Origin of the sequence: Streptomyces sp. NPDC090741, from assembly GCF_044769045.1 — a bacterium.
Lineage (GTDB): Bacteria > Actinomycetota > Actinomycetes > Streptomycetales > Streptomycetaceae > Streptomyces.
The window spans coordinates 1-57466 of the sequence record NZ_JBIVXF010000021.1; the positions used below are offsets into that span (position 1 = coordinate 1).

The 57466-nt window shown below is 71.8% G+C and carries 47 protein-coding genes and 1 pseudogene (1 of these 48 cut by a window edge); 27 read left to right on the top strand and 21 right to left on the bottom strand.

Annotated elements, in window-relative coordinates:
- Positions 1–116 precede the first annotated feature (116 nt).
- From ACIQU4_RS37575 to ACIQU4_RS37610, 8 genes are all read left to right on the top strand, one after another.
- Entirely contained in the window at positions 117–770 is a 654-nt protein-coding gene (locus ACIQU4_RS37575; RefSeq protein ID WP_403740850.1) for an HAD family hydrolase, read from the top strand.
- 43 nt (positions 771–813) lie between these two features.
- Positions 814–2031: an MFS transporter gene (locus ACIQU4_RS37580; protein ID WP_403740853.1), complete on the top strand. Its 1218-nt coding sequence runs from the start codon at positions 814–816 to the stop codon at positions 2029–2031.
- Positions 1982–3151, top strand: a complete 1170-nt coding sequence (locus ACIQU4_RS37585; RefSeq protein ID WP_403740855.1) for an acetoin utilization protein AcuC — start codon at positions 1982–1984, stop codon at positions 3149–3151. The genes ACIQU4_RS37580 and ACIQU4_RS37585 overlap by 50 nt, the downstream gene beginning before the upstream one ends.
- 114 nt (positions 3152–3265) lie before the next feature.
- Complete coding sequence (locus tag ACIQU4_RS37590; protein WP_403740858.1) at positions 3266–4096, top strand: phosphatase; 831 nt, start codon at positions 3266–3268, stop codon at positions 4094–4096.
- 114 nt (positions 4097–4210) lie between these two features.
- Complete coding sequence (locus tag ACIQU4_RS37595) at positions 4211–4420, top strand: helix-turn-helix domain-containing protein (protein WP_158708561.1); 210 nt, start codon at positions 4211–4213, stop codon at positions 4418–4420.
- Between the two features lie 140 nt (positions 4421–4560).
- A complete protein-coding gene (locus ACIQU4_RS37600; RefSeq protein WP_003948845.1) occupies positions 4561–4659 on the top strand; it encodes a 30S ribosomal protein bS22 in 99 nt (32 codons plus the stop codon).
- Between the two features lie 93 nt (positions 4660–4752).
- Positions 4753–5847 carry an NAD-dependent epimerase/dehydratase family protein gene (locus tag ACIQU4_RS37605; RefSeq protein ID WP_403740861.1) on the top strand — a complete coding sequence of 365 codons (1095 nt, stop codon included), beginning with the start codon at positions 4753–4755 and terminating at the stop codon, positions 5845–5847.
- Complete coding sequence (locus ACIQU4_RS37610; protein WP_403740864.1) at positions 5847–6848, top strand: lysophospholipid acyltransferase family protein; 1002 nt, start codon at positions 5847–5849, stop codon at positions 6846–6848. The genes ACIQU4_RS37605 and ACIQU4_RS37610 overlap by 1 nt, the downstream gene beginning before the upstream one ends.
- A gap of 71 nt (positions 6849–6919) precedes the next feature.
- Here the strand turns inward: ACIQU4_RS37610 and ACIQU4_RS37615 are convergent, their stop codons facing one another.
- The 3 genes from ACIQU4_RS37615 to ACIQU4_RS37625 all read right to left on the bottom strand — a co-directional run bounded on the left by ACIQU4_RS37615 (position 6920) and on the right by ACIQU4_RS37625 (position 10607).
- Positions 6920–8116, bottom strand: a complete 1197-nt coding sequence (locus ACIQU4_RS37615; RefSeq protein WP_403740866.1) for a DUF5667 domain-containing protein — start codon at positions 8114–8116, stop codon at positions 6920–6922.
- A gap of 289 nt (positions 8117–8405) precedes the next feature.
- A complete protein-coding gene (locus ACIQU4_RS37620; protein WP_403740869.1) occupies positions 8406–9221 on the bottom strand; it encodes an ECF subfamily RNA polymerase sigma factor, BldN family in 816 nt (271 codons plus the stop codon).
- A gap of 408 nt (positions 9222–9629) precedes the next feature.
- Complete coding sequence (locus ACIQU4_RS37625; protein ID WP_403740872.1) at positions 9630–10607, bottom strand: HAD family hydrolase; 978 nt, start codon at positions 10605–10607, stop codon at positions 9630–9632.
- A gap of 107 nt (positions 10608–10714) precedes the next feature.
- On the opposite strand from ACIQU4_RS37625, the gene ACIQU4_RS37630 reads away from it, so the two are divergent.
- From ACIQU4_RS37630 to hemB, 6 genes are all read left to right on the top strand, one after another.
- Positions 10715–10993 carry a glutaredoxin family protein gene (locus tag ACIQU4_RS37630; protein WP_403740875.1) on the top strand — a complete coding sequence of 93 codons (279 nt, stop codon included), beginning with the start codon at positions 10715–10717 and terminating at the stop codon, positions 10991–10993.
- Positions 10994–11266: 273 nt separating this feature from the next.
- Complete coding sequence (locus ACIQU4_RS37635) at positions 11267–12151, top strand: redox-sensing transcriptional repressor Rex (protein ID WP_403740877.1); 885 nt, start codon at positions 11267–11269, stop codon at positions 12149–12151.
- Complete coding sequence (locus ACIQU4_RS37640; protein ID WP_403740880.1) at positions 12148–13851, top strand: glutamyl-tRNA reductase; 1704 nt, start codon at positions 12148–12150, stop codon at positions 13849–13851. Before ACIQU4_RS37635 ends, ACIQU4_RS37640 begins: the two co-directional genes overlap by 4 nt.
- The gene (gene hemC, locus ACIQU4_RS37645) at positions 13848–14816 is read left to right on the top strand and encodes a hydroxymethylbilane synthase (protein WP_403740882.1); all 969 of its coding nucleotides are present in this window, start codon (positions 13848–13850) and stop codon (positions 14814–14816) included. Before ACIQU4_RS37640 ends, hemC begins: the two co-directional genes overlap by 4 nt.
- Complete coding sequence (locus tag ACIQU4_RS37650; protein ID WP_403740884.1) at positions 14813–16480, top strand: uroporphyrinogen-III synthase; 1668 nt, start codon at positions 14813–14815, stop codon at positions 16478–16480. The genes hemC and ACIQU4_RS37650 overlap by 4 nt, the downstream gene beginning before the upstream one ends.
- 251 nt (positions 16481–16731) lie before the next feature.
- Positions 16732–17733, top strand: coding sequence for a porphobilinogen synthase (gene hemB / locus ACIQU4_RS37655; RefSeq protein ID WP_403740887.1), 1002 nt, complete (start codon positions 16732–16734; stop codon positions 17731–17733).
- A gap of 254 nt (positions 17734–17987) precedes the next feature.
- On the opposite strand, the pseudogene ACIQU4_RS37660 reads toward hemB, so the two are convergent.
- Positions 17988–18382, bottom strand: a pseudogene (locus tag ACIQU4_RS37660) (transposase); the annotation flags it as partial.
- Between the two features lie 214 nt (positions 18383–18596).
- Between ACIQU4_RS37660 and ACIQU4_RS37665 the strand changes: the two are divergent.
- Positions 18597–20105 (top strand): FAD-binding oxidoreductase, encoded by a 1509-nt coding sequence (locus ACIQU4_RS37665; RefSeq protein WP_403740890.1) that lies wholly within the window; start codon positions 18597–18599, stop codon positions 20103–20105.
- A 378-nt stretch (positions 20106–20483) separates the two neighbouring features.
- Here ACIQU4_RS37665 and ACIQU4_RS37670 read toward each other — a convergent pair whose 3' ends face one another.
- The 8 genes from ACIQU4_RS37670 to ACIQU4_RS37705 are packed head-to-tail and all read right to left on the bottom strand — an operon-like array spanning position 20484 to position 27733.
- Positions 20484–20798: a hypothetical protein gene (locus ACIQU4_RS37670; RefSeq protein WP_403740893.1), complete on the bottom strand. Its 315-nt coding sequence runs from the start codon at positions 20796–20798 to the stop codon at positions 20484–20486.
- Positions 20795–21379 (bottom strand): serine O-acetyltransferase, encoded by a 585-nt coding sequence (locus ACIQU4_RS37675; protein WP_403740895.1) that lies wholly within the window; start codon positions 21377–21379, stop codon positions 20795–20797. The genes ACIQU4_RS37670 and ACIQU4_RS37675 overlap by 4 nt, the downstream gene beginning before the upstream one ends.
- Positions 21376–22356 (bottom strand): isopenicillin N synthase family dioxygenase, encoded by a 981-nt coding sequence (locus tag ACIQU4_RS37680; RefSeq protein WP_403740899.1) that lies wholly within the window; start codon positions 22354–22356, stop codon positions 21376–21378. The genes ACIQU4_RS37675 and ACIQU4_RS37680 overlap by 4 nt, the downstream gene beginning before the upstream one ends.
- Before the next feature lie 33 nt (positions 22357–22389).
- On the bottom strand, positions 22390–23109 hold the full coding sequence (locus ACIQU4_RS37685; RefSeq protein ID WP_403740901.1) for a class I SAM-dependent methyltransferase: 720 nt from the start codon (positions 23107–23109) through the stop codon (positions 22390–22392).
- Positions 23093–24205 carry a pyridoxal-phosphate dependent enzyme gene (locus ACIQU4_RS37690; protein WP_403740903.1) on the bottom strand — a complete coding sequence of 371 codons (1113 nt, stop codon included), beginning with the start codon at positions 24203–24205 and terminating at the stop codon, positions 23093–23095. The genes ACIQU4_RS37685 and ACIQU4_RS37690 overlap by 17 nt, the downstream gene beginning before the upstream one ends.
- Positions 24202–25179 (bottom strand): formylglycine-generating enzyme family protein, encoded by a 978-nt coding sequence (locus ACIQU4_RS37695; RefSeq protein WP_403740906.1) that lies wholly within the window; start codon positions 25177–25179, stop codon positions 24202–24204. Before ACIQU4_RS37695 ends, ACIQU4_RS37690 begins: the two co-directional genes overlap by 4 nt.
- The gene (ribA, locus tag ACIQU4_RS37700) at positions 25176–25871 is read right to left on the bottom strand and encodes a GTP cyclohydrolase II (RefSeq protein ID WP_403740909.1); all 696 of its coding nucleotides are present in this window, start codon (positions 25869–25871) and stop codon (positions 25176–25178) included. The genes ACIQU4_RS37695 and ribA overlap by 4 nt, the downstream gene beginning before the upstream one ends.
- Positions 25868–27733, bottom strand: coding sequence for a WD40 repeat domain-containing protein (locus tag ACIQU4_RS37705; protein WP_403740911.1), 1866 nt, complete (start codon positions 27731–27733; stop codon positions 25868–25870). The genes ribA and ACIQU4_RS37705 overlap by 4 nt, the downstream gene beginning before the upstream one ends.
- A gap of 348 nt (positions 27734–28081) precedes the next feature.
- Between ACIQU4_RS37705 and ACIQU4_RS37710 the strand changes: the two genes are divergently transcribed.
- From ACIQU4_RS37710 to ACIQU4_RS37725, 4 genes are all read left to right on the top strand, one after another.
- A complete protein-coding gene (locus ACIQU4_RS37710) occupies positions 28082–31570 on the top strand; it encodes an ATP-grasp domain-containing protein (protein WP_403740914.1) in 3489 nt (1162 codons plus the stop codon).
- Positions 31567–32118, top strand: a complete 552-nt coding sequence (locus tag ACIQU4_RS37715) for an NADPH-dependent FMN reductase (protein ID WP_403740916.1) — start codon at positions 31567–31569, stop codon at positions 32116–32118. Before ACIQU4_RS37710 ends, ACIQU4_RS37715 begins: the two co-directional genes overlap by 4 nt.
- 90 nt (positions 32119–32208) lie before the next feature.
- Positions 32209–33546, top strand: coding sequence for an acetyl-CoA carboxylase biotin carboxylase subunit family protein (locus tag ACIQU4_RS37720; RefSeq protein WP_403740918.1), 1338 nt, complete (start codon positions 32209–32211; stop codon positions 33544–33546).
- Between the two features lie 70 nt (positions 33547–33616).
- A complete protein-coding gene (locus tag ACIQU4_RS37725; RefSeq protein ID WP_403740923.1) occupies positions 33617–34816 on the top strand; it encodes an MFS transporter in 1200 nt (399 codons plus the stop codon).
- 78 nt (positions 34817–34894) lie between these two features.
- Here ACIQU4_RS37725 and ACIQU4_RS37730 read toward each other — a convergent pair whose 3' ends face one another.
- Positions 34895–36268 (bottom strand): IS701 family transposase, encoded by a 1374-nt coding sequence (locus ACIQU4_RS37730; RefSeq protein ID WP_403740926.1) that lies wholly within the window; start codon positions 36266–36268, stop codon positions 34895–34897.
- Between the two features lie 357 nt (positions 36269–36625).
- On the opposite strand from ACIQU4_RS37730, the gene ACIQU4_RS37735 reads away from it, so the two are divergent.
- On the top strand, positions 36626–39529 hold the full coding sequence (locus ACIQU4_RS37735; protein WP_403740929.1) for a BTAD domain-containing putative transcriptional regulator: 2904 nt from the start codon (positions 36626–36628) through the stop codon (positions 39527–39529).
- 85 nt (positions 39530–39614) lie between these two features.
- On the opposite strand, the gene ACIQU4_RS37740 is transcribed toward ACIQU4_RS37735, so the two are convergent.
- The 8 genes from ACIQU4_RS37740 to ACIQU4_RS37775 form a co-directional block, all read right to left on the bottom strand.
- Positions 39615–39806, bottom strand: a complete 192-nt coding sequence (locus ACIQU4_RS37740; protein WP_403740932.1) for a hypothetical protein — start codon at positions 39804–39806, stop codon at positions 39615–39617.
- A 212-nt stretch (positions 39807–40018) separates the two neighbouring features.
- Positions 40019–41635, bottom strand: a complete 1617-nt coding sequence (locus tag ACIQU4_RS37745; RefSeq protein WP_403740936.1) for an FAD-dependent monooxygenase — start codon at positions 41633–41635, stop codon at positions 40019–40021.
- A gap of 16 nt (positions 41636–41651) precedes the next feature.
- Complete coding sequence (locus ACIQU4_RS37750) at positions 41652–42476, bottom strand: arylamine N-acetyltransferase (RefSeq protein ID WP_403740939.1); 825 nt, start codon at positions 42474–42476, stop codon at positions 41652–41654.
- Positions 42477–42545: 69 nt separating this feature from the next.
- Positions 42546–43568, bottom strand: coding sequence for a 3-oxoacyl-ACP synthase III family protein (locus ACIQU4_RS37755; protein WP_403740941.1), 1023 nt, complete (start codon positions 43566–43568; stop codon positions 42546–42548).
- A gap of 132 nt (positions 43569–43700) precedes the next feature.
- Positions 43701–45614: an anthranilate synthase family protein gene (locus ACIQU4_RS37760; RefSeq protein WP_403740943.1), complete on the bottom strand. Its 1914-nt coding sequence runs from the start codon at positions 45612–45614 to the stop codon at positions 43701–43703.
- The gene (locus ACIQU4_RS37765) at positions 45611–46234 is read right to left on the bottom strand and encodes an isochorismatase family protein (RefSeq protein ID WP_030160668.1); all 624 of its coding nucleotides are present in this window, start codon (positions 46232–46234) and stop codon (positions 45611–45613) included. Before ACIQU4_RS37765 ends, ACIQU4_RS37760 begins: the two co-directional genes overlap by 4 nt.
- Before the next feature lie 78 nt (positions 46235–46312).
- A complete protein-coding gene (locus tag ACIQU4_RS37770) occupies positions 46313–47083 on the bottom strand; it encodes a 2,3-dihydro-2,3-dihydroxybenzoate dehydrogenase (protein ID WP_403740946.1) in 771 nt (256 codons plus the stop codon).
- Positions 47084–47102: 19 nt separating this feature from the next.
- Positions 47103–48275, bottom strand: a complete 1173-nt coding sequence (locus ACIQU4_RS37775; RefSeq protein WP_403740949.1) for a 3-deoxy-7-phosphoheptulonate synthase — start codon at positions 48273–48275, stop codon at positions 47103–47105.
- Between the two features lie 225 nt (positions 48276–48500).
- On the opposite strand from ACIQU4_RS37775, the gene ACIQU4_RS37780 reads away from it, so the two are divergent.
- The 7 genes from ACIQU4_RS37780 to ACIQU4_RS37810 form a co-directional block, all read left to right on the top strand.
- On the top strand, positions 48501–49481 hold the full coding sequence (locus ACIQU4_RS37780) for an NADPH:quinone reductase (RefSeq protein WP_403740951.1): 981 nt from the start codon (positions 48501–48503) through the stop codon (positions 49479–49481).
- Between the two features lie 164 nt (positions 49482–49645).
- The gene (locus ACIQU4_RS37785) at positions 49646–50188 is read left to right on the top strand and encodes an SRPBCC family protein (RefSeq protein ID WP_403740953.1); all 543 of its coding nucleotides are present in this window, start codon (positions 49646–49648) and stop codon (positions 50186–50188) included.
- A 97-nt stretch (positions 50189–50285) separates the two neighbouring features.
- Positions 50286–51902 carry an AMP-binding protein gene (locus ACIQU4_RS37790; RefSeq protein WP_403740956.1) on the top strand — a complete coding sequence of 539 codons (1617 nt, stop codon included), beginning with the start codon at positions 50286–50288 and terminating at the stop codon, positions 51900–51902.
- A gap of 94 nt (positions 51903–51996) precedes the next feature.
- Positions 51997–53985 carry an FAD/NAD(P)-binding protein gene (locus ACIQU4_RS37795; RefSeq protein WP_403740959.1) on the top strand — a complete coding sequence of 663 codons (1989 nt, stop codon included), beginning with the start codon at positions 51997–51999 and terminating at the stop codon, positions 53983–53985.
- Positions 53982–55442 (top strand): lyase family protein, encoded by a 1461-nt coding sequence (locus tag ACIQU4_RS37800; RefSeq protein ID WP_403740962.1) that lies wholly within the window; start codon positions 53982–53984, stop codon positions 55440–55442. Before ACIQU4_RS37795 ends, ACIQU4_RS37800 begins: the two co-directional genes overlap by 4 nt.
- 22 nt (positions 55443–55464) lie before the next feature.
- The gene (locus ACIQU4_RS37805) at positions 55465–56880 is read left to right on the top strand and encodes an MFS transporter (protein WP_403740965.1); all 1416 of its coding nucleotides are present in this window, start codon (positions 55465–55467) and stop codon (positions 56878–56880) included.
- On the top strand, positions 56873–57466 hold the 5' end (the start) of the coding sequence (locus ACIQU4_RS37810) for a molybdopterin oxidoreductase family protein (protein ID WP_403740968.1). Its footprint extends 1662 nt past the window's final position; the window shows 594 of its 2256 coding nt (coding positions 1–594); it begins with the start codon at positions 56873–56875; its stop codon lies off the right edge, out of view. The genes ACIQU4_RS37805 and ACIQU4_RS37810 overlap by 8 nt, the downstream gene beginning before the upstream one ends.

Below are 57466 nucleotides of genomic sequence, written 5' to 3' on the forward strand. Positions count from 1 at the left end.
GGGACCCTGTGGGAGAGTAGGACGCCGCCGAACAATCATTGTAGAAAGCCCCGTACCGGGTATCCGGTACGGGGCTTTTCTGCGTTTACGGGCATCTTTTGCGTAGGGTCGGGGCCATGGGCTACGACCTCGTCATCTTCGACAACGACGGCGTGCTGGTGGACAGCGAACCGGTCGCCAATTCGATCCTCGCCGGGTACCTCACCGAGTTGGGGTATCCCACCTCGTACGAGGACTCGATTCGCGACTACATGGGTGCCGCCGTGCACCGGGTGCACGACCTCGTGTTCGAGCGGACGGGTGAGCGGTTGCCCGCGGAGTTCGACGCGACCCTGCACGCGCGGACCTTCGCCGCGTTCGAGCGGGAGCTGACGCCGGTGGCCGGCGCCGTGGACGTACTCGGGGTGCTGACCGCGCACGGGGTGCCGTACTGCCTGGCCTCCTCCGGGAGTCACGAGCGGATCCGGGTCGGACACCGGGCGGCCGGTCTCGACGGGTGGTTCGAGGAGGAGCGGATCTTCAGCTCGCAGGACGTGGGGAAGGGCAAGCCGGCCCCCGATCTGTTCCTGCACGCGGCCCGTTCCATGGGCGTCGAGCCCGCGCGGTGCGTGGTGATCGAGGACAGCCCGCTCGGGGTGCGGGCGGCCGTCGCCGCCGGGATGGACGTGTACGGGTTCACCGCGATGACGCCCGCCGGGCGGCTGGCCGGAGCCACCGGTGTCTTCGGGGAGATGAAGGAGCTGACGGGGCTTCTGGAACTCCCTGTGTGATCTCTCTACCCACGGGTAGCCCGCGGGCCTACGCTGTGCCGCCATGACAGAAGACGTACGGCTGCGCCGGGGACGGGGCTCCCTGGGGTTCAGCTTCTTCGTGCAGGGCGTGACCTTCGCCCTCCTCGTGACGCGGATCCCCGCCATCCAGGACCGGTACGGGATATCCGACGGGCTGCTGCCCGCCTTCCTGGCCGCCGTGCCGATCCTCGCCGGGGTCTCCAGCATCGTCACGGAGCACCTCGTGAAACGGGTCGGGCCGGCCACCGTACTGCGGTGGGCGCAGCCGCTCGTCCTGCTCGCCCTGCTGGGCGTCGGGGCCGGCACGCAGATGTGGCATGCGGCGCTGGCGCTGGGGGCGTTCGGGCTGTCCGTCGGTGCGCTCGACGCGTCGATGAACATGCTCGGCGTCAGCCTGCAGCGGGCGTACGGGCGCAGCATCATGCTCGGCTTCCACGCCGCGTACAGCCTGGGCGGGATCGTCGGGGCGTCCGCGGCCTGGGCCGGGGCGCACTGGCACCTGTCGCTGTTCACCTCGTACCTGCCGGCCGTGGTCGTGCTGCTGCCGCTCGCGTTCTACGGGAGCCGCTTCTACGTCGACCAGCAGGACGCCGAGGACCAGGCTGCGGACAAGGGGCTCGGGGTCGGCGGGTTCCGGCTGCTGCTGCCGCTGTGCCTGGTGATGGCGTGCGCGTACATCGGGGATTCGACGGTCTCGAACTGGAGCGCCAAGTACCTCCAGGACGTGCTGGGGAGCTCGGAGCAGCTGGCGACGGTCCCGTACAACGTCTACATGGTGACCACGCTGATCGGGCGGGCCGTCGGGGACCTGGGCGTGCGGCGCTTCGGGGCGGTGGCCGTCGTACGGATCGGGACGGTGGTCGCGGCCGGCGGGTTCGCCGTGGTGGCGTCCGCGCCCGGGGCGTGGACGGGAATGCTCGGGTTCACGCTGCTGGGGATCGGGCTGTGCGTGATCGTGCCGCAGACCTTCGCGGCGGCCGGGCGCCTCTTCCCTTCCTCCTCCGATACCGCCATCGCGCGGCTGAACATCTTCAACTACGTCGGCTTCCTGATCGGATCGCCGCTCGTCGGCGGGATCGGGGACGCCTGGAGCTACCGGGGCGCGATGCTCGTGCCGATGGCGCTCGTCCTCGTGACGCTCTTCCACGCCCGCTCGTTCGGCACGGAGGGCGCCCGATACGGTGTCGGGCATGAGCGGCCGCGGGTTGTTGATGTGGGACGAGGCGGTAACGAGGTATGACTTCGGACCGAGCCATCCGATGGATCCGGTGCGCCTGGCGCTGACCATGGGCCTGGTGCGTGCCTTCGGGCTGGACCGGGAGATGGAGGTACGGGCGGCCCGCGCGGCCGGGGACTCCACGCTGCGGCTGGTGCACCGGGAGGACTATGTGGCCGCGGTGCGCGAGGTGTCGGCGGATCCGGGGGTGGCCGATGGGTCCTACGGGCTGGGGACGATGGACGATCCGGCCTTCCACGGGATGCACGAGGCCTCGGCGCTGATCGCGGGGCAGTCGGTGGCGGCGGCGGAAGCGGTCTGGCACGGGGAGGCCGAGCACGCGGTGAACTTCGCGGGCGGGCTGCACCACGCGATGCCGGGCGGGGCGGCCGGGTTCTGCGTGTACAACGACGCGGCGCTGGCGATCGCGCGGCTGCTGGAGCTGGGGGCCGAGCGGGTCGCGTACGTGGATGTGGACGTGCACCACGGGGACGGGGTCCAGACGGTGTTCTGGGACGATCCGCGGGTGCTGACGATCTCGCTGCACGAACATCCGCGCACGCTGTTCCCGCAGACCGGCTGGCCGGAGGAGACGGGCGGTCCGGGCGCGGAGGGTTCGGCGGTGAACGTGGCGCTGCCGGCCGGGACCGGGGACGAGGGGTGGCTGCGGGCCTTCCACGCGACGGTGCCCGAGCTGTTGGAGGAGTTCCGGCCACAGGTGTTGGTGACCCAGCACGGGGCGGACACGCATTTCGAGGACCCGCTCGCGCATCTGGCGGTGTCGCTGGACGCGCAGCGGGCGGTGCAGGAGGCCTGTCACCGGCTCGCCCACGAGTACGCGGGGGGCAGGTGGGTGGCGCTGGGCGGCGGCGGGTACGCGATCGTGGACGTCGTACCGCGGTCGTGGACGCATCTGGTGGGGATCGCGGCGCACCGTCCGGTCGATCCGCAGGCGGCGGTGCCGGACGCGTGGCGGGACGAGGTGTACGCGCGGACGCGGCAGCCGGCGCCGGCCCGGATGACGGACGGGCGGACGGTCGCGTGGCGGGACTGGGAGGCGGGCTACGATCCGGCGGACCGGATCGATCAGGCCGTTCTGGCGACCCGGCGGGCGGTGTTCCCGTTGCGCGGCCTGCTCACGTAGGGGCCGGGGGCCGCCCGGGAGCGGCGATGCATCGTTACGCCGGGTGTTACGCCAACGGTGGGGCTGTTCGCCGGAATTGATGATCGGTCCGGTGGGGTGCGGCAGCATCGGAGGGTGTTGAGCACCGGCGCGCTGCGTGCGCATCTGCTGGCCGCCCGGTTGGCCGGGCCCGTCGCCACGTCACGGGAGGAGAGCCTGCGCAGTTACCGGTTGTTCGCGGCGCGGGATCCGCGGGTGCTGCTGGGGCTGGATCCGGAGTGGGGCTGGGGCGAGGGTGACCTCCTGAGGCTGATGGCGGACAAGTGCGGGGTCTCGGCGGATCCGGCGCACGTCAGAGGGCCGGACGTGATCGATCCGGAGCTGACGCTGGCGGGTCTGGACGCGTTCGCCGAGCGGTTGCGCGAGGCGGCGGGGGCGCGGTCGCCCGTGTTCTTCGGGACGGGTCATCCGCACCGTCTCCTGGGTTTCTACGCCAGTTTGGCCCGGGCCCTGTCGGCGGTGGGATGTGTTGTGCTCACTCCGGCGCAGGGGGCCCGTGTCGACATGGCGACCCGGTTCGGCGTACGCAGGCACAGCATCGATTACGTACGGGGAGTCGCGTTGGTGCGGGAACCCGGCGCGCGGCCGCCGGGGAGTGCCACCGGCGTGCACACCCATTCACCCCTGCCGGTTCGGATCGCGCTGGGGGCCCTCGCGGAGGCCGGCGGGCCCTTGCCGGACTTGGTGGTGGGGGATCACGGGTGGGTCTGCGGCGCAGGTCAGCTCGGTGTGGAGGCGATCGGGCTGGCGGATACGGACGACCCGGCGCTGTTCGTCGGCGAGGCGGAGGGGCGCGTGGCGGTGGCCGTTCCGCTTGATGACGCGGTGCGCGCGGACTACTACAGACCACTGATTCGCTATGTACTCGATCGGGCGAGCCTGCCGGGTGCGCAGGAGTGGCCGTAGCTCCTCTTCCCCACTCGTATCACACGCCCCTACTCTGGGGAGTGAGCGTGCGACGACGAGGAGTAACCGGAGGGGAAGCCGGTGCCCGTCATGCGCGGAAGGTCAAGGTGTGTCATGGCTGCTGGCGAGAGGCCTCTCAGCGAGGTCGTGTTCCTGACCGTGGCAGAGGTTGCCTCGGTGATGCGAGTGTCGAAGATGACTGTGTACCGCCTGGTGCATAACGGTCATCTGCCCGCAATCCGGGTGGGCCGGTCCTTCCGGGTCCCCGAAAACGCGGTTCACGAGTACCTCCGAGAGTCCTATGTGGGGGTGGAGTCGGCCTGAGATTGACCCGCGGTGTCCCTCGGATTACGGGCTCGGAGCTCGGGCGGGTAGGCTAGGCCGACGTAGGTCGTGTGGGCCCAGACGCCCCGCACCGATCTCCGCTAGCGCGGAGATGTTCCGAGAAGTGAGCGAGGGTAGTCGTGGGCTCTGTTATTAAGAAGCGGCGCAAGCGGATGGCTAAGAAGAAGCACCGCAAGCTGCTCAAGCGCACCCGCGTCCAGCGCCGTAACAAGAAGTAAACGGCAGCTGTACGTGTTCTCCGCAGCCCCTCCACCATCCTTTGGTGGAGGGGCTGCGGTGTAGCCGGGGACGACGAGGAAGGCGCGGAGCTCGTGGGGAAGGTCGTGCTCGTTACCGGGGCTGCCCGGCAGCTGGGGGGCCGCTTCGTGCGGCGCATCCAGCGTGATCCTGAGGTCGATCGGGTCATCGCGGTCGACGCGGTGGCGCCGCCGCACCGGCTCGGGTCGGCGGAGTTCATCCGTACGGACATCAGGCAGTCCTCCATCGCCCGGGTGCTCGCCGAGCACGCCGTGGACACGGTGGTCCATCTCGCCGTGACCGGGGGCGGCGCGGGCGCGGGCGGCGCGGGCAGTGCCGTCAAGGAGACCAACGTCATCGGCACGATGCAGCTGCTCGGGGCCTGCCAGAAGTCGCCGACGGTACGGCGGCTCGTGGTGAAGTCCAGTACCGGCGTGTACGGGGGCGCCTCGCGGGATCCGGCCGTTTTCACGGAGACCACGCAGCCCAAGTCGCTGCCGGCGGGGGGCTTCGCCAAGGACGCCGGCGAGGTCGAGTCGTACGTACGGGGCTTCGCGCGCAGGCGGCCGGACGTGGCGGTGTGCGTGCTGCGCTTCGCGAACATCCTGGGGCCGTACGCGGACTCCGCGCTCGCCGAGTACTTCTCGATGCCGGTGATGCCGACGGTGCTGGGGTACGACCCGCGGCTCCAGTTCGTCCACGAGGACGACGTCCTGGACGTGCTGCGGCTGGCGGCGGGGGAGCCCCAGCGCGGGACGCTGAACAGCGGGACCTTCAACATCGCGGGGGACGGGGTGCTGCTGCTGTCGCAGTGCGCGCGCCGGCTGGGGCGCCCGACGGTACCGCTGCTGCTGCCCGCGGTGACGTGGGTGGGTTCGGCGCTGCGGGCGGTGGGGGTCACCGACTTCTCGCCGGAGCAGATCAGGCTGCTGACGCACGGGCGGGTCGTGGAGACGTCCCAGATGCGGGAGGTGCTGGGATTCAAGCCCATGTACACGACCGCCGAGACGTTCGCCGATTTCGCGCGCAGCCGGGGCAAGGGGCTGCTGCCGCCGGAGCAGGCGGCGCAGGTCGTGGACCGGGTTGCCGCCGCGCTGAAGGTGAACAGCGTGCATGTGGACACCCTGAACGTCGAGGTTGCCGGAGCCGAAGAGGGAGCGCAGCGATAGTGGCGGACGCCAAGGTCATTCCGTTCGACGAGGACCGGCCGCGCCGGCGGGGCGCCGGGACCCGGAGGGTACGGGCGGTGCCCGCTCAGGGTCCGGCGGTGGAGGCCGTGGACGCCGTGGAGCCGGTCGTGGCGGAGCCCGCTGCCGTGAAGTCCGGCGGGGCCGACTGGGACCGGCGGATCGCCGGCGGGCTGGCGTTCCTGCGGCGCCGGGTCACCGGGGACTACGAGGTCGACGAGTTCGGCTACGACAAGGAGCTGACGGACCAGGTCCTGATGTCCATGATGCGGCCGCTGTTCGACAAGTACTTCCGGGTCGAGGTCAAGGGCATCGAGAACATCCCTGCCGAGGGCGGCGCGCTGATCGTGGCGAACCACTCCGGGACGCTGCCGCTGGACGGGCTGATGATGCAGGTGGCGGTCCACGACCACCACCCGGCGCAGCGGCACCTGCGGCTGCTGGCGGCGGACCTGGTGTTCATGCTGCCGGTGGTGAACGAGCTGGCGCGCAAGGCCGGACACACGCTGGCGTGCTCGGAGGACGCGCAGCGGCTGCTGGAGGCAGGGGAGCTGGTCGGGGTGATGCCGGAGGGCTTCAAGGGGATAGGGAAGCCGTTCGGAGACCGGTACAAGCTCCAGCGGTTCGGGCGGGGCGGTTTCGTGTCGACGGCGCTGCGGGCGGGGACGCCGATCGTGCCTTGCTCGATCGTGGGGGCGGAGGAGATCTACCCGATGGTCGGCAACGCGAAGACGGTGGCCCGGCTGTTGGGGATCCCGTATTTCCCGATCACGCCGACGTTCCCGTGGCTTGGGCCATTGGGGGCGGTGCCGCTGCCGACGAAGTGGACGATTCAGTTCGGCGAGCCGATCGCGACGGACGGGTACCCGCCGGAGGCGGCGGAGGACCCGATGCTGATGTTCAACCTGACGGACGAGGTCCGCGAGCAGATCCAGCACACCCTCTACAAGCTGCTGGTGCAGCGGCGGTCCGTGTTCTTCTGAGAGTTCGCTTCACCGCATGACGCGCAGGCCCTCACCCCCGGTCGGGGTGAGGGCCTGCGCGTCATGCGGTGCTACTCGGTGTCCTCCGCCTGGATGCCCAGGCCCGGGAGGAGGCCCGGGAGCAGGGGCGGCAGGGTGATCTCCGGCGCGACGTGCTCCGGGGAGGACGAGGGCGCCGGGGTGTTCTGGCCCGAGGGCGGGTGGAGGAGGTCCCCCGTACCGCCCAGGAGACCGCCGGGGGCGGGTGAGGGCTTGCCGCCGGTGGGTGCGGGCGGGGCAGGGCTGGCCGAGGGCGCGCCCGCCGCCGGTGCGCTCTGGTGCTGCCCGGCCGGAGCGCTCGGCTTGGCCGTGCCGCCCGTGCTGCGGGTCTGCTCCGGTGGCTTCGGGAGCAGGCTCTGCAGGGGCGCCACGTCATCGTCTATGGCCTGGAAGACCGACTCGACTTCCCCGCCCACGTCGGTGAGTTGCGCCGGGAGCTTCTCCCGGAGCCGGCCCCACGCGTCGCGGTGGGAGCGGGAGAAGGACGACAGGGCCTGGATCGGGCCGAGCGAGCCGTCCCGTTCGTAGGCCGCCTGGAGCAGTCGGTGGCCCTCGGCCGCGTCGTGCTTCATGCCGGCCAGGGCCCGGCGGATCGCGCCGAGCGACTCGTGGTCCAGGGTGCCCAACCGGCCGCGCTCCATCAGCCTGCGGGCTTCCGACAGGCGGTTGGAGGCCTGGTCGAGGTAGAGCTCGCCCCGGTCCGCGTCCTCGTCGGTCATCCCCAGCTTGAGGTCCTCCATGCCCCGCTTGACGGGGTAGAGGGAGTCACCCGGCAGGGCGTCCGTGCTGGCAGCGGCCACGCCGCTGAAGGCCCCCGCGGCCACACCTACGGTGAGGCCGCCCGCTGCGATGCCCTTGGACCAGCGGGAGCGGGGCCGCAATTTCCGGAGCGAGGTCGCCCGGTGGGCGCCGCGGCCGGTCCGCTGCTCGGGCACCTGAGGGTCCGAGGCGGCACCGCCCCCGGCCCTCTCTTCCATCACCATCGTCTCCATGGCGGCCACGAGCTGGGCTCGTTGCACCACTTTGACCTCGGGGTCCAGCACCGGGCGCGGCATACGTTCGCCGAGCGCGCTCGCCAGGGTCAACAACCGGTCGTGGTCGGCAGGTTCGGCAGGTGCCTCGGACTGCTCGGCCGCCGGGTCCGGTTCCGAAAGGTCGGATGGGGTCCGATCCTCCAGGGCCTGGGCGAAGGCGTTCGCCCGCCGGTGCGGAGTCACGTTCGCGATCACTGGCGGCACCTCCTCTCGTCATGACGATCGACTCCCCAAGGTGTCCGGAAGGTTGCCTTCCTTGAGCACATCCACACTTTCGAGTGAGCGGCTTCGGGCAGGGCTTGTCCACGGGGAGCCTGCATTCCGCACAACGAGCGGCGCGGCACTTGGGTTACGGACGAAGGATGATCGGACCACAGCGTCATCGAGGGGTCACCGGTTGTGTGGATTGTCAGGAGGGTCGGAAGGCGTGGGGGGTGTGGGGGGTCCGGGTGGTGCGCGGGTGTGGCGGTGCGCGGCGCGGAGGTCAGCGGGCGTCGTCCGGCAGCAGGCGGGCCAGGGTGCGGACCGCCCGGTACTGGAGCGTCTTGATGGCGCCCTCGTTCTTCCCCATCACCCGGGCGGTCTCGGCGACCGACAGGCCCTGGAGGAACCGCAGGGTCACGCACTCCTGCTGCTGGGGATTGAGCTTGCGTACGGCTTCCAGCAGGGCGGCGTTGGAGAGGGACTCCAGGACCGAGTCCTCGGGGGACCGTTCCACCTCGTTCGCGTCCAGCATCTCGCCCGTGGTCACTTCCAGGCGGAAGCGACTGGACTTGAAGTGGTCCGCGACCAGGTTGCGGGCGATCGTCACGAGCCAGGCGCCGAAATCGCGGCCCTGCCAGGTGAAGGTGGAGATGCGGCGCAGCGCGCGCAGGAAGGTCTCACTGGTGAGGTCCTCCGCGGTCGCCTTGCCGCCGACGCGGTAGTAGATGTAGCGGTACACCGTGTCGCTGTACTGGTCGTACAGCCGGCCGAAGGCCTCGGCCTCGCCGGCCTGGGCGCGTTCGACCAGGTCCATCATGCGGGCCTGGTCGCTGTCCGCGGTGGGGCGGCGGGCGGCGGGCGCGCTCGTTCCGGTTGCGGCCGTGCCGGCTCCTCCTCCCGCACGACCGCGTCTGCCCACCGTCGCTCCGCCGTCGGTCAGGGCATAGCAAGGACCGGCCGGGCCGAGGCCGGCAGGGACCGCGGCGGCGAAGGCGGGAACGGCGTACGCGGTGGGGACGAAGCCGCGCAGGTGGTCGAGGACCGTTTCGCGCAGCGTAGCCAGGCCCGAGGCGTCAACCCCGACAGGTGGGTACACGGGACTCCCAGAGGCAGAGCTTCCATCACGTGCAGTGCGGGACCGTTCACCCGTCGTGGCGACAGATGGCCGGTGGCATGCGTTTGAGGAGAATAACGCTTCGTACAGGCAGCGCTACACCCAGTTGCTCAAATCACCGATTCCGACACTTCTGTTGCGTGTCGAAGGCATATTCGGTCGCAATTGGTGATCGCTTCTTGATCGGTTGGGCGCGCGGAATGGACGCTTCCACGCTGGCTCGCGACCGAGTCGGGCATGCGGGAGTGCCGCGCCGGGCGCGGGGGTAGGGGTGGGGGAATGCCTGCCGCGCACCGGGCCGGAGGGACGCGAAAAGCCGCCCGGCGGGCGGCCGGGCGGCTTCGGCGCAGGCGGCGGCCGGGTGGCGGACCTGCGGTGGTGCGCTGCGGGCTACTTGCGGCGGCGGTGCAGCGCGATGGCGGCGGCCGCGCCGCCCGCGATCGCGCCGACCCCGGCGGCTGCCGGGACGCCGACCTTCACGGCCTTGCGGCCGGTCCGATAGTCGCGCAGGCGCCAGTCGTGTGCCCGGGCATGCTTGCGCAGTTTTGTGTCGGGATTGATCGCGTACGGATGTCCGACCAGCGACAGCATCGGAATGTCGTTGTGCGAATCGGAGTACGCGGCGCAGCGTTCGAGGTCGAGTCCCTCGGCGGCGGCCAGGGCGCGGACCGCCTCGGCCTTCGCGGGCCCGTGCAGCGGTTCGCCGACGAGCCGGCCGGTGTAGATGCCGTCGACGGACTCGGCGACCGTGCCGAGCGCCCCGGTCAGGCCGAGGCGGCGGGCGATGATCGTGGCGGTCTCCACGGGCGCGGCCGTGACGAGCCAGACCTTCTGGCCGGCGTCGAGGTGGGCCTGGGCCAGGGCGCGGGTGCCCGGCCAGATCCGCTCGGCCATGTACTCGTCGTAGATCTCCTCGCCGATCGCCATGAGTTCGCAGACCTTGTGGCCCTTGACGATGGAGAGGGCGCTGTCGCGGGCGTCCTGCATGTGGTCGGGGTCCTCGACCCCGGCGAGCCGGAACCAGGCCTGCTGCCAGGCGAAGCGGGCGAGTTCGCGGCGGTGGAAGAACTCCCGCTTGTAGAGGCCGCGGCCGAAGTGGAAGATCGCGGCGCCCTGCATGACGGTGTTGTCGAGGTCGAAGAAGGCGGCGGCGAGGTCGTCGCCGGCGACGGGGAACTCGGGCTCGGCCGGTTCCGCTTCCTCGGCGGCCGCCTGCCCGGCGGCTTCCTCGGATTCGGCCGGTGGTCCGGAGTCCGCGTCGAGGGCCTGCGCGGTCTTGCGGGCGGCCTCGGCCGAGGCCTCGCCTGCCAGCACGCTCCGCGCGGTTGCGGAGCGCCTACGGGGGGTGAGCCATCCCAGAGCGGCCATGACGCGAGCATAGCCATTGTGTTCGGGAGTTCCCGAACCCGCGGGGTGCCGAGGGCGTGAACTCTTCGGTGCCGCGGTGTTACGCGGTGGCGCGGGAGAATGGGGACATGAGCCCTTTGCTGCGCCGTAAGGAAAAGAAGCGTCCCGGCGAGCGGTTGGTCACGCTCATCGGGAAGCCGGGGTGCCATCTGTGCGATGACGCCCAGAAGGTGATCGAGAAGGTCTGCGCGGAAGTCGGAGCACAGTGGGAGAAGAAGGACATCTCGCAGGACGAGGAGCTCTACCGCCTGCACTGGGAGCAGATCCCGGTGGTGCTCGTGGACGGCGAACAGCACACCTTCTGGAGGGTGAACCCGGACCGGCTGCGCCGGGCATTGGAGGCCTGAGCCTCCGGCCGGTTACCATCATGGGCGTTTTGTGGGGTCTCGGGGGCGTATCGATGAGGAGTGTGTACCGTTTTGCCCCCCTCGGGATTTGAACGGGTTCGGCGTGTTGTGGGTTCCCGCCCTGCATGCCCGGACCGCGTGACCCCGGTCACTTTGCTCGGACAAAGCGGACACAATCTTTGTGCACGCGTTCACAAAGACATAGCCTGCATCCGACGGGGCGGTCTTGGGACAAGTGACCGCCTGCAGCCCCGCTCATCCCGCAGGAGCATCGTGGCAACTGGCCGAACTCACCGACCGGCGACCCGCAGCCGAGGTATTCCCGAGGCCACTGTCGCCCGGCTTCCGCTGTACTTGCGCGCACTCACCGCGCTCTCCGAGCGATCGGTGCCCACGGTGTCCTCCGAGGAGCTCGCGGCGGCCGCCGGAGTCAACTCCGCCAAGCTCCGCAAGGACTTCTCCTACCTGGGTTCGTACGGGACGCGCGGCGTCGGCTACGACGTCGAGTACCTCGTCTACCAGATCTCCCGCGAACTGGGCCTGACCCAGGACTGGCCGGTCGTGATCGTCGGCATCGGCAACCTCGGCGCGGCCCTGGCCAACTACGGCGGCTTCTCGGCGCGCGGGTTCCGCGTCGCGGCGCTCATCGACGCCGACCCCGCGATGGCCGGAAAGCCGGTCGCGGGCATGCCGGTGCAGCACACCGACGACCTCGAAAAGATCATCGAGGAGAACGGTGTCTCGATCGGCGTCATCGCGACCCCGGCGGGCGCGGCCCAGCAGGTGAGCGAGCGGCTGATCGCCGCCGGAGTCACCTCCATCCTGAACTTCGCGCCGACCGTGCTGTCGGTGCCGGACGGCGTGGACGTACGCAAGGTCGACCTGTCGATCGAGCTGCAGATCCTGGCCTTCCACGAGCAGCGCAAGGCGGGGGAGGAGGCGGCCGCGGCCGGCGCCGGTGCTTCTGCGTCCGCCGGAGCCGGCGGTGGCGCCGGTGCCGCCGGTTCCGCCTCCGGTGACGGGGACCTCGCCGATGTCGCGGGCGTCGGTTCCGGTGCGGCCCCCGCCGCGGCCGTCGAGCCGCCGGCCGGGCGGGCCGCCGCCGTCGCACGCAAGAACGGCCCCGAGGGCGACGTCCCGGCGGTGATGCCGGCATGAGTCTGCTCGTCGTAGGACTGAGCCACCGCAGTGCGCCGGTGAGCGTGCTGGAGCGTGCCTCGCTGTCCGCCGATGCCAAGGTCAAGCTGCTGCACGACACGCTGGCCGCGGAGCCGGCGACGGAGGCGGCGGTGCTCGCCACGTGCAACCGGATCGAGCTGTACGCGGACGTGGACAAGTTCCACGCCGGTGTCGCCGAGCTGTCGACCCTGCTCGCGCAGCACAGCGGGGTGGCGCTGGAGGAGCTCACCCCGTACCTCTACGTCCACTACGAGGACCGGGCCGTCCACCACCTGTTCTCGGTGGCGTGCGGGCTGGACTCGATGGTGGTCGGCGAGGGCCAGATCCTCGGGCAGATCAAGGACGCCCTGGCGCTGGGGCAGGAGCTGCACACGGCCGGGCGCCTGATCAACGACCTCTTCCAGCAGGCGCTGCGCGTCGGCAAGCGGGCGCACTCCGAGACCGGGATCGACCGGGCCGGGCAGTCGCTGGTGACGTTCGGGCTGGAGCAGCTCGCCGTGCACCTGCCGGTGGACGTGTGGGCCAAGGACAAGCGGGCGCTGGTGATCGGGGCCGGGTCGATGTCCTCGCTGGCGGCGGCGACGCTGGCGCGGGTCGGCGTGGCCGAGGTCGTGGTGGCGAACCGGACCGCCGAACGGGCGGAGCGCTTGGTCGAGATTCTGGTTGCCTCAGGCACTGGGGTGGTGGCCAGGTCCGTTCCGATGGCGTCGGTGGTCGACGAGCTGACACGAGTCGATGTCGTCGTTTCCTGTACGGGAGCCACCGGGCTGGTGCTGACCGGCGAGGACGTCGCGGCTGCTGTGGAGGGCCCTGCGGGGCTCGTCCCCTCCGCGCCCCTCCCCGACTCCCGGGGCTCCGCCCCGGACCCCGTGCCTCACTCGCCGGCGGCTCTGGATTCGGTCGACGCCGACGTCGTGGCGCGGCTCGCCGCCGCCGCCGCGGCCGGGGTGCGGTTGGCCGATGGCGGGGTGGCGCGGACCATCGTGCCCGGGACCGGCGAGCGGGACGGGTGTCCCGTCGAGGTGCCGGCCGGGGACGGGCGGGCCGCGCTCACCGGGGTCGACGCCAACTCCCTCGAACTGCACGGCACATGGGCCGACCAGGGCGAGGCCGCCGCGCAGCGGCAGCCCCGCAGGGGCGCCCGCAGCCAGGTCGACGTGGCGCCCGTACGGCTGGCCGTGCTGGACCTGGCCATGCCGCGCGACATCGACGCCGCCGTGCACCGGATCCCGGGCGTGCGGCTCGTCGACATCGAGTCGCTCGCGGAGGCTTCGGCCGACGCGCCGATGGCGGCCGACGTGGACGCCGTACGCGGGATAGTCGCCGAAGAGGTGGCCGCGTTCGGCGCCGCGCAGCGGGCCGCGCACATCACGCCGACCGTCGTCGCCCTGCGGGCGATGGCCGCCGAGGTCGTGGCCATGGAAGTGGCGCGGCTCGACGGGCGACTCCCGGACTTGGACGAACGGCAGCGGGCCGAGGTCACCCAGACCGTGCGCCGCGTCGTCGACAAGCTCCTCCACGCGCCGACCGTGCGCGTCAAGCAGCTCGCCAGCGAGCCCGGTGGCGCCGGGTACGCGGAGGCGCTGCGTGAACTCTTCGATCTCGACCCGCAGACGGTGGCCTCCGTCAGCCGGGCGGATGCGGCAGACAAGAACGACGACTCAGGACGGGCATCATGAATCCACGTCTCGACCAGCCCCTGCGGCTGGGTACGCGGCGCAGCAAGCTGGCCATGTCCCAGTCCGGCCATGTCGCCGACGCGGTACGGGCGATCACCGGCCGGCCCGTCGAGCTCGTGGAGATCACGACGTACGGTGACGTGTCCCGTGAGAGCCTCGCGCAGATCGGCGGCACCGGCGTGTTCGTCACGGCGCTGCGCGAAGCGCTGCTGCGCGGCGAGGTCGACTTCGCCGTCCACTCGCTGAAGGACCTGCCGACCGGGCAGCCCGAGGAGCTCGTGATCGCGGCCATGCCGCTGCGCGAGGACCCGCGCGACGCGCTCGTGGCCCGGGACGGGCTGACCTTCGAGCAGCTGCCCGACGGCGCCCGTATCGGTACCGGTTCGCCGCGCCGCACGGCGCAGCTGAACCACTACGCGCGCGCCCTCGGCAAGCGCATCGAGACGGTCGCCATCCGCGGGAACGTGGACACGCGGATCGGTTTCGTGCGCGACGGCGAACTGGACGCCGTCGTCCTCGCCGCCGCCGGACTGAACCGGATCGGCCGCGGTGACGAGGCGACCGACCTGCTGTCCGTGGACAGCGTGCTGCCGGCTCCGGGCCAGGGCGCCCTGGCCGTGGAGTGCCTCGCGTCCGACGCGGAGCTCATCGCTTCGCTCGCCGAGCTCGACGACCCGCACACCCGGGCCGCCGTGACCGCCGAGCGTTCCCTGCTCGCCGCCCTGGAGGCCGGCTGCAGCGCACCCGTGGGCGCGCTCGCCGATCTTCTGGCCGACGGCCAGGTTGTCAATGAAATGCGCCTGCGCGGCGTCGTCGGAACCCTCGACGGCGCGACGCTCGTGCAGCTGTCCACCACCGGTCCCGTGCCCCAGTCGTACGACGAGGCCATGGCGCTCGGCCGCGAACTCGCGGACGAGATGCTGGCCAAGGGCGCGGCCGGTCTGATGGGGGAGCGATCGCTTTGAACCCCTCACGTCCGACCACCTCCGCTTTTCCGGTCGTCGCCGCACACGGGCACGTCACCTTCCTCGGTGCCGGCCCCGGTGACCCGGGTCTGCTGACGCTCCGCGCCGTCGAGGCGCTCGCGGCCGCGGACGTACTGATCGCGGAGCCCGAGGTGCTCGAGGTCGTACGCACGCATGCGCGCGCGGGAGTGGACACGCCACAGCTGACGATTGCTGACGAAGTGTCAGCAGCCGCCGGTGTCCCGGTGATCCGAGATGCCGCCAATCTTGTCATGGAGGCCGCGCGCTCCGGCAGGCGGGTCGTCCGTGCCGTCACCGGCGACCCCGGGCTCGACGGCAACGCGGCCGAGGAGATGCTCGCCTGCGCGACCGAAGGCATCCCCTTCGAGGTGGTGCCCGGTGTCGCGACCGCCGTCGGCGTGCCGGCGTATGCGGGTGTGCCGCTGCGCGGCCGCCAGGGTGCCGATGTGCGGTTCGTGGACGCGCGCAACGCCTCCGCGCGCTGCTGGAGCGAGGTCGGTGCCAGCGACGGCACCCTCGTCGTCTCGGCGACGCTGGAGACCGTCGCGAGCGCTGCCGCCGAGCTGGTGTCCGCCGGACGGGGGGCCGACACCCCGCTCACGGTGACCGTCGCCGGTACGACGACCCGCCAGCGGACCTGGAACGCCACCCTCGGGACCATCGCCCAGGTGTTCAAGCAGGGCAAGGTGCTCCCGTCGCCCGAGGGCGCCCGGCCGGTCATAGCCGTGGTCGGTGAGCACGGCGCCGCCGCGCGGCGCGAGGAGCTGGCCTGGTTCGAGTCGAAGCCGCTGTTCGGCTGGCGGGTCCTCGTACCGCGCACGAAGGAGCAGGCCGCTTCGCTCTCCGACCAGCTGCGTTCGTACGGTGCGGTGCCGCACGAGGTGCCGACCATCGCCGTGGAGCCGCCGCGCACCCCGCAGCAGATGGAGCGGGCCGTGAAGGGGCTCGTCACCGGACGCTACGAGTGGATCGCCTTCACCAGCGTGAACGCGGTGAAGGCGGTCCGGGAGAAGTTCGAGGAGTACGGGCTCGACGCCCGGGCCTTCGCGGGCATCAAGGTCGCCGCCGTGGGCGAGCAGACCGCCGCCGCGCTGGTCGAGTTCGGCGTCAAGCCGGACCTGGTGCCGAGCGGCGAGCAGTCCGCGGCCGGGCTGCTGGAGGACTGGCCGCCGTACGACCCGGTCTTCGACCCGATCGACCGCGTCTTCCTGCCGCGGGCCGACATCGCGACCGAGACGCTGGTCGCGGGCCTGATAGAGCTCGGGTGGGAGGTCGACGACGTCACCGCCTACCGGACCGTGCGCGCGTCGCCGCCGCCGGCGGACACGCGCGAGGCGATCAAGGGCGGCGGCTTCGACGCCGTTCTCTTCACGTCGTCGAGCACGGTGCGGAACCTGGTGGGCATCGCCGGCAAGCCGCACAACGTCACCGTCATCGCCTGCATCGGGCCGGCCACGGCCAAGACGGCGGAGGAGCACGGCCTGCGGGTCGACGTCCTGTCGCCGGAGCCGAGCGTGGGCAAGCTGGCGGAGGCCCTGGCCGAGTACGGCGCGGCGCGCCGCGAGGCGGCCAAGGAGGCCGGCGAGTCGGTGTCCCGGCCGAGCGAGCGCCGGCCGGGGGCGCGGCGCAGGCGCACCACCTGAGCGGTGGACTTGCGAGCAGGGGGCAGGGGCCCGGACGCCGAGCGTCCGGGCCCCTGCCCGTATCCGGTGTATCCGGTGTATCCGGTGTATCCGGTGTATCCGGTGTATCCGGTGTATCCGGTGTATCCGGTGTATCCGGTGTATCCGGGCGGGGCAGGGCGGGCCGGGCGGGCGGGTGCGGCGCGGGGCGCGGACGGGCACGGCCTACGCTGGATCCCGACTGTTCTCGAAGCTCGAAGAGGCGACTGAGTATGAGCGCGTACGGATCCTTCCCCGGCTCGCGGCCCCGCCGGCTGCGCACCACCCCGGCGATGCGGCGGATGGTCGCGGAGAACCGGCTGCACCCCTCGGACCTGATCCTCCCGGCCTTCGTACGGGAGGGCATCAGCGAGCCCCTGGCCATCTCGGCGATGCCGGGCGTGGTCCAGCACACCCGCGACACGCTGCGCAAGGCGGCGGTCGAGGCGGTGGAGGCGGGGGTCGCGGGGATCATGCTCTTCGGTGTCCCGGCCGACGAGAACAAGGACGCGCTGGGCACGGCGGGCACCGAGCCGGACGGGATCCTGCAGCTCGCGATCCGCGACGTGAAGGCGGAGGTCGGCGACGACCTGGTGATCATGTCGGACCTGTGCCTGGACGAGTACACCGACCACGGGCACTGCGGGGTCCTGGACGAGCACGGGCGCGTGGACAACGACGCCACGCTGGAGCGGTACGCCGAGATGGCGCAGGTCCAGGCGGACGCGGGCGTCCATGTGGTGGGCCCGAGCGGGATGATGGACGGGCAGGTCGGCGTCATCCGCGACGCGCTCGACGAGACCGGGCACGAGGACGTCTCGATCCTGGCGTACACGGCGAAGTACACCTCCGCCTTCTACGGGCCGTTCCGCGAGGCCGTCGCCTCCTCGCTGCAGGGCGACCGCAAGTCGTACCAGCAGGACCCGGCGAACGCGCGGGAGTCGCTGCGGGAGCTGGCGCTCGACCTGGAGGAGGGCGCGGACATGGTGATGGTCAAGCCGGCCGGTCCGTACCTGGACATCCTGTACCGGGTCGCGCAGGCGGTGGAGGTCCCGGTGGCCGCGTACCAGATCAGCGGTGAGTTCGCGATGGTCGAGGCGGCGGCGGAGAAGGGCTGGATCGAGCGCGACCGGGCCATTTTCGAGACCCTGCTGGGCATCAAGCGGGCGGGCGCGGACACGATCCTGACGTACTGGGCGACTGAGGTCGCGGGCTGGCTGCGCGAGGCGCGCTGACGTCCCGGACCGGGGCCGGGGCCTCGCCCCGGCCGCGGTCCTGGGCCCGGCCCCGGTCCTAGTACTGCAACGGTGTTTGCCGTGACTGTTGGGCAGTTTCTGGTGGCGTGTGGCCACGTCGTTTGTAGTGGCTGACGCGGGCTTGGTGTTGTCGTCTGCGGCGCCGGTGTGACCAGTGCACGACGTGGTCGATGCTCGGGCGGGGCCGGGTGAGCCGGCTGATCAGGCGCCGGGGTTCGGGGGTGGATCTTTTATCCGTACTTGCCCCGGTCTACAGGATTCGGGCCTGTCAGGTCCCCCTTTTCAGGGCCCGCATGTTCACCGAGTCGACCGCGCAGCGGGACCAGTCCAACTCACCCCGCGAGCCGAGCTCGTCCAGGACCAGGCGGTGGAGCCTGGCCCACACTCTCGCCTTCGACCACTCCGAGAAGCGTCGATGAGCCGTCGCTCCCGACGGCCCGAACGACGCAGATGGCAACTGCTGCCACGTGCAGCCCGACGTGGCCACGAACACGATCGCGGCCAGCACCTCACGATTGCCGTGCCGACGCCGGCCACCACCCTGAGGCCGTGACGGCTCCTCCGGCACCACCCGCTGGAACAACTCCCACAACTCATCCGGCACCAGCCGCTCAACAATCTCCACCACAACCGACAGCCTACCCAGCCAAATGAGATGACTTCTTGGGAGTTCGGTGCGAAGCCGGCGCGCGTGACGCCGGGAGCTTCTGTGCCAGGCGCCCCGGTGGTGATGCCGAGCGTGTCGAATGCGCCCCCGTGATCACCCTTGCTACCGTCCATTTCGACCGAATGATCCATAAGTGACTGATTCGCGCCCGCGGGTGGTCGAGAGGACATGGACCATGAACGACTTTTCCCGTCGCCGATTGTTGAAGACCTCCGTGGTGGCCGGCGCCGGCGCGGTCGTCGTGCCGGGTGTCGCGGCGGCCGCGACACCCGATGTGAAAGTGGTGACGAACGCTTCCGCAAGAGACGTCCACGGGGCGCAGTGCCCCCCGGCGAAGCTGACCGGCCGTATCGTCGGTCCCCACGACCCCGGGTACACGGACGCGCGCCTCGGCTGGGATCAGCTCTTCTCTCACTATCCGCTGGTCATCGTCTTCGCTCAGAACACCCAGGACGTGGTCAACGCTCTGACGTGGGCGCGGCAGAACGATGTCGCCCTGCGGATCCGGAGCGGTCGCCACAGCCTTGAGGGCTGGTCGAACGTCGACAGCGGCCTCGTGATCGATATCAGCGAGCTGAAGTCGGTCCACCTCGACGGTGCCGCTCGTGTCGCGACGGTCGGCGCCGGACTCAACCAGCTGGAAGCGGTGACCACGCTCGCGAAGCGGAACTTCGCGGTGACGACAGGCACCGAAGGCACGGTGGGCCTGGCCGGCGCGACGCTCGGTGGTGGCTTCGGCTTCCTGACCCGCTGGCTGGGCATGGCGTGCGACAGCCTGATCGGCGCCGAGGTCGTCGTGGCCGAGGGCGACGAGTGCGCCAAGGTGATCAAGGCCGATCTGAGTGATAACGCGGACCTCTTGTGGGCGCTGCGCGGTGCGGGCAACGGCAACTTCGGGATCGTCACCTCACTCACCTACAAAGTGGCCCCGCTGAAGAGCGTCACGTATCTGCAGGCCACGTGGGACGGCATCGGTGATCTGCGCAGGGTCTTCGACGCCTGGCAGCGCACCGCGCCGAACACCGATGACCGCCTCGGTACACAGCTCGAGGTTCACCGCAATCAGACCCTGTTGTTCGCGGTCCTTGCGGAGGGGACGCCTGCCGAGGCCAAGAGGCTGCTGGCCCCGATCCTGTCGGTCGGCAGCCCTCAAGTGTCGGTGCAGGTGGGCAACTGGGGCGACGTGTATTCGGGTTTCCAGATCCCGACCGCGAACGAACCTGCGAACTGGAAGTTCTACTCGCAGTTCACCAGGAAGCCGTTCCCGGACAGGGCGATCGACGTGATCTCCTCGTTCATGCGGGACGCGCCCACGGACGACAGCAACTTCTTCGCCCAGGCGTTCGGCGGAGCGGTCAGGAGGAGCCCCCGCGGCGGAACGGCGTTCCCGCACCGCGACGCACTCTTCTACTCCGAGCCCGGTGCCGGCTGGGGGACCCGTTCCGACCAGCCGGGCATCTGCGACCCGCTCACCCCGCAGGCTCAAGCCTGGATCGCCGAGTTCAGCCAGGCTATGCGCCCGTTCGTGGACGGTGCCTACGTCAACGTGCCGAACGTCGGCATGCAGGACTGGGAAACCGCCTACTGGGGGGACAACTTCGACCGCCTGCGCGAGATCAAGGCGAAGTACGACCCGCACAACGTCTTCCAGTACGACCAGAGCATCCCGCCCGCGTCCCACTGACCGAGCACGGACGGAGCCCCCTCCCGACCGGCGAGGGGGCTCGGTCCGTGCCTGCCCGTCTCAGGCCTTCGCCCGACGGTCTTCTCGGGCCGGGATGCCGGAGCGCCCGCTCGGGGTGGTCGGCCCGGATGTGACGGGCTCGCGGCTCGAAGGCGATTGCGCTGAGCCAACCGACGCCGATTGCCGTCGAACAGCGCTGCCAAAGGCTCCGGACCATGATCGGTCCGGGGCCTTTGCCCATGTGCCCCCGGCAGGATTCGAACCTGCGACACCCGCTTTAGTACTGCAACGGTGTTTGTCGTGACACTTCCTCCTCGGCCTTGCGATGCACGGCGCCAGACGCCGCGGGCTGATCCGGCCTGATCCAAAAGACACGGCCTAGCCGCGGCGGTTCACCGACGCGAGCAGGGCCTGGGCGGAGGCGAGGGCGGCGGCGTCGCGCCCGTTTCCCGCGAGGCTGTACGTGATCTCGGCGAGCAGGACCGAGAGCCGGCCGTCGTTCACCCGGGAGAGCGGCTCGGAGCCCTCCCACACGGCGTCCCGTACGGCGTGCTCGGTGATGCAGCCGACCGGGTCGGCGGCGGTCAGCAGCCGCTGGGCGATGGTGCGTTCCAGGTCGGTGGGGACCCAGTCGCCCGTGTCGAGGTCCTTGGCGAGTTCGAGGGTGCGCTCACGGAGGGCGGCCGGCGTCATGAGGTGCTCCTTGAGGGGTGGGCGGCTGCTCGGACGGGAGAAATGCGGATCGCCCTGCCGGGGGCGGGGAGGTCCCTGAGCACCAGCGAGTGGGCCCGGATCCGGTTGCCGGAGGCGATGGTGACCGGGCCGAGTACGGAGGCGCCGACGCCGATGAGGACGTCGTCGCCGATGACGGGGTGGCGGCGCACGCCGGGCTCGCCGGAGCGGGACCAGCCGCGCGATCCGAGGGTCACCCCGTGGTAGAGCGTCACGTCGTCGCCGACGCGTGCGGTCTCGCCGATGACCACGCCGAACCCGTGGTCGATGAAGGCCCGCCGGCCGATCCGCGCCCCGGCGTGGATCTCCATGCCGGAGAGCAGCCGGCCCGCGAGCGTGAGCAGTCCGGCGGCGAACCGGTGGTCGCGTACGTGGAGGCGGTGCGCGATCCGGTGGAGGGCCAGCCCGTGCCAGGGCGAGTGCAGCAGGGCGTCGCGGCGGCGCGGGCGGGACGGGTCGCGGGAGACGACCGTGTCGAGGTCTTCGCGGATCTGTCCCAGGAGGGAGATCCGCTGCGGGGTGCCGCGCCCGGCGCCGGTCACGGCCGGCCCGCCGCGGCGTGCTGGGCGTGCTGGGCGTGTGGGGCGGGCTGGGCCTGCTGGGAGTCCAGTCGGTTGATCCGGTACATCGTGCGCTGGAACAGGTCCTGCGCGGTCAGGGCCGGATACCGGTCGGGCTCGCCGTCCGCCGTGCAGCCGCGGAGCGTGGAGAGCACCGTCCACGGGGTGGGGTGGCAGAACTGCACGATGGAGAGCCGGCCGCCGCTCTGCCCGGGTGCGGCGACGACCCGGTGGACGGCGGCCCGGGCCCGGCCGCCGGTGAGCCGTTCCAGGACCATGCCGACGTTGAGCACGGTGTAGCCGTCGGGGACCTTGACCGGGGTCCACTCGCCGTCGATGAGGACTTCGAGGCCGGCGGCGGTTGCCCGGGGCAGGGCGGTGATCAGGTCGAAGTCCTGGTGCTCCACCATCCAGACGTGGTCCGCGGACGGGGCCTGCTCCATCGGCGGGTACCAGGTGGCGCGGTTGACGACGGGGCCGTCCTCCAGCATCTCCTCGAAGTAGCCGGGGGCCGCGCCGAGCGCCCCGGCCAGCCGGCGGACCACGTCGAGCTGGAACCGGGCCGTCCGCAGGTGGAGTTCGCCCAGTGCGGTGCCGATCCCGGGCACCAGGTGGTCGGGGAAGTACGGCTGCGGGTAGCGCGCGGGGTAGCGCTCGCGCAGCGGGTGGGCGGCGGGCAGCGGGGCACCCCAGTGGAACAGCTCCTTCCAGTCGGGGGTGCGGCCCTTCTCGCCCTGCTCGACCAGGGGCGGGAGGTACCCGGACTGCCCGTTGGAGCCGGGCACCCGGCAGTCCGCCTTGACCTCGGCGGGCAGCTCGAAGAACGCGCTGAGCATGGCGTACGCCTCGTCCAGCAGGCTCTCCGGCACCGTGTTGCGCACCAGGAAGAATCCGTCGCGCAGGGCGCTTCGGATGTGCTGGTCGTCGCCCCGGTCGTCGAGTGCGATCTCCTTGAGCATCTCCGGTCCCTCCTCTCTCTCCTCCCGCGCCGCTCAGACCGCGACGAAGGACAGGGTCAGGTACTTGAGCTGGTGGCCCTCGTACTCGAAGTGGCGGTCGATCTCCAGGCTGCCGGTGAAGCGGAAGCCGTTCGCCTCGTAGAGCTCGGTGACGAGTTGCTCGGTGAGCCACCAGTTCAGCCGCCCGTCCGCGAGCGGATGCGGGGTGATCTCCCCGTCGGGGCTCAGGAACACGCTCACCACCCAGACCCCGCCCGGGCGCAGCATCTTGCGGCCGTGCTCCACCCAGGGGGCCCAGTCCTCGCGGCGCTGGTGGTGCAGACAGCCGTTGTCGACGAGTAGGTCGAGGCCCTCGGCCTGGAAGGCGAGGAAGTCGCCCTGGTGGAAGCGGATCGAACCGTGCGCGACCTGGGGGGTGTCCCACACGTCGAGCAGGTCGAGGCCGGTGACCTCGGCCTCCAGCCATTCGGCGAGGGAGGCCGTCTGCAGGCCGCGGCCGCAGCCGATGTCCAGGACCCGGGCCGGGCCGGAGCCCGGCGGGTGTTCGTCGGTGGGGGCGGCCGCGATCGCGAAGTGCGTGACGCGGTCGTTGGTGGTCGTCCCCGACCAGGAGTCCTTGCTGTTCTTGTACCACTGCTTGAACGAGTTGCGGACGACCTCGCGGTAGCCGCAGTAGTTCCGTTCCGCGTGCTCCGCGTCCGCGGCACTGTGGCCGTTGACGGTCAAGACGGGTGTGTCACGATCCTGCGGCATGCTCCCACTCCTCGATTGTTCCGCGGCTTGCGACGACCGCGACTGCGCTGCGCCCTCGCGGGCCTTGGTCGACCTCCGCCGAGGCGCTGAGCCAGGCGCCGGCGCCACTGCCGCAGACGGCGATGCCGTGTTCCCGGCGCAGGTGGCGCATGGCCTGCAGGGCCTGCGGATAGGCGACGGCGGTGAAACTGAAGAAGTCCTGCGGGAACGCGGCGATCAGGGGCTGGCGCAGGCCGTGGCCCAGTCCGCCCGTGCCGCTCATCCGGCGGGCGCCGTCGGGGGCGCGCTCGTCGCCGTAGACGGCCTCGGCGGGGAAGACGGCGAGGGGGCGGCAGTCCGGCCAGGCGCTGCCGAGGGCCATGGCGGTGCCGGCCAGGCTGCCGCCGGTGCCGACGGCCGCGGCCAGGGCGGCCGGTTCGACTCCGTAGCCGGAGAGCTGGCCGATGATCTCCGCGCCGGTGTGCTCGCGGTGCAGGGCGGCGCCCGCGGCCGCGCAGTGCTGGAGCAGCAGGTGCCGGTCCTCGCGTTCGGCGACGCGGACGGCCTCGTCCATCGCGCCGAGGAAGCCGGTGCCCTCGCGGGCCGTGGTGGTCTCGGCGCCCTGGCGGCGCAGTTGGTCCAGCAGCCGGTCGGAGGCCCCGTACGGGACCACCAGGTGCAGGTCCAGGCCCAGTTGTCCGCACAGCTCGGCCAGGGCGACGGCGAGGCTGCCGCCCGAGTACTCGGCGAGCCGCGGCCGGGGGGAGCCTGCCGAGGCCACGGCCGCGCACAACAGGGCGTACGCGGTACGGGACTTGACGGATCCGGAGGTGTTGGCGGCCTCCGTCTTGAGCCAGACCGTGCCCCGTCCCGCCCGGCTGGGCACCGGGACCAGCGGGGTGTCCCCGATGCCCGGGCGCAGGGCGGCGAGCCGGGGCAGCAGCCGGTGTGCTTCGGCCTCCAGCGGTGCGAAGGCGCGGGTGATGTCGGCCAGGGCCGGGGCCCGGTCGGCCAGGGCGCGGCGGATGTCGGCGAAGCCGGGGCCGGATCCGGGGCCGGTTGCTTCGGGGCGGGCGGCGAGGGCCGGCTCCGGCCCGGGGCGGACGGCGGTCGTCATGAGGGCCGCTCGCCGGTGGCGAGGCGGAACCCGACGGGGTACAGCGGCCCGGGGAAGGCGCCGTGGCGGCGCCGGGTGCGGGTCAGGTCGCCGAACCGGGAGAAGGAGCCGCCGCGGGCGATCCGGTAGCTGCCCATCGACTGCACCAGGTGGTCGGCCACGTAGGGGCCGTCCGGGTACGGGGCGTACTCGTCGGCGGTGAACTCCTCCACGTTGCCGCCCATGTCGTGGACGCCGTACGGGGAGCGGCCGGCCGGGAACGCGCCGACCGGGGTGGTGGTGTGCACGCCGGACTCGCGGGTGTTGGCCGCCTCCGGGTCGAACCCGCCGGGCCAGGGGTAGGGCAGTCCGTCGGGGCCCTTGGCGGCGTGCTCCCACTCGGCTTCGGTGGGCAGCCGCCAGGGGTGTCCGGTGCGCTCGGTGAGCCAGGCGGCGTAGGCGTCGGCGTGCTCGGGGCGGATCCCGGCCACCGGGTGGTTGGAGCGGTCCCACGGATAGGCGCCCAGGTACCAGGTGGTGGGGCGCTCCTCCAGGCCGGTGTCGGCCAGGAAGGCGCGGTACTCGCCGTTGGTCACGGGGTAGGTGGCGATCCAGAAGTCGGCGATCTCCACGGTGTGCTCGGGGCACTCCTTGAGGATCCAGGACTCCTCCACGCCCACGTGCGCCCAGGCGTTGGTGACGTAACCGGCCTCGTCCTCGGGGAGGCCGATACGGATCCGGCCGCCGGGCACGTGGCGGGTGCCGGGGCCCGCTCCGGTGGTGGGGGAGGGGATGCGGGGGTCGCCGAGCAGGCCGAGGACGTGGCCGGCGGCAAGGCGTTCGGCGGTCGGCAGGTCCGGGTCCTCGACGGCTGCGGCGAGCTGCTCGGGGGTGGCGGCGGGCAGCCGGGCGGGGTGCAGCCTGCCGGGGTCGGCGAGGCCGGCGTGCTCCTTGAAGTGCGGGGAGTTCGCGAGGTCTTCGAGTGAGAGCGTCATGCCGCGGCCTCCTGGAGCAGCGCGAGGGTGTGGCCGGCGAGTTCGGCCTTGGCGGACAGGTAGCGGGAGTTCTCCGCGGTGACGTACACGCCGGTGGGGATCACCTCGGTGATCTCGATGCCGTGCGCGCGCAGCTCCCGCACCTTGTCGGGGTTGTTCGTGAGCAGGCGGATCCGGGTCAGGCCGAGGGCGTGGAGCATCGCTGCGGCGGCCCCGTAGTCGCGCTCGTCGTCGCCGCGGCCGATCATGCGGTTGGCGGCGAAGGTGTCGTGGTCCTGCGACTGGAGGACGTAGGTGTCGAGCTTGTTGTAGAGCCCGATGCCCCGGCCTTCCTGGCGCAGGTAGAGCACGGCGCCGCCGTGGTCGGCGATGCGCTGGAGGGCCTCGTCGAGCTGGGGGCCGCAGTCGCATCGGGCCGAGCCGAGGACGTCGCCGGTCAGGCATTCGCTGTGCAGGCGCACCAGCGGCGGCGTGGTGTCGCCGGGGGCGGCGTGGACGAGGACCGCGAAGTGCTCGCCGGGGTCGGGGAGGTGGTGGAAGGTGATGAGGTCGGCGCTGCGGTCCCGGACGCGCGAGAGCGTGACGGGTACGCGGGCCCGGACGGCCGCCGGGATCGCTGCCGGGATCGCTGCCCGGACCGCCGCGGGGGCGGCTTCCGTGACGGCTTGCGGTACGTCGGCCGAGGTCGTCATGCGGCCACCTGCTTCCGGTCGGCGCTCAGCGCGATGTCGTCGATGTGGAGGGTGTGCTGGATGTGGGCGCCGTACGCGTCGACGGCGACGAAGACGATCCGGCCGTCCCATCCGGCCACGGCGACGCGCCCGTCGGCGAGCTGGAACATGCAGGACAGGCCCTGGGTGAACCCGGCGAGGACGCGGCCGGAGGCGAGGGTGCCCGCAGAGTCGGCCCAGTCGACCTGCCAGGAGTAGAGGTTGAAGTCGTAGGAGCCGGCGAGGACGGTGGGCCTCTGGATGTCGCCCAGCAGCGAGACGCACTTGACCGACTCGTCGGAGCCGAGCAGTGTCTGCGGCGCGCCGGTGCTCCAGCCGCCGTCCTCGGTACGGGTGACCCGGCCGACCTTGACGGTGTGGTCGCGCGAGGCGCTGGCGACGACGGAGCCGCCGGGGCCGTGGAGGCCGGCGACCGCGTTGACGAGGTTGCCGTGCTCCCACAGCTTGGTGCGCCCGTGCACGGCGCCCGCCTCGATGGTGCGGTCGGTGGCGGCGGACAGGAAGCCGCCGTCCGGGAACGGGGCCAGGGACTTCACCGAACCGCCGTGTGCCGGGACGCGCTCTTCGAGCCGGAGCGTGGCCGGGTCCAGGACGAGGAACTCGCCGTTGTAGGTGCCCGCGATCAGCCGGCCCCCGTCGACGGTGAGGGAGGGGATCGGCGCGCCGAGGCGCTCGCTGGAGGTGTGGGTGCCGTCGTAGCGGATGACGTGGCCGGAGTAGGTGCCCGCGTAGATCGTGTCGCCGTCGGTGGCGAGGGACAGGATCGGGCCGTCGGTGAGCTCGATCGGGGTGGCCCGCCGCTGGACGCCGTTCTCGACGCGGACGGCGAAGACGGTGCCGGAGTCCCCGCCGATGAGGAGCTCGTCGCCGCGCGCGGCCAGGGCGTTGGGGCCGTGGGTGGCGCGCTCGGGGCCGGACAGTTCGGCGGCCGTGGCCATGTCGTACAGGTGCGGGGCGTTGCGGAAGGAGCCCGCGGCGACCAGGCCCTGGGCGGCGGCGACGGAGCGCGGCCACACGCGGAGGTCGGCGACGGTGTGCCGGCGTTCGCCGGACCGGTCGAACCAGTGCAGGGAGCCGTCGTAGGCGCCGACGACGAACGCGGAGTCGTCCTCGGCCCAGTCGACGGCGCGGGCGGCGGAACTGGAGACCTCGACGGTCAGTACGTGGTCCAGCTCGCGGGTCAGCAGGTCGACGCGGCCGTCGTCGCGGGCCACGGCGAGGAGGTCGCCGGCCCGGGACCAGGCGCAGCCCTCGATGGAGGAGTCGTAGTGGCGTTTGCGCGCCGCGCCGGAGCCGGAGGCGGGGTCGCTGACGGCGACCAGGCCGTCCTCGCCGACCGTGGCGGCCAGGCCCTCGACGCTGACGGAGACCATCATGCAGTGCGCCTCGTGCGAGCCGACCTCGGTGAGGAAGGTGCCGTCGAGTACGGACCACAGGGTGGCGCGGCCGTCCTCGGAGACGCAGATCAGGCGCTCGCCGTCGGGCAGCCAGGCGACCGAGTTGATGTCGTCGGTGTGCCGGGCCAGGACGTTGACCAGCGTGGCCGGGCCCTCCTGGGGGACGCGCCAGATGCCGACCGTCTTGTCGGCGGAGGCCGTCGCGAGGAGGGTCGGGTCGGCGGGGTTCCAGGCCGAGGAGTTGACGAGGCGGCGGTGGCGCAGCGTCGCGGCCTCGGTGGGGTGGGCGGGGTCGGCGGTGTTCCAGACGATCACGGTTCCGTCGTAGGACGAGGTCGCGAGGCGGGAGCCGTCCGGGCTGAAGGCCACATGGGTGATCGGGGCCGAATGTCCGGTCCCCGATTTAGGGATGGAGATGGTGCGCACGCTGTCTCTGTCCTTTGCTTCGGTGCCCGGGAAGGCCGTTTACGGGGTGAATGGAGAGGTGGGTGTCCAGTTTCCTGTATGCACGCTAATTGTTGCCGCAAGGAACTGCGAAGCACTGTCCGGCAATGTGGTAAGTCGCCCGACCTGATGTATTCGAATTCTTTTGGTTGACATGTTTCCGCAGATCAGGGTGGGGGTCGGCGGTATCGGGGCGGGAGCGAAACGGGAACGGAACGGGAATGAAAAGGGAAGAGGTGATGGAGTGAGCGGGATTATGCGGCTGCCGCTTGCCCTGTAGTCCGCGTCCCTTGATGCTTCGATGAGAAGAGGACTCAAGGGGCTGAGCTCATGCATGTTGTTCTGTTGGAGACGGCATACGTCAGAGGCTTTGACGTCGTGGCGGACATGGCCGACGACGGGATCGAGGTCACCTTCGTCACGGAGCGCCTGGACGCCTACCGCGCCAATGCCGGGTTCGAGCTGCTCGAACGGGCGGCGCGGGTGGTGGAGGTGCCGGACCTGTCCGGCGGCCAGGACCTGGCCGCCCTGCTGCGGGGACGGCTCGGCCCCCATCCGGTCGACGGCGTGATCTGCCGCGACGAGAACCTCCTGCACGGCGCGGCGCGGTTCGCCCGCGAACTGGGCCTGCCCCACGAGTCACTGGAGGCGGCGCGGCTGCTCGGCGACAAGTCGGCCGTACGGGAACGGCTCGGGAAGGCCGGGATCGGCAGCCTGCGCTGGCGCCGGGCGGTCACCGAGGAGGAGGGACTGGCGGCGGTCGACGAGATCGGACTGCCGTGCGTGATCAAGCCGACGTCCGGCCGGTATTCGGTCGGGGTCACCGTGGCGTGGACCCGCGAGCAGGCCGCAGCCGGGCTGGCCGAGGTACTGGGGGTCCCGTACGGGAGCAGCGACGGGGACGGCGACAGGGACGGGAACGGCGACGGGGACGGTGGCGGGCGCCCCGTCGCGCTCGTCGAGGAGTACGCCGTCGGGCGTCACGTCAGCGCCGAACTGCTCGTCCAGGACGGACGCGTGGTCCTGTACGGATTCGCCGAGCGCATCCCGACGGCGCCCGGCACCACGGCCGAGCTCGGCGGGCACTTCCCGGCCCGCTTCCAGGGCATGGGCGCCGCACGGCGGTTCGTCCTGGACACCGTCGAGGCCCTCGGGGTCCGGGCGAGCGCGCTCCACGTGGAGCTGCTCGTCACGCCGACCGGCCCGGAGCTGATCGAGGTGAACGGCCGGATCGCCGGACACGTGGTGACCCGGCAGATGTCGCTGGCCCTGGACCGCTCGGTCGCCCACGACCTGGTCGCGCTCGCCACCGGTGCGCCGGTCGAGGACGCGGCCCCGCCGGTGACCACCGTGGCCCTGCACGCCCTGTGGAGTGCGGCCGACGGGATCGTGCGCGGCACGGTTCCCGCGTTCCGCGAGCTGCCGGCCGGGGTGGTCGACTGCGAGGTGACCGTCGGGCCCGGCGACCGGGTGCCGGCGCTGGGCACCAACCACGACCGGTTCGGGTACCTGATGGTGCGCGGAGCCGATGCGGCGACGGCCCGGCGGGTCGCCGCGCAGGCGGCCGCACTGGTACAGGAGTCGCTGCGCATCGAGCCGGTCGCCGCCGCGGAGCAGGAGCAGGAGCAGGAGCAGCAGCAGGAGCCGGGGCAGGAGCGGGAGCAGCCGGAGTCCGGTCCCGCGGGCGGCGAGCACGTGGTGCTGCTGCTGGACGGACGGGACCCGGTCGAGCGGATCGTGGGCGCGGCCGGGGCGGTGACCGCGCGGCTGACCGTACTGCGGCGTGACGAGCTCACCTTCGACGCGGTGCGCGCGCGGTTCCTGGCGGCGCACGAGCGCCGGCCGGTGGCCGCGGTCCTGTCCTGGTCGGGCGCGTACGAGCGCGAGGCGCGGGAATTGCGTGCGCTGGCCGCCGGAGCCGTCCGGGCCGGTGGGGCGGGGGGCGAGGAACTCGGTGAGCTCGACGGGCTGCTGGAGGAGCTCGCCTTCGTCAGCGACCCCGTGCACACCGTGCTGGCCCTCGCGGCCGGCGGGGGCCGGGTGGACGTACTCGCCTCGATCGACGAGAGCGGCGACCAGGCCGCCGAGGACGGCAGCTCCGAGCGGCGCCTGACCGCCGGCCCGGTGCCCGCGCGGCTGCGGGCACGCACCGAGGAGGCCGTGCGCGACGCCGGGATCGAGGGGCCCGCCCGGGTCGTGTTCGGGGCGCGCAACACGCGCCCCCTGGTCCTGCCCGGCTTCGACCGGCAGGTCCTCGACCTCTACGACGCCGCCCACCGGCGGAGCCTGGTGACGGTCGCCGCCGAGAGCGCCCTGGGCCGGCCGGTGCGCGTAGCCCTGCCCGACGCCGGGCGGATCGCGATCCAGCGCCACGTCCTGTCCGGGCCGGGCCGCTTCCGCGTGGTCGCCGCGACCGCCGCCGAGGAGCTGTACGACTGGCCCGAGCTGGCGTGCGTACGGACCCCGCTCGATCGCGAGGGCATCCACAGCGGGCCGGTCGTCCGGCTGGAGTACACCGTGGCGGCGCCGGACACCCTCCGCGCCGAACAGGCGGTGGCCCGGATCGAGCGCTCGCTGCTGTGGAGGACCGAGGCCGCCGACCGTACGCACGTCCTGCTGCTGGACCGGATCGGATCCCGGGTGTGGACCCGCGACGACGGCTCGCCGCTGCTGGACCCGGACCGCTTCCGGGTCAGTGTGCTGAGCTCGGCCGCGGGCAACACCACCGCGAGCGCCGCCGACTTCGCCGCCCGGACGGACGTGTTCGACCCGGACGGGGTACGGGCCCTCGCGGGCGCGGTGCACGCGCTGCACCCGGTGGACCGGGTCGCCACCGTCTCCGAACGGCTGCTGGAGCCGGCCGCGGAGCTGCGCGCCAGGCTGGGCGCGCCGGGCAGCGACCCGGCCACCGCACGCAAGTTCGTGGACAAGGCGGTGATGAAGCGCATCGCCCGCCGGGCGGGCATCCGTACCGCCGAGGGGCACCTCGTCCACACCCCGGAGGACGTCACCGACCTGTTCGCCCGGCACGGCCGGGTCGTGGTCAAGCCGCGGGACGGTTCGGGCTCGTTCGGGGTGTCGGTGCTCGCCGACGCCCGGCAGGTCGAGCGGTGGGTGCGGGAGGAGTTCAGCCCCGGCACCCACCTGTGCGAGGGGTTCGTGGCGGGCGACATGTGCCACATCGACGCCGTCCTCTACGAAGGCGACGTGATCTGGGACGTGTCCCGGTACGTGAGCGACACCCTGGCGGTCTCCCGGGTGGAGCCGCTGTCCTCCATCACGGTCGCCGACCCCGCCGTGCGCGCGGCCGCCCGCGAACTGCTCGGCCAGGTCGCGGGCGCCTGGCAGGTCTCCGCAGGGGTGCTCCACCTGGAGGCCTTCCTGGACGAGTCCGGGTTCACCTTCTGCGAGGTGGCCGGCCGCCCGGGCGGCGCGGGCGTCCGCGAGGCCTTCCTGGCCACCACCGGCATCGACCTCTTCCACGCCAAGATCCTCACCGACGTGGGACTCGACCCGCGGGCCGGCCGGGTCGCCCCGGTGGGCGCGTACGCGGGCTGGACCGTGCACTTCACGGTCGGCGGGATGCTGCTGGACTTCGACGATTCGGCGGTCGCGCAGGACGCGTACTACCGCAACGTGCCGTACCGGATCGGGGACGTGGTCCCCGTGCAGCCGTTCTCGGGTACGGGCGCCAGCACGCACGTCTTCGCCCACGACTCGCACGAGGAGGTCCGGCGCCTGGTCGCGCGCGCCGAGCGCGAGGTGCGCCTGGTGATCGGTCTGGAGCCGAGGCCGGGGTCCGCGGGGGCCGGGCGGTGATACTCGGCATCCTCGGCAGCGCCTCCGCGGACTCGGTCTCGCGCCGGGTCCTGGAGGTGGCCGCCCAGCGGATCAGGGAGGCCGGGGCGGCGTACGAACTCCTCGACCTGAGCGTGGAGTTCCCCGGCCGCCACCGGATCGACGACTACGACGACCCGCCCCCGTACAGCCAGACGGCGGCGATCCGCGCCCGGATCGCCGGGGCGAGCGGCGTCGTCTTCGCCACGCCGGTCTACCACGGCTCGTACAGCGGGCTGCTCAAGAACGCCCTGGACCACCTCACCGGCGACGCGCTGGCCGACCGGCCCGTGGGGCTGATCGCCGCGGGCGGCGGTCCGCGTGGCGCGGGGACGGCCTGCGACCAGATGCGGTCGGTGGTCCGGGCGATGGGCGGCTGGGCCGTGCCGACCCATGTGGCCTCCGCCCGCAGCGACTTCACGCCGGGGCGCCCGCTGGAGGAGCTGCACATCCGGATGGACCGCCTGGTGGACGAACTGCTCTCGTTCCGCTCCGCCCGCCGCATCCCGGCACCCCTCGTCAGCCACTGACCCCGACTCCACCGACCCCCGACTCCACCGACCCCGAAGCCACCGACCCCACTCCAGCGAAGCGAAGCCCGTCACCTGAAAGGACGTGCCATGCCCCCCCGCTCCGCCCGCCCGTCCGCCGGCACCGAGGACCAGCCGCACCTGCTGCTGATCTCGGGCATCGGCGGCCACCCGCCCGCCGCGGCGCTCGACTCCCTCTCCCGGCTCAGCCCGGCGGTCTCCGTCGTCCACATCGCGGCCTGGGGCGACCCGGAACCGGTGCGCGCCGACTGGGCCGCGCGCGGACTGCGCGGAGAGTTCCTGACCGCGGCCGACCTCGACGACGCGGTGGCCGTCGGCCTCGCCCTCCACGGGCGGTACGCGCTGTCGGGGGTCGTCACCTACTCGGAACTGCTGCTGCGCCCGCAGGCCGAGCTGGCCGAACGCCTCGGGCTGCCGGGCAACGCGCCGGAGGCGGTGACCGTCGCCCAGTCCAAGTCCCGGCAGCGGCAGGTCTTCGCCGAACACGGCGTGCCCTCCCCGCGGTTCGCGGAGATACGGGAGGAGGCGGATCTGGCGGAGGCGGCTCGCGGCATCGGCCTGCCGGCCGTCTTCAAACCCTCGCTCGGCGCCGGCAGCCAGAGCGTGCGGCTGGTCCGCACGTACGAGGAGCTCCTGGAGGCATACCGCGACGGCCGGGCCACCGTCTCGGCCTTCCTGCAGAGCGAGGACGTCTTCCTGCTGGAGGAGCGCCTCGAACTGGAGGCGGACGGAGACAGCGGCTGGGCGGCGTACTGCAGTGTCGAATCTCTGCTGGCGGCCGGCGAGCGGCACCACCTGGCCGTCTCCGACCGGCTGGAGCTGCGCCACGGCTACGCCGAGGAGGGCGCGTCGATGCCGTCGAGGCTCGACCCCGCCGTCCAGGCGGCCGCCGTCGACTGCGCGGACCGGGCGATCCGGGCCATCGGGCTGACCACCGGGGCCGTGCACACCGAGATCGCGCTGACCCCGCAGGGGCCGCGCGTCATCGAGGTCAACGCCCGTGCGGGCGGACCGATGCCGGTCATGTTCGAGGTCTGCGCCCGGTACGACTACGCCGAGCAGATCGGCCGCAGCGCGCTGGGCCTCGCGCCGGACACCGTGCCGGAGTTCACGCGGACGGCGCTGATGAGGATGGTGCCGATCCCGGCGGGCGAGTGGCTGGTGGCCGCGCAGACCCCGGTGGCGGAACTGATGGCGGCCTTCCCCGAACTGGCCTACGTGAAGCCGCGGTTCGGGCCGGGCCAGACGGCGAGCCGGAGCCGGACCCTGCACCTGGCGACGTTCATGCTCGGCGCGCCCACGCCCGGCCGGGCCCTGGAACTCGCCGACCGCATCGAGCGGGCCCTCGGCATCGAACTCGTGGAGGCCGGGGCGCAGTCCGAGACCGCCCTGGCCCGGGCCACCTAGCCGTGGACGGACCCACCCACCCCCGCCCGACTCCGCAATCCCGCCTACTCATGACGTGGGGATCGCTCCGATGAAGAAACGCATCTACGCCACTGGACTCTCCGACGCCGTCGGACTCGGAATGTACCTTTCCCTGTCCGTCCTCTTCTTCCACGAGGCCGTGGACCTGCCCAACGCCGAGATCGGGCTGGTCCTCGGCATCGCCGGCATCACCTCGCTGCTGGGTGCCATGCCCATCGCGCGGGCCGCCGAGCGCTTCGGCACCCGTACCGTGCTGACCGTCCTGTTCCTGGTCCGCGCAGCCGCCTTCCTGGCGCTGGCCACAGCCTCCTCCTTCATCGCGGCCCTGCTCGCCTCGGCGGTCGCCGGGGTGCTGAGCCGGGGCATCAGCCCGCTGATCGAATCGGGCCTGATCGCCCGGGCCGGCAACGAGGAGGCGGTCGGAGCGCTCGCCCGGCTCCGGTCGCTGCGCAACGCCGGCATGGCCGCGGGCGCGCTGCCCTCCGGGGCGGCCATCGCGATCGGAGAGGCCTGGGCCTACCGGGCGGTGATGGTGCTCTCCGCCGTCCTGTTCATCGGCTGCGCCGTCGTCTGCCGCAGCTTCGCCGACGGCGGGAGCCCGGCCGGGGCCGCGCAGGGCGGCCCCTCACGCGGCAGCGTCCTGCGCGACCGGGCCTTCCTCCGCATCACCGTCCTGTACGGGGCCCTGACCATGTCGGCGCTCGTCCTCGGCCTCGGCGTGCCGCTGTGGGTGGTCCAGCAGACGCAGGCCCCCGCCTGGACCGTGACCCTGGTCCAGGTCCTCAACACCGCCGTCGTCGTCGCGCTCCAGGTCCGGATCAGCAAGGGGTCCGAGGACTTCGCCACCGCGCGCAGGATGATGCGGCGCGGCGGGCTGCTGTCGGCTCTGGCAGCGGGGGTCGTACCGCTGACGACGTTCGGCGGTGCGAGCACGAACCTGGCCCTGGTGGTCGCAGCCGCGCTGCTCTTCTCCCTCGGGGAGCTCTACATCATCTCCGGCACCACCGGCGTCGCCCTGCTGCACATCCCCGAGGGCCGCAAGACCGGCTACCTCGCCGCCTTCAACCTCGGGTTCGCCGTCACCACCGTGGTCGGGCCCCCTCTCATCACCGGTTCCGTCGGCTGGGGCGGCTGGGCCTGGCTGGGCTGGGCGGTCTACTTCTCCGCCGTCGCCCTGGCCGCGATGCGCGTCCCGCAGCCGGCCCCGGCCGCCGGGAAGGCGCCGCAGACCGCGGGAACCCCCGCGTGAGGCCGGTCGAGGGAGCATGGGAGCGGGCCCCGAACATTCCGCTCTGCGCGGCGTACCGTCATCCTCGGACGACACGCCTCAGCCCGTCTGCCGCGGCGGCCGGTTCGCCGACGGAGTGCCGGACGAACTCTCCGCCCGAGTGCGCCCAGCGGCGTGGTCGGCGCCGATCGCGACGCTGTGGGCGGCCGAGGAGAGCGTGAGGTGGCGGTGCCAGCCCTTGAAGGAGCGGCCGGCGAAATCGCGCAGACCGGCCCGCTCGCCGGTGTCGGCGCTGTCGAAGGCCGTCCGCCGGCTGAGCTTGGCCAGCCGCATCAGCCCGTCGAGCGAGGTGGTGGTGAGATCCGTGAGCCACAACTCGCTGGGCGGGCCGTTGCGGTTGGTCCACTCGCCCATCAGCATCCACTGCTGCGGACCGGAGGGCGAGCGGCGCGGCTGCGGCAGCTCGACGCGTATGCCCGCGACCAGGGTGCTGCGCACGACGGGCGTCCCCGAGGAGGGGTCCAGCCATTCGACGGGCCGGCGCAGTCCGCGTACGTGCTGGAGCATGTCCGACACCGGTATGGGGCCGGCGCCGTAACCGGGCATCGCCGTGTCGGCGACCCGCAGCTGGTCCATGGCCCGCATCCGGGCCATGACGGGAACGCCCGCGGCGTGGAAGCGGCTCAGCACGGCGCTGCTGACGAAGTCACGGGAGGGCAGCACCACCGGGCGGCGCTCCACCCCGCCCCAGGCGAGGACCTCCAGGGCGGAAGCCGTGGCGCACTCGCCCGGCGACTCCTCGTCCACCCAGTCCGGGATGTCGGCCCGGCGGCGCTTCTCCTCGTCCTGGAGCCAGGAAGGGGAGAGGTACAGCCGCCAGTTGACCGGGGCGCTCATCGCCTCCGAGGCCATCCACAGGCCGAAGGAGTGCTGGCCGTGCACGGAGTGCCCCAGTTCCGGGACGAACCGGCGGTCTATGCCCGCCGACTGCTCGCCGGCCTTCTGGATCGGCATGGACTGGACGACCCAGGCCTTGGGCTGGACCATCTGCTCCGCGTACCGGGCGAGCGCCGCGCGCATCGGGGCCCAGTTCCAGGTGGATTCGCTGATGAAGTGGTGCAGCGACTGCTCGGTGCCCGCTCCGCCGACGACTCCGGCCATGTTGCGGATCGACTTGCGTCCGTCCGCGTAGAGCAGTCCCCGCAGGTACTGCTCGCCGCGGGCGCGCTGGTCGCTGCGGCGCAGCGACATGAACAGCTGCGGTGCCAGCTCCGAGATCATCGCTTCGACGATCTGGGCTCTGTGGTCGGCCGTCGTGGTCGACGGCAGGGCGGGTGGGGAGAGGGGGGCCTGTGCCGGAGGGGTGGCTACAGGTGCTTGGTAGGCGCTGTGCGCGGCGGCAGGCCGGGTGCCGGAATGGTTCGCCGCGCGCCGCACGGTCCGCCGGCTGGCGCCGAGGCCGAAAGTCTTCATCGCTGCTCCTGAGTCCGAGTCAGGAGGCAACTGTCGGAGGTGTCGTTCCCGCTTCGTTCCCGCTTCGCTACCGCTTCCCCCCGTAAGCTCTTAGGATCCTGCTGAAGGCTCTTCAGCAGGGGGCATTGAGGGGGATGGGGCAAGGAGGCCATGGCTAATTCGGTGGAAAGCCAGGTGCGTTTCAACATTCTCGGACCGCTTGAAGGGTGGACAGCAGGAGAGCGGTTAAAGCTCGGCGGTCAAATTTACGAACGAGTTCTTGCCACCCTTCTGCTCGAACCGGGAAATATTGTCCCGGTTGTCCGTCTTGTGGAGGCGGTGTGGGATGAGGAACCACCGGTAACCGCTTCCCATCAGGTGCGCAAGGCGGTCGCCGACCTGCGGCGTCGGATCCCGGGGGGCGGGAAGCTGATCGTCACGGACGGTCCCGGCTACTGCGTGCAGGTGACGGGCGATCAGCTCGATCTCCTCGAATTCAACGGGCACATACAGCAGGCCCGGCACGCCGCCGCCTCGGACCTGCCCCAGGAGGCGGCCGACCAACTGCGCGCCGCCCTCGCCCTGTGGCGCGGCCCTGTGATGTCCGGCGCCGGCGGCTCGGTGGTCGAGGCCGCGGGGGCGGTACTGGAAGAACGCCGGCTGGGGGCGGCCGAGCAGCTCTTCGAACTGCGCCTGGCCCTGGGGGAGGCCGGGGAGCTCATCGGAGACCTGCGCACCCTCATTGCACAGCACCCGCTGCGGGAGTCGCTGCGCGGACACCTGATCCTGGCGCTGTACCGCTCCGGGCGGCAGGCCGAGGCGCTCACCGAGTACGCCAAGGTCCGCGAACTGCTCGTCGAGGAACTGGGCATAGACCCCAGCGCGCAGCTCACCAAGATGTACGAGGACATCCTGCGCGCCTCCCCCGAACTCGCGGGCCCGGCCGCCCGGCCGGTACCGGTGGCCGGGCCGCCCACGTCCCGGTCCCCGGCACCGGCCGCGGAGTCCGGACGGTCCGCGCCGTCCGGCGCCGGGAGCGGCCGCTTCCCGACCCTCGCCTCGCTGCACGGCGCTCCCTGCACCCTGCCGCCCGGCGTCCCCGACTTCACCGGTCGCGAGCGCGAGCTGGCCGAGGTGCTGGAGGCGTGCCGGCAGGACGCGGGGGAAGGCCCGCGCGTCGTCGCGATCGACGGCATGGGCGGCTGCGGCAAGACCTCGCTGGCCGTGCGCGCCGCGTACCAGCTGGCCGAGGAGTACCCGGACGGCCAGCTCTACGTCGACCTGCGCGGTTTCACCCCCAGCGAGAAGCCGCAGCGGCCGGCCGCCACCCTCGTCGGCCTGCTGCGCACCCTCGGGGTGTCCGCCGACAGCATCCCCGACGACGAGGCGGGCCTGATCGGGCTGTGGCGGGCCACCCTCACGGGCCGGCGCCTGCTGTTCCTGTTCGACAACGCCCTGGACGCCGGTCAGGTGCTGCCCCTGCTCCCGTCCTCGACGGAGTGCCTGGTGCTGGTCACCAGCCGGGCCAGGCTGCTCGATCTGGACGGCGCGGACTGGATCTCGCTGGGGGTGATGGAGCCGGAGGAGAGCCGGGTGATGCTCGCCGAGCTCCTCGGCGACAACAGGGTGGCCCGGGAGCCCGAGGCCGCCGCCGAACTCGCCGAACTCTGCGGCCACCTGCCGCTGGCCCTGCGGCTGGCGGTGGCCCGGCTGCGCAACCGCCCCCGCTGGACCGTCCGCTACCTGGTCGAACGGCTGGAGGACGAGACCCGCCGGCTGGACGAGCTGAGCGCGGGCGAGCGGAGCGTCGCGGCCACCCTCAGCCTCTCGTACAAGGCGCTGGAGGAGGAACTCCAGGCCGCCTTCTGCCTGCTGGGCCTGCACCCTGGCGCGGAGGTCGACGTCTACTCGGCGGCGGCCCTGCTGGAGACCGGCGTCCGGGACGCGGAGGACATGCTGGAGGACCTCCTCGACATGCACCTGCTGGTGCAGAACGACCCGGGGATGTACGCCTTCCACGATCTGGTGCGGACGTACGCGCTCTCGCTCGGCGAGGGGAGGAGCGGGCGCGAGGCCAGGGAGGCCAACGGCCGGCTGCTCGGCTACTACACGGCGGCGACGGAGGCCGCGTGCACCCTGCTGTTCCCCAGCCGCCGCAGCATGGACGTGGATGCGCCCGGCACACCGTACGCGCTTCCACCGATGCGCCGCGAGGACCGCACCCTGGAGTGGTTCGACCGGGAGGCCGCGGGCATCCAGACCCTCCTGGCCCGGGGCGGCCACGAGGAGCGCCCGCAGCTGGTCTTCGCCCTGGCCCGCAACGCGTCCTTCCACCTGAACCTCCGGGGACGGTTCGTGGAGTTCGAGGCGGTGTGCCGGGCGGGCCTCATCGCCACGCGCAGCATGGGCGATCCCTTGCTCATCTGCCAGACCCTCAACAACCTCGGGGTGGCGTGCTGGAAGCTGGGTCAGCTCACCGAGGCCGTGGCGGCCGCGGAGGAAGCGCTGGACTGGGCCAGAAAGGCCGGGGGTCCGGACGACGAGACGGTCGCCCTCGGACTGCTGGGGATCGCGCACTACGCGCTGGGGAACCTGTCGAGCTCGTACGACTACACGACGCAGGCCGTGGGGGAGCTCAAGGAGGGGGACCGCACCAAACTTCCGCAGCAGCAGGCGGAGGACCTCAACAACGTCGGCACGGTCTGTCTGGCGCTCGGCCGGTACGAGGAGGCGGTCGAGGCCGCGCGACAGGCGATCGAGATGTGCCGTGCCTTCCGGTTCCCGGAGCAGGAGGCCTTGGCCTGGACGACTCTGGCCCTGGCGTACTGCGGCACGTGCGCGTTCGAGGAAGCGGAGTCCAGCCTCTCGCGGGCGCTGAACACGGGCTCTTCCTGCCCGGAAGAGGTTCTCGTACTCGTCTGCGCGGTCTCTTCGGACCTTTGCGACCGGCGCGGCGACACGCGGCGGTCGCAGGAGCAGGAGGCCACGGCGCTGGAGCTGCTCACCTCGACGATCTCACCGCAGCGGCGCTCCAGGGTGGACAACATCCTGGCGCTCAAGCACGGCCGCAACGGCCGGTACGAAGAGGCGCTGCGCCTGCACGAGCGCGCGTTCGCGTGTGCCGAGGGCATGGGCTACCGGGTCGAGATGGCCCACGCACTGGATGGGATGGCGGCTGCGGCCGGGCAACTGGGCCTGCCGGCCGCTGCCCAGTACCGGGAGCGGGCCGACATGCTCTTCGAGGCCATGGGGGTGCCGCCCGAGGGGCGGCGCACCCTCTGACCGGAGCGCGGTTGCGCGGCGGTACGGCAAAAGCAGTGGGCCCCGTCCGTTTCGGACGGGGCCCACTGCTTGCGCGGGGGGTGGATCAGACGCCAGTGGGGGTCGCCGGGGGCGTGGTCGGGGGCGTCGCCGGGGCGACGCCCGGACCCTTGGTGTCGGCGAGTACGGAGTGACCCTTGGTGCCGTTGGCCTGGTGGTCCTGCTCGACCGCCGCACCCAGGCCCAGGGTGAGGACGAGGGCGAAGATACCGACCAGACCAGCGAGCTTGCCGCGCATTTCGTACCCCTTGTTTGTTTGGAAATCCCGTGTCGCTTTCGACATGACAGAGATTCGCAACGGGGCTTCCTGCTCCAGTCCCTCTCCGTTCCCGCTCAAGCGGGTGGTGGTATGGGAACGGAACGGGAACGGGCAGTCTAACGAGAAAACCGGGGGGCTATCCGGTATTTCTTTGGCCGGATATCGTCGTTCGAATATCGGTGGATTGCCGCTCAGGAAAGGGAGAGTCGCAGTTCCGCTTCGAGTCGTCCCAGATCCCGCGCATGGCCGTGGGCCGCGATATGACCGTCCGGCCGGATCAGGTAGTACCCGCCGGAGCGACATCCGGCCTGCGCGGCGGCGTCGCGGCGCCGGACCGTCACTTGCCGCAACAGTGGCCATTGCGCCACGATGTGGCCCAATTCCTCCTCCCAGGCCCTGTTCCCGTCCGGGACGACCACCAGGTTCCAGCCGTGCGGATCCGCGGCCGGTCCTGAGATCCCGTAAGCGAGTCCCAGTCGGCGCGGGAAGACCGCGCCGACCTCCAGCGCGCCGGGAAGCGAGCGCCGTACGCGGCAGCCCGTCCAGCCCGAGGGCTGCTGGGTGTCGCGGGTCACCGGGTACGACAGCCGGCGGCCGGCCATCACCGGCGCGTAGAACTCCGAGACGATCCCGGTCCGGTCGAGGAGCCGGAACGCCGCGTCGCGCGCCGCCACCGTGGCCTTGGACTTGAACAGCCAGGCCCTGGTCTGGAAGTCGGTGTCGCGCACGAGCTGGCGGGTGACCTCCGCCCGCTCCTCGCCGTAGGAGGCGAGCAGCGAGGAGGGGGACTCGCCCCGGATCACCGAGGCCAGCTTCCAGGCGAGGTTGTGCGCGTCCTGGAGGCCGTTGTTCATGCCCTGCCCGCCGGCCGGGCTGTGCACGTGGGCGGCGTCGCCGGCCAGGAAGACCCGGCCGCGCTGGAACTCGCTCGCCCGCCGGGCGTGAACCCGGAACACGGCCTTCCAAACCGCCTCCTTGATCCGTACGCCGCGCGGCCCGCGCTCGTCGATGACGGCCTGCATCATCGCGGTGTCGACCTCGCCGCCGCCCTGGGGCATCACCGACAGGAACCGGAAGATCCCGCCCGGGATGGGCACGATCACCAGCGCGCCGTTCGCGGACTGGTAGAAGTGGCACTCGTCCGGAGGTAGGTACCCATCGATGCGTGCATCGATGAGCGCGAAGGCCATCTCGTACGTCGATCCCTCGAATCCGACGCCGAGCTGGCCCCGGACGGCGCTGCCGGCGCCGTCGGCGCCGACGACGAACGGCACCCGCAGCCGCTGCAGCCCCTCGGGGGTCTCCAGCACCGCCGTGACGCCGTCGGTGGCCTCGATCCGGCCGGAGTAGTCCAGCCCGTCCAGGGCGAGCAGCCGCACCCCGCGCTCGATCTTGCCGCCGAGTGCCTGCAGCCGCTCGGTGAGCAGCCGCTCGGTGACGTGCTGGGGCAGGGTGCGGCACGCCAGGTCGTCGGAGAACCCGAAGGAGGCCAGCGGGCGCCGTTCGGAGAAGTAGCTCAGCGTGTTGATCCGTACGGACTCCTCGTCGACCACGCCGCCCAGACCGGTGTCCTCCAGGATGTCGAGGGCGCGCGGCCAGACGGACAGGGCCTTGGGGGTCAGCATGGGTTCGACGGCACGGTCGATCACGCGGACCCGGATGCCGCGCCGCAGCAGTTCGACGGCGGTCAGCAGGCCGGTGGGGCCGGCCCCGACCACCAGGACGTCCAGGTCGGACGCCCCGGCGGCGGCGGGTACCGCTTCGCCCTCTCTCGTGGGCCGGCTCTCGCCGGCTATCAGGTCAGCCATGGCCTCTGGGACTCTCTCAGTCGGTGCGGACGCCGGTGGTGGTGGAGTTCTCCGGCTCGGTGGGCAGTCGGTCGAGGCTGATGCCGAAGTGGGTCTTGTACGCGGTGATGACCTCGGCGTCGTCCTGGAGGACGGTCTTCGAGCGCTGGTCGCCGTCGACGACGTTCAGGTGGCGGCCCTTGAGGGTGACCAGGCCGGTCTCGGTGCGGATGGAGCAGAACAGCGCCTGCATGAAGGAGGAGTCGGGCGCCGTGCGGTACCACCACAGCGAGGGGCCGTAGTCCTCGATGCGGACCGGGGTCTCGACCACCTGGTACAGCGGGCGGCCGCCGAGCCACAGGTCCACGGTGCCCGGCTGCCCCTCGACGTCCTTGAGCTGGTACTCGCCGTGCGGGTCGCTCTGGACCTCGCGGTCGGTGAAGTCGAGCGGGAAGCGGCTGTTGCGGCCGAAGCCGGTGTCGACGAGGTACACCTTGTCGCCGATGGCGACCTTCAGGGCGAGGTGGCCGAGCAACGGGCCGAGGCCCTCCGGCCGGTGCACGCGGCCCGGCAGGATGTCGACCTCGTAGCCCAGGGCCTCCAGCACGAAGCCGAGCGCCGGGTTGACCTCGTAGCAGCCGCCGCCGCGGTGGTCGATCGCCACCTTGTCGACGGAGCGCTGATCCATGTGGATCTCGCGGCCTTCGAGGTGGTAGTCGAGGTTCTCGAACGGCACGGACAGCACGGCGCGTTCGGCCAGGTGCCGCAGTCCGGCGAGGTCGGGCTGCGCGGGGCGGCTCGCGCCGATCCGGGTGAGGTAGGCGTCGACCCGGGCGTCGTCGATCGGGGTTGCGTCCAGCATGGAATCTCCTTGAAGGGTGTCGCCCCCCGGGGAGCGGGGAGGGCAGGGAGGGAGGGGTCCGCGGGAGGGTTACCAGCGGACGAGCGACAGACCCAGGGCCATGCCGCCGCCGAAGCCCGCGAGCAGGACCAGGTCGCCGTCGGCCAGCCGGCCGGAGCGGGCCGCGCGGTCGAGGGTGATCGGGACTGAGGCGGCGCCGGTGTTGCCGTACCTCTCGTACGTCGTCCAGGTGCGGTCGGTGCCCACTCCGATTTCCTCGGAGAGGTCTTTCAGCATGTGTCCGTTGGCCTGGTGCGGAACGAAATGCGCGATGTCCGCGGTGGTGAGGCCGCGTTCCGAAAGGAATGCGTGGATGGCGGGCGGGACGTTCGCGGCGACGAAATCGCGGACGCCCCGGCCGTTCATGGTGAAGTACTGAAGTCCCTCGGCGAGGGTTTCGGCGGTGGTCGGAATACGGCTGCCGCCGCCGGGGACCTCGATCAGATGGCGGTCGGCCGCGAAACTGGCCAGCCGGTTCGCGAGGATGCCGCGGCCTTCCCCGGCCGCCGGGCCGAGGACGACGGCGCCGGCGCCGTCACCGAACAGGATCGTGGTGCGCCGGTCCTCGCGGTTGAGGATCCGGGAGTACACGTCGGCGCCGATGACCAGGGCGTAGCCCTCGCCGGTGGCGGCGGCGAGCATGCCCTGCGCCGTGGTCAGGGCGAACAGGAAGCCCGTGCAGACGCCGTTGACGTCGAAGGCGGCGGTGCCCTGGTCCGCGCCGAGCTCGGCGGCGACCACGGCCGCCGTCGGCGGCTGGGGCTGGTCGGGGGTGGAGGTCGCCACCACGATGAACGACAGCTGCCGGGCGCGGATTCCGGCACTTTCCAGTGCCGCCCGCCCCGCGATCACCGCGAGATCGGATGTTGCTTCATCGGGCTTCGCCCAACGCCGCTCGCGTATTCCCGTCTTGCCGAGTATCCATTCGTGATCAACTCCGGCCGGCGCTCCGACTTCTTCGTTGGAAACGACATGAGCCGGTACGTACGACCCCGTACCGAGCACGCCCACCGAAAAAGCATTGCGCGCACCGTGATTTCCCGTCGTGATCATTTCTACGACTCCTCAACACTGCGTGAAACTCATGGTTCCGTCCCGGGGAAATGCCGACAACGGCGTCCGTGGGACCTTGTCAGGTACGGGGTCGCGGGGGGGTCCGGGCGGGCCGGACCGCCCCGCGCCGCGTCAGGCGGCGAGCACCCGCGCCGTCAGCGAGGACAGCAGGTCCCCGGTGATGCGCGGTCCGTTCTGCGTCAGCACCGACTCGGCGTGGAACTGCATCGACGCGAAGTGCGGGCCGCGCAGCGCGTGCACCTCCCCGGTCTCCGGATCGCGGCTGATGTCCACGGGCCCGACACCGGGGACGACGGCCGAGTCGACCAGGGAGCGGGCGGCGAAGGTGTTGTAGAAACCGACCCGTTCCGGTCTGCCGAAGAAGTCGATCTCCTTCTGCACGCCCTGGTTGGGCTCGCTGCGGCGGACCAGGTCGAAGCCGAGCGCGGTGGACAGCACCTGGTGGCTGAGGCAGACGGCCAGGAAGGGCCGCCGTTCGTCCAGCAGGTTCCGTATCGCCGCGCGCAGGTGGTCGATCTTGGGGTGGGAGCCGTCCCGGGGGTCGCCCGGGCCGGGGCCCATCACCACCAGGTCGTGTCCGTCGAAGGAGTACGACTCGTCGTAGCGGCGAATCGTCACGTCCAGCCCTATGGACTCCAGTTGGCGGGCGATCATCGCCGTGAACGTGTCCTCGGCGTCCACCACCAGCACCGTTCGGCCGGCCAGCTCCGGATCCACGGCCGCCCGGTCCCGGTCCTCCTTGAGCCAGTAGCCGGCGATCGTGCGGTTGCGGTCCTCCAGTGCCGCGCGAACGGTGGGATGGGTGGCGAACCGGGCCGGGCCGCCCCCCGATTCGAGGGCCGCGAGCAGCCCGGCGGCCTTGGCCGCGGTCTCGGCCACCTCCGACCACGGGTCGGAGTGGCGGACCAGGGTGGCGCCGACCCCGATGCGGACCTCGCCGCCGGCGCCGATGTCGGCCGTGCGGATCAGGATGGACGAGTCCAGCGCGTCCCCGCCCTGCTCGTCGCGGCCGATCAGAGCCAGTACGCCGCTGTAGTAACCGCGGCCCTGGGGCTCGTACTTGGCGATGACCTGGGCCGCGCTCTCCAGCGGACTGCCGGTGACGGTCGGGGCGAACAGGGTCTCGCGCAGGATCTCCTCCGGGGGGCGCGTACTGCGGCCCTCGATGAAGTACTCGGTGTGGGCGAGGCGGGCCATCTCCTTGAGGTACGGTCCGTCGACGCGGGCACCGCCCTCGCAGATCCGGGCCATCATCTTGAGTTCCTCGTCCACCACCATGTAGAGCTCGTCGACCTCCTTGGTGTCGGCGAGGAAGTCCATGACCTCAGGCAGTGAGGGCCCGGCCGCCGGATAGCGGTACGTGCCGCTGATCGGGTTCATGACGGCGGTGCCCTCGCGCAGGCTGACGTGCCGCTCGGGACTGGCGCCGACGAGCGTGCGCTCGCCGGTGTGCACGACGAAGGTCCAGTACGCGCCGGACTCCTTCTCCAGCAGCCGCCGGAAGAGGGTCAGCGCGTGGCCGGTGGAGTACGCGCGGATGCCGGTGGTCCAGGACCGCTTGAGGACGAAGTTGGCGCCCGCGCCCTCGCCGATCTCGTCCGAGATCACCCGGCGCACGGTGTCCGCGTACTCCTCGTCGGAGACGTCGAACGTTCCTCCTTCGAGTTCGATCGGCAGGTCGGGGATCCGGGAGAGCGCCTCGACGAGCGAGATCTGCTCCTGCCCGGTGACGGTCATCGCGACCAGCGGGGTGTCCTCCTCGGGGGCGGCGAAGCCCCGCTCGGAGATCTGCCGGTACGGGATCAGCGCGAGCACCTCGTGCCGGGAGCCGCTCGCGGCCGGCGCGGCCGCGGCGTCCGGGTCGCCGGGGGCACCCGGTGCGCGCAGCTGCGCCAGCGAGTCCACGGTGGCGCTCTCGCCGACGATGACGTCGAGGATCCCGGGGCCGGCGGCTTCGGGGCGGTAGAGGAGGGCGAAGGGGGGCGGATTGGGGCCCAGGACGCGGGCCAGCAGCGGTGAGGTCATCCGGCGATCTCCTTGGCGGTGGTGACGACCGCGCACCGCTTGGACGCGTAGTCGATGGCCAGCCGGTGCTCCAGCTCGCTGAAGTCGCCGATGGCATCCGCGACCAGGAAGGTCTGGATGTCGTGGCTGAAGGACTCGATGGCCGTGGTCAGCACGCCGACGTGCGCGTAGACACCGCAGATCACGAGCTGGTCCCGGCCGGCGGCGCGCATGCGTTCCAGCAGGTCGGTGTTGAAGAAGGCGCTGTAGCGCCACTTGGTGCAGACCCAGTCCTCGGGGGCGGGGGCGAGCGCGGGGACGACCTCGCGGTCCTCGGGCGTCGTACGCATCCCGGGACCCCAGATGTCCGCGAGCAGCCCGCGCTGCTCGGGGGTCATGCCGCCGGGCTGGGCGGTGTAGGCGACGGGGGCGCCGTGGGCCTTGAAGTGCTCACGCAGCAGTACGGCGTTGTCCGTCAGCTCGGCGCGCAGCCCTTCGGGGAAGGGTGCGAGGAAGTAGCGCTGCATGTCGTGGACGAGCAGCACGGCTCGTTCCGGGTCGAACGACCACTGCGGTACGGACGGGGGGATGTCTCCCGCGGTCGGGAGGGGATAGGGCTCGATGGTCGGTATGCCGGCCATGAATGTCCTCTCGGATGTCTGTTCCTCAAAGGGGCTGCGCAGGGGCGGATGGGGTGGGCGGGCCGGTCGGGGGCGGGCTCACGCGCCGAGGGTGGCTCCGCCGTCCACGGTGAGGACGTGCAGGGTGATGTGTGCCGCCCGGTCGGAGAGCAGGAAGAGCACGGATTCGGCGATGTCGTTGGTCCGGGCGAGCTTGCCCAGCGGGATGCCGACCTTGTAGGAATCGGGGCTGCCCGCGATGGTCCTCGCGGGGCCCTGCTCGTCCTCCCACATGGAGGCGAGCATCGCCGTGTCGGTGGACCCGGGGGCGACGACGTTGCAGCGGATGTTGTGCTTGGCCACTTCGAGGCCGAGCGTCTTGGTGAGCATGGTCGCGGCGGCCTTGGAGGCGCCGTAGGCGCCCATGGCGGTACGGGGGGTGCCGGACGCGTTCGAGGCGACGGTGACGATGGCCCCGCGGTTGCGGGGGATCATCCGGTTGACGGCGGCGCGGGACAGCCGGAAGACGCCGCTGACGTTGACCTCGAAGGTCTGCAGCCAGTCCTCGTCGCTGAAGTCCCTTACCTCGCCCAGGCGCAGGATCCCCGCCGTGTTGACGAGGAAGTCCAGCGGGCCGAGTTGGGACTCGACCGCGTCCACGACGGCCTCGACCTGCTCGGTGACGGTGACGTCGGCCGGGTGGGCGTGGACGTCCAGCCCGTCGGTGGCCAGCTTCTCCACCGACTCCCGCAGCCTCTCGGCGTCCCGGTCCACGGCGGCCACCGTCGCGCCCTCCTCGGCGAGCAGGCGGGTTACGGCAAGGCCGATACCTCCCGCGGCTCCTGTGACGAGGGCGACCTTGTTCTCCATGTCCAATCTCCCTGCTGGTTCAGGCTCGCCACTGCGTCACCACGGCGTAGGCCTGGTTCGGGTTGAGGCGGGGGTCGCACAGGCTCGTGTACTTCTCTCCGACCGTGTCCAGCTGGTCCTCACCGGTCGCGCACTCGGTGACGTCGTCCGGGGTCGTCTCCAGGTGCAGCCCGCCCGCGATCCCGCCGCCCTGGGCCACGGCAGCCTGGAAGCCCTGGATCTCCTTGACGACGGTGGCGACGAGACGGGTCTTGTGACCGCCGGGGGCGGAGAAGGTGTTGCCGTGCATGGGGTCGGTCAGCCAGATCACCGGGTGTCCGGCCTGCCGGACCGCGTCCACGAGCGCGGGCAGGCGCTCGGCGACCAGGTCGGCGCCCATGCGGGCGATCAGGGTGAGGCGGCCGGGCTCGCGCCAGGGGTCGAGGCGCCGGCACAGCTCGATGAGCTCCTCCGGCTCCATCGACGGGCCCACCTTGCAGGCGACCGGGTTGACGACCCCGGCCAGCATGTCCACGTGGGGGCCGTCGATCTGGCGGGTGCGCTCGCCGATCCACGGGAAGTGGGTCGAGGTCAGCAGCGGGCTGCCCTCCTCGTCCCAGCGCATCATGGGCAGTTCGTAATCGAGGAGCAGCGCCTCGTGGCTGGTCCACACCGGCGGGCAGATGCCGGAGCGGCGGGCCGGGTCGGTCCAGCCGAGGTGGGCCATGGCCTGCGCGGCGGCCCGGTAGCCGGAGAGCAGGCGGAAGGGGTCGGGGAGGCGGTCGGCCAGGCCGGCGTCGGGGCCGTTGACCATGTGCCCGCGGTAGACGGGCAGTTCGACCCCGTCCACGACCTCGGTCGGGCGCGAGCGCGGCTTGGCGAACTGGCCGGCGAGCCGCCCGATCCGGACCACCGGCTTGTGCGTGATCATCTTCAGGGTGCCGGCGAGCATGTCGAGGAGGGCGGACTTGCGCGCGATGTAGCCCGCGTCGCACTCCGAGGGGTCCTCGGCGCAGTCGCCCGCCTGGACCACGAAGGCCTCGCCGGCGGCCACCCGTGCGAGGTGGGAGCGCAGGCGTCGGACGTCTCCGGCATTGACCAAAGCAGGACGCTGGGAAAGATCGTCCTTTACTTTTGCCAGTTCGGGGGAATCGGCCCAGTCGGGCTGTTGGAGGGCCGACGCTTTTCTGACGGTGAGTGAGGCTGTAACCACAGGAAACTCCCAGGAAATGGGCCCAAGTCTGGCGTATGGGCAGAACTGAGGGGTGGCGGATTATCGATGCTGCTGGGTAATTGGGGCGGCACCCACCGGCCGATACTCACTCCGTCAGGTGGGGCGGCCGCACCTGACAAATCCGCCGGTGATCGCTTAACTCACACCTGACTGAAAATCGGCACGGGGTTTCCCGCGGCGGCCGCTGCGAACAGAATCCGAACCATGCATGCCGCCTATATCGAACAGTTGGGTCCCGCGGAGCTCATCCGCTTCGGTGAGCTGCCCGCTCCGCAGCCGGGGCCGTCCGACGTGCTCGTCGAGGTCGACGTCGTGTCCGTCAACCACGTCGACACCTTCGTCCGCTCGGGTGCCTGGCGCACCCCGCTCGCCTTCCCCTTCGTGATCGGCAGGGACCTCGTCGGTACGGTGCTGGCCGCCGGCCCCGAGGTCGCCCACCGCTTCGCGCCGGGGGACCGGGTCTGGTGCAACAGCCTCGGACACGACGGCCGCCAGGGCGCCGCCGCCGAGCAGGCCGTCGTCCCGGCCGACCGGCTCTACCCACTGCCCGAGGGGGTGGACCCGGTCGACGCGGTGGCCCTCGCGCACCCCGCCGTCACGGCCTACCTCGCCCTCTTCGACCAGGGCCGGATCACCGCCGGCGACACCGTGCTGGTGGCGGGGGCCGCGGGCAACGTGGGCAGTGCGCTGGTCACGATGGCCGCCCAGGCCGGAGCCCGGGTCATCGCCACGTCCTCGCCGCGCGACTTCGACTACGTACGGGAGCTCGGCGCGGCCGAGGTCATCGACTACAACGACCCCGACGTGGCCGGCCGGATCCGGGAGCTCAGCCCGGACGGGGTGGACATCCACGTCGACACCTCGGGCCGCAACGACCTGGACACCGCGGTGGACCTGCTCGCGAGCCGCGGCCGGATCGTGCTGCTCGCGGGGCTGCGCACCCGTCCCGTGCTGCCGGTGGGGCCGCTCTACCTCAAGGACTGCTCGGTCCGCGGTTTCGCCATCTCGCACGCCACCGCGGGCCGGCTGGCCGCCGCCGCGGCCCACGTCAACAAGCTGACGGCGGCCGGGCTGCTGCGGCCGCGCGGCACCGAGGTGCTGCCGCTGTCGGCGGCGGCCGAGGCGCACCGCCTGCTGGACGAGGGCAAGGTGACGGGAAAGCTGGTGCTGCGCGCCCGTTCCTGACGTAAAAAGCTGCGGGAAAAAGCTGCCGGCGGCGCCGTGGAATCATTATCGCGGCGCCGCTCCCGCATGTCTTGAATTTCATTGTGCAATACACGGGTAAAAGACCTGATGGACCTGCGACAAGAGTCTTGAGTGGCGAATGGTCGAGCAGCAGTATTTCGGCCATGACGAACTCCATCATCGACTCGACCCCGCTTTTCGAGGTCCGCGCGGATATTCCCGTCGCGGCCACTGCGCAGGAGATCTACGACGTCGTGAGCGACCTGACCCGGAGCGCCGAGTGGAGCCCGGAATGCCAGGGCGGCGAGTGGATTTCCGGTGAACCCTCCAGCGTCGGCGCGGTTTTCCGCGGCGAGAACCTGCGCGCCGAGGACGTCGTCGGCTGGGCCCCGCTGGTCCGCGGCACCTGGTACACCGAGGCCCGCATCACGGCGGCGGAGCCCGGCCGCACCTTCCGCTGGATGATGCTGACCCACGCCCAGGAGGACCAGGAGTCCGTCTGGGGCTTCGACATCGAGCCGGCGCAGCAGGGCTCGGTCCTCGTGCACCACTTCCGGATGGGCAAGGCGACGGCCGGCATCCACAAGATCGTCGCCGACCTGGACGAGGTCCGGCGCAAGCAGTTCATCACCGACTGGACCGAGAAGCTCGAACAGGACCTCGACGCCACCCTCGCCCGCATCCGCGACGTCGTCGAAGGCCGCTGAGCCTGCGTTGTCGCACCCGGACGCCGGCACCGGCCTCCCCCGCGGTGCCGGCCCACTCCCCGTACGCCATCGAAGACACTCTTGAGAGAACGAGGCCATGCTTCTCCAGCGCATAGGAAACAAGGGCATCCGGCTGGGTACGCTCTTCGACCGAGCGGCCGCCCGCACCCCTGCGGGCCTCGTGGTCATGGACCACGACCTGGACATCGCCCCGCAGCTCGGGCGCCGACCCACCTTCACCGAACTCGCGGACCTGATCGACGACTTCGCCTCCCGTCTGTGGTCGGTCGGCGTACGGCCCAACCACCACGTCGTCGTGCACAAGTCCGACGGCTTCGACATCTCGCTGCTGGCCTGCGCGATCGCCCGCATCGGCGCGATCCCGGCCCTGCTGTCCCCGAAGCTGGACGGCGAGACGGTCGCGACGCTGGTCCGCCGCATCGACCGGCCCTTCCTGATCACCGACCAGGAAAAGCTCGACCACAACCTGCCGGCCGAGATCTTCGACATCACGGCCGAGGTGCTGCTGACCACGGGTTCCTTCGGCGAGGCCATCGAACTGGCCTCGCTCGCGGGCGCCACCCGGGTCCCGGCCATCCCGATGCCGCCGGACCACCCCACCCTGATCACGCACACCTCGGGCACCACCGGAACCCCGAAGCTCGCCGTCCACACCGGCCACACCTTCGAGGCCCGCTACCGCCCGCAGGCCACCGTCTTCTCGGCCGTCGCCAAGCGCGAACCCGTCGCCGTGCACGTCTCGTTCGTCCACTCGCGGATGTTCACGGCGATGCCGATCTCGATCCTCCAGGGCCACACCCTGATCGTCCTCAAGGAGGACGACCCGGAGACCGTCGGCGACATCTTCTCCCAGGTCCCACCCGGGTTCATCGAGGCCCACCCCAACACCTTCCTGCGCTGGGAGGAACTGGCCGGCGACCCGCGCGGGCCCCTCGCCAACGTCAAGTACTTCAGCTCGACCTTCGACGCGATCCACCCGCGCACGGTCAGCATCCTGCTCAAGGCGAGCAAGCGGAAGAACGCGCTCTTCGCCCAGGCCTACGGCCAGAGCGAGGTCGGCCCCATCGCGGCCCGCACCTACACCCGCAAGGGCGGCGCGGACTTCGACGGCCGCTGCGTCGGATCCCCGTTCCCCGGCATGACAGGCGTCCGCGTCGTCAGCCGCGACGGCAACCCCGTCACCAAGACGAACCCCGGCTTCATCGAGATCAAGTCCGACGGCCGCATCATCACCTACCTCTCCGAGCACGAGCGCTGGGAGAAGCAGGTCCACGACGGCTGGTGGCGCATGGGCGACCTCGGCTACCGCACCAAGTGGGGCTGCCTGCACCTGCTCGACCGCGAGGTCGACGAGATCCCGGGCATCGGCTCGACCCTGGAGATCGAGGACAAGCTCTTCACCCGGCTGCACGAGCTCATCGAGGTCATCATCATCCCCGGCGCCGACGGAGTCCCGGTCCCCGTGGTGTGCACGCGCGACGACAAGCCCCTCGACCTGATCGCGTGGAAGTCCGCGGTCATCGGCCTGCCGAAGCTCGCCGCCCCGGTCCAGTGGCGCCTCCAGGACGTCCCGCAGACCGCCACCACCAAGATCAAGCGCCTCGAACTCGCCCGACTGGTCGCGGGCGATGCGGAAGCCGAGACCCAGGCCGAAGCCGAAACCGGAACCGAGGTCAAAGCCGACGCCGCATGAGCGCCCCGGTGAACTCCGCCGCGCCACCGCGCCCGGCCCACCACCGCGCAGACCCGGCTCCCACCCTGCATCCCCACAGCATCGGAGAAAACGCATGAGCAGCTCGTCCGTAGAGATAGCCGTCGTCGGCGCCGGTCCCCGCGGCCTGTCCGTCGTCGAGCGCCTGGTCGCCAACGAGCGGGAGAACCCCGTCCACGACTCGGTCGCCATCCACGTCGTGGACCCGGCCGCGCCCGGCGCCGGCCAGGTCTGGCGCTCCGGCCAGTCCCGCCACCTGCTGATGAACACCGTCGCCTGCCAGATCACCGTCTACACCGACGACAGCTGCAAGATCGACGGCCCGATCGAGCCCGGCCCCAGCCTGTACGAGTGGGCCAAGTCCCTCTCCGTGCTGGGCCAGTTCGGGGACTACGACGAGGGGACCCTCGCCGAGGCCGCGGCCATGGGCCCGGACACCTACCCCACCCGCGCCTTCTACGGCAACTACCTCAGCGAGTGCTTCCAGCGCGTCATCGTCGGCGCCCCCAAGCACGTCACCGTCCACGTCCACCGCTCCCGCGCCGTGGCCGTCGCCGACACCCTGGGCATCCCCGGCGGCCCGCAGGGCGTCCGGCTGCAGGACGGCACCCGCCTGAACGACCTCGACGCCATCATCCTGGCCCAGGGCCACGTCCCGGCCCGCCTGACCCCGCGCGAGGCGCGCACCGCCTCCCTGGCACGCATCCACTACCTGACCTACCTGACGCCGGGCAACCCCGCAGACAAGGACCTCGCGCAGATCAAGCCCGGCCAGACGGTGCTCATCCGCGGCCTGGGCCTGAACTTCTTCGACTACATGGCGCTGTTCAGCCACGGCCGCGGCGGCACCTTCGTCCGCGACGAGGACGGCAAGCTCGCCTACCAGCCGTCCGGGCAGGAGCCCCGGCTGTACGCCTTCTCCCGGCGCGGCATCCCGTACCACGCCCGCGGCGACAACGAGAAGGGTGCGTACGGCCGTTACTACCCCAAGCTGCTGACCCCGGACTACGTGCGCGCCCTGCGCGAGCGCGCCGCCGCCGGCGGCCGGGTCACCTTCAAGGAAGACCTGTGGCCCTTCATCTCCCTTGAGGTCGAGAGCGTCTACTACGGCGCCCTGCTCGCCGCCAACGGCCAGCCGGAGGAGCGCGAGGCGTTCACCGAGCGCTACCTGGAGACCGAGGACGCCGAGGCCCGCGGCTGGCTGCTCGCCGAGTACGGCATCCCCGAGGAGCAGCACTGGAGCTGGGAGAAGCTCTCCGTCCCGTACGGCGACACGCAGTTCGCCGACCGCGACACCTTCCAGAGCTGGCTGGTGCAGTACCTCGCGGCCGACGTCGTCGCCGCCCGCCAGGGCAACCTGAGCGGCCCGATCAAAGCGGCCCTGGACGTCCTGCGCGACCTGCGCAACGAGGTCAGGCTCGCCGTCGACCACGGCGGTCTCGACGGGGACTCGCACCGCGACGACCTGGAGGGCTGGTACACCCCGCTCAACGGTTTCCTCTCCATCGGCCCGCCGGCCACCCGCATCGAGGAGATGATCGCCCTCATCGAGGCCGGCGTCCTGACGATCACCGGCCCCGGCACCCAGGTCCGCATCGACACCGACACGCAGACGTACGTGGCCGCGTCCACGTCCGTGCCCGGCCCGCAGGTCAAGGCGCAGGTGCTCATCGAGTCCCGGCTGCCCGAGCCCGACCTGCGGCGCACCTCCGACCCGCTGCTCCAGCACCTGCTGGACACCGACCAGGCCAAGCCGTACGTCATCTCGGGCGAGCAGGGCGGCTACCAGACCGGCGGCCTCGCGGTCACCGAGCGCCCGTACCGGCTCATCGACGCCCGCGGCACCGCCCACGCGCGCCGCTTCGCCTACGGGGTGCCGACCGAGTCCGTGCACTGGGTCACGGCGGCCGGCATCCGGCCCGGGGTGGACTCGGTGACGCTCGGCGACTCCGACGCGATCGCCCGCGCCGTCCTGGCCCTGCCGCCGCTCGCGAGCCTCCCGGCCGGGATCCGCGCGGTGGCCGACGAGTCGGCCGGTGACACCCTGCCCGGCGTGATCGTATGACCGACGAGGGCCTTCTCGTGGACGCCGGCCTGCTGTCCCCGGTGCGGGCCGGCACCGCGGTCGAGGCGGCCGTCGGCGACCGGGCATGGCTCCAGGCCATGCTCGACGCCGAGGCCGCCCTGGCCCGGGCCCAGGCGAGCCTCGGCACCCTTCCGAGGGCCGCCGCGGCCGCCATCACCGAGGCCGCCCGGGCCGAGCGGTTCGACCTGAGGGCCCTCGCGCTCGCCTCGCGGGAGACCGCGAACCCGGTGGTGGGCCTGGTCCAGGCCCTCACCGCGGTGGTCCGCGGCATCGACCCGCAAGCCGCGGACTTCGTCCACCGGGGCTCCACCAGCCAGGACATCTTCGACACCGGCGCCATGCTGGTGGCCGCCAGGGCCCTGCGCCTGATCCGGGCGGACCTCGCCCGGACCGCGCAGGCCCTGGCGGGCCTCGCGCACACCCACCGCGACACCCTGATGGCGGGCCGCACCCTGGCCCTGCACGCCGTCCCCACCACCTTCGGACTCAAGGCCGCGGGCTGGCGCGCCCTCGTCCTCGACGCCGACGCCCGCCTCGCCCGCGTCCTGGACGAGGGCCTGCCGGTCTCGCTCGGCGGAGCCGCCGGCACCCTCGCCGGCTACCTCGAGTACGCCGACATCGACCGCCCCGACGTGGCGGCCGACACCGCCCACCCCTACCTCGACCGGCTCGTCGACGCCTTCGCCGCCGAGACCGGACTCGCCCGCCCGGTGCTGCCCTGGCACGCGCTGCGCACCCCGCTCGCCGATCTCGCCGCCGCGCTGGCCTTCACCGCCGGCGCCCTCGGCAAGATCGCGGTCGACGTGCAGGCGCTGACCCGGACCGAGGTGGGCGAGGTCGCCGAACCCACCGCCGCCGGCCGCGGCAGCTCCTCCGCCATGCCGCACAAGCGCAACCCGGTGCTCGCCACGCTGATCCGATCGGCGGCCCTCCAGGTCCCGGTGATCGCCGCCGGACTGACCCAGTGCCTGGTCACCGAGGACGAGCGCGCCGCCGGCGTCTGGCACGCCGAGTGGCAACTGCTGCGCGAGTGCCTGCGGCTGGCCGGCGGCGCCGCCCACACCGCGGTCGAACTCGCCGAGGGGCTGGAGGTCCGGCCCGGCCGGATGCGCGAGAACCTCGACCTCACCGGCGGCCAGGTGGTCTCCGAGCGCATCGCGGCCCGCCTCGCCCCGCGCCTGGGCAAGGCCGCCGCGAAGCAGCTGCTGACCGAGGCCTCGGCCACCGCCGCCGGGAGCGGGAAGCCCCTGGGCGCCGTGCTCACCGGGATGTCCGAGGCCGGGCACGGACTCGGCGCGGACTACATCGCGCAGCTGTGCGACCCGGCCGGGTACAGCGGCGCCGCCGGCGCCCTCGTCGACCGCGCGCTGGCCGACGTACCGCGGAAGCCGCAGCCGGCCCCGCCGCAGTCCCCACCCCCCGGACCAACCGTCTGACAGACAAGGGAGAAACCAGGTCATGAGTGCCGCGAGAGCAGCCACGCGATCGGCCAAGGGGCGCTGGATCGAGGACTGGGACGCCGAGGACGAGCAGTACTGGGAGCGGGGCGGCAAGCGCATCGCCCTGCGCAACCTCTACCTGTCCGTCGTCTCCGAGCACATCGGCTTCTCCATCTGGAGCATGTGGTCGGTCCTGGTGCTGTTCATGACGCCCCGGATCGGCCTCGGCTTCGCGCCCGACGAGAAGTTCCTCCTCGTCGTCACCCCCACGCTCGTCGGCGCCCTCCTGCGCCCCTCGTACAGCTACGCCGTCACCCGGTTCGGCGGCCGCAACTGGACCGTCTTCGCCTCGGCGATCCTGCTGGTGCCGGCCCTGCTCACCGTGTGGTTCATCCAGCGCCCCGGCACCCCGCTGTGGGTGTTCCTGCTGATCAGCGCCCTCGGCGGGGTCGGCGGCGGCAACTTCGCCTCCTCGATGACCAACATCACCGGCTTCTTCCCGCGCCGCCACCAGGGCTGGGCCCTCGGCCTCAACGCGGGCGGCGGCAACCTCGGCGTCGCCGCCGTCCAGCTGCTGGGCCTGCTCGTCATCTCCACCGCGGGCGACACCCACCCGGCGTACATCGCCGCCTGCTACCTGCCGCTCATCGTGCTCGTCTCCCTGGTCTGCGCGCTGAAGATGGACAACATCGCGACCGTACGGACCGACCCGGGCGCCCAGCGCGAGGCCCTCGCCCAGCGGGACACCTGGCTCATCTCGCTCCTCTACATCGGCACCTTCGGCTCGTTCATCGGCTACGGCTTCGCCTTCGGGCTGGTCCTGCAGACCCAGTTCGGCTCCACCCCGCTCCAGGCGGCCTCGTACACCTTCCTCGGCCCGCTGCTCGGCTCCTTCTCCCGCCCCCTCGGCGGCTGGCTCGCCGACCGGTTCGGCGGCGCCCGCATCAGCCTCATCACCTTCGCCGGCATGGGCGCCGGCACCGGGGTGCTGCTCCTCGCCTCGGCACGCGACTCCCTGACGATCTTCATCGCCGGATTCACCGCCCTGTTCGTCCTCAGCGGCATCGGCAACGGCTCCACCTACAAGCTGATCCCCGCGGTCTTCACCCGCCAGGCCGAGGCCCGCATCGTGGACGGCCAGGACGCCACCCGGGCCTTCGCCGCCGCCCGTCGCCTGTCGGGCGCCGCCATCGGCATCTCGGGCGCGATCGGCGCCCTCGGCGGAGTCGCCATCAACCTCGCCTTCCGCGGCGCCTACAGCGGCGGCGCGAGCAACGGCGCCCCCGCCTTCCTGTCCTTCCTCGGCTACTACGCCGTGTGCGCCGCCGTGACCTGGACGGTCTACGTACGCCGCGAGCGGGCCGGCGCCCCGGCCCCGCAGCGCGAGCAGCGGACGGCGGCCGCCGCCACCCACCCGGAGAACGTGCATGTCTGACCGGACCCCGCCCGACGGCGCCGACGCCGACGGCGCCGCCGACGCCGGGACCGTACGGACCCACTGCCCGTACTGCGCCCTGCAATGCGGCACCCTGCTGAGCCGCGCCGACCCGGCGGGCGGAGCCGAGGTCCGGCCCGACCCGGAGTTCCCCGTCAACAGCGGCGGCCTGTGCCAGAAGGGCTGGACCGCCCCCACCCTGCTCACCACCCCCGACCGGATCCGGACCCCGATGGTCCGGGACGCCGGCGGGACCCTGCGCCCCACCGACTGGGACACCGCCCTCGACACCGTGGCCGCCGCCCTCACCCGGATCCGCGCCGAGCACGGCCCCGACGCCGTCGGCGTGTTCGGCGGCGGCGGGCTCACCAACGAAAAGGCGTACCTCCTCGGCAAGTTCGCCCGCCTCGCCCTCGGCACCAGCCAGATCGACTACAACGGCCGCTTCTGCATGTCCTCGGCGGCCGCCGCCGGGAACGCCGCCTTCGGCCTGGACCGCGGACTGCCCTTCCCCGTCACCGACCTCGCGGCCGCCGACACGATCCTGCTCGCCGGGGCCAACCCCGCCGAGACGATGCCCCCGCTC

Coding starts and splice junctions, on each gene's coding strand:
- ACIQU4_RS37720 (WP_403740918.1), top strand. CDS start 32,209: ATGCCCCCCCGCTCCGCCCGCCCGTCCGCCGGCACCGAGGACCAGCCG.
- ACIQU4_RS37575 (WP_403740850.1), top strand. CDS start 117: ATGGGCTACGACCTCGTCATCTTCGACAACGACGGCGTGCTGGTGGAC.
- ACIQU4_RS37625 (WP_403740872.1), bottom strand. CDS start 10,607: ATGGCCGCTCTGGGATGGCTCACCCCCCGTAGGCGCTCCGCAACCGCG.
- ACIQU4_RS37695 (WP_403740906.1), bottom strand. CDS start 25,179: ATGACGCTCTCACTCGAAGACCTCGCGAACTCCCCGCACTTCAAGGAG.
- ACIQU4_RS37790 (WP_403740956.1), top strand. CDS start 50,286: ATGCTTCTCCAGCGCATAGGAAACAAGGGCATCCGGCTGGGTACGCTC.
- ACIQU4_RS37630 (WP_403740875.1), top strand. CDS start 10,715: ATGAGCCCTTTGCTGCGCCGTAAGGAAAAGAAGCGTCCCGGCGAGCGG.
- ACIQU4_RS37780 (WP_403740951.1), top strand. CDS start 48,501: ATGCATGCCGCCTATATCGAACAGTTGGGTCCCGCGGAGCTCATCCGC.
- ACIQU4_RS37710 (WP_403740914.1), top strand. CDS start 28,082: ATGCATGTTGTTCTGTTGGAGACGGCATACGTCAGAGGCTTTGACGTC.
- ribA (WP_403740909.1), bottom strand. CDS start 25,871: ATGACGACCTCGGCCGACGTACCGCAAGCCGTCACGGAAGCCGCCCCC.
- ACIQU4_RS37725 (WP_403740923.1), top strand. CDS start 33,617: ATGAAGAAACGCATCTACGCCACTGGACTCTCCGACGCCGTCGGACTC.
- ACIQU4_RS37800 (WP_403740962.1), top strand. CDS start 53,982: ATGACCGACGAGGGCCTTCTCGTGGACGCCGGCCTGCTGTCCCCGGTG.
- ACIQU4_RS37580 (WP_403740853.1), top strand. CDS start 814: ATGACAGAAGACGTACGGCTGCGCCGGGGACGGGGCTCCCTGGGGTTC.
- ACIQU4_RS37785 (WP_403740953.1), top strand. CDS start 49,646: ATGACGAACTCCATCATCGACTCGACCCCGCTTTTCGAGGTCCGCGCG.
- ACIQU4_RS37585 (WP_403740855.1), top strand. CDS start 1,982: ATGAGCGGCCGCGGGTTGTTGATGTGGGACGAGGCGGTAACGAGGTAT.
- ACIQU4_RS37795 (WP_403740959.1), top strand. CDS start 51,997: ATGAGCAGCTCGTCCGTAGAGATAGCCGTCGTCGGCGCCGGTCCCCGC.
- ACIQU4_RS37665 (WP_403740890.1), top strand. CDS start 18,597: ATGAACGACTTTTCCCGTCGCCGATTGTTGAAGACCTCCGTGGTGGCC.
- ACIQU4_RS37745 (WP_403740936.1), bottom strand. CDS start 41,635: ATGGCTGACCTGATAGCCGGCGAGAGCCGGCCCACGAGAGAGGGCGAA.
- ACIQU4_RS37805 (WP_403740965.1), top strand. CDS start 55,465: ATGAGTGCCGCGAGAGCAGCCACGCGATCGGCCAAGGGGCGCTGGATC.
- ACIQU4_RS37755 (WP_403740941.1), bottom strand. CDS start 43,568: ATGATCACGACGGGAAATCACGGTGCGCGCAATGCTTTTTCGGTGGGC.
- ACIQU4_RS37760 (WP_403740943.1), bottom strand. CDS start 45,614: ATGACCTCACCGCTGCTGGCCCGCGTCCTGGGCCCCAATCCGCCCCCC.
- hemC (WP_403740882.1), top strand. CDS start 13,848: ATGAATCCACGTCTCGACCAGCCCCTGCGGCTGGGTACGCGGCGCAGC.
- ACIQU4_RS37680 (WP_403740899.1), bottom strand. CDS start 22,356: ATGCTCAAGGAGATCGCACTCGACGACCGGGGCGACGACCAGCACATC.
- hemB (WP_403740887.1), top strand. CDS start 16,732: ATGAGCGCGTACGGATCCTTCCCCGGCTCGCGGCCCCGCCGGCTGCGC.
- ACIQU4_RS37640 (WP_403740880.1), top strand. CDS start 12,148: ATGAGTCTGCTCGTCGTAGGACTGAGCCACCGCAGTGCGCCGGTGAGC.
- ACIQU4_RS37670 (WP_403740893.1), bottom strand. CDS start 20,798: ATGACGCCGGCCGCCCTCCGTGAGCGCACCCTCGAACTCGCCAAGGAC.
- ACIQU4_RS37685 (WP_403740901.1), bottom strand. CDS start 23,109: ATGCCGCAGGATCGTGACACACCCGTCTTGACCGTCAACGGCCACAGT.
- ACIQU4_RS37750 (WP_403740939.1), bottom strand. CDS start 42,476: ATGCTGGACGCAACCCCGATCGACGACGCCCGGGTCGACGCCTACCTC.
- ACIQU4_RS37765 (WP_030160668.1), bottom strand. CDS start 46,234: ATGGCCGGCATACCGACCATCGAGCCCTATCCCCTCCCGACCGCGGGA.
- ACIQU4_RS37690 (WP_403740903.1), bottom strand. CDS start 24,205: ATGACGACCGCCGTCCGCCCCGGGCCGGAGCCGGCCCTCGCCGCCCGC.
- ACIQU4_RS37740 (WP_403740932.1), bottom strand. CDS start 39,806: ATGCGCGGCAAGCTCGCTGGTCTGGTCGGTATCTTCGCCCTCGTCCTC.
- ACIQU4_RS37595 (WP_158708561.1), top strand. CDS start 4,211: ATGGCTGCTGGCGAGAGGCCTCTCAGCGAGGTCGTGTTCCTGACCGTG.
- ACIQU4_RS37770 (WP_403740946.1), bottom strand. CDS start 47,083: ATGGAGAACAAGGTCGCCCTCGTCACAGGAGCCGCGGGAGGTATCGGC.
- ACIQU4_RS37730 (WP_403740926.1), bottom strand. CDS start 36,268: ATGAAGACTTTCGGCCTCGGCGCCAGCCGGCGGACCGTGCGGCGCGCG.